This is a genomic window from Bacteriovorax sp. BAL6_X (assembly GCF_000443995.1).
Lineage (GTDB): Bacteria > Bdellovibrionota > Bacteriovoracia > Bacteriovoracales > Bacteriovoracaceae > Halobacteriovorax_A.
Genome location: NZ_AUMC01000003.1, coordinates 230,687 through 288,357 on the forward strand (window position 1 = coordinate 230,687; position 57,671 = coordinate 288,357).

The 57,671-nt window shown below is 36.4% G+C and carries 54 protein-coding genes and 2 tRNA genes (2 of these 56 running past the window's edge); 33 read left to right on the plus strand and 23 right to left on the minus strand.

The window, feature by feature from the left end; genetic code table 11:
• From M902_RS01275 to M902_RS01345, 15 genes are all read left to right on the plus strand, one after another.
• Positions 1 to 878 carry the 3' end of an ABC transporter substrate-binding protein gene (locus tag M902_RS01275; protein ID WP_021266490.1) on the plus strand. 886 nt of this gene lie to the left of the window's left edge, so the window shows 878 of its 1,764 coding nt (coding positions 887-1,764); the start codon falls outside the window, past its left edge; it ends in the stop codon at positions 876 to 878.
• A 114-nt stretch (positions 879 to 992) separates the two neighbouring features.
• Complete coding sequence (locus M902_RS01280) at positions 993 to 1,934, plus strand: ABC transporter permease (protein ID WP_021266171.1); 942 nt, start codon at positions 993 to 995, stop codon at positions 1,932 to 1,934.
• An 8-nt stretch (positions 1,935 to 1,942) separates the two neighbouring features.
• Complete coding sequence (locus M902_RS01285; RefSeq protein WP_021266318.1) at positions 1,943 to 2,815, plus strand: ABC transporter permease; 873 nt, start codon at positions 1,943 to 1,945, stop codon at positions 2,813 to 2,815.
• A gap of 108 nt (positions 2,816 to 2,923) precedes the next feature.
• Positions 2,924 to 3,754 carry a hypothetical protein gene (locus M902_RS01290; RefSeq protein ID WP_021265945.1) on the plus strand — a complete coding sequence of 277 codons (831 nt, stop codon included), beginning with the start codon at positions 2,924 to 2,926 and terminating at the stop codon, positions 3,752 to 3,754.
• The gene (locus M902_RS01295; RefSeq protein ID WP_021265890.1) at positions 3,755 to 5,800 is read left to right on the plus strand and encodes a hypothetical protein; all 2,046 of its coding nucleotides are present in this window, start codon (positions 3,755 to 3,757) and stop codon (positions 5,798 to 5,800) included.
• Between the two features lie 83 nt (positions 5,801 to 5,883).
• Positions 5,884 to 5,967: transfer RNA gene (locus M902_RS01300), tRNA-Leu, on the plus strand.
• A gap of 285 nt (positions 5,968 to 6,252) precedes the next feature.
• Positions 6,253 to 7,302, plus strand: a complete 1,050-nt coding sequence (locus M902_RS01305) for a hypothetical protein (protein ID WP_021265793.1) — start codon at positions 6,253 to 6,255, stop codon at positions 7,300 to 7,302.
• 48 nt (positions 7,303 to 7,350) lie between these two features.
• Positions 7,351 to 8,061, plus strand: a complete 711-nt coding sequence (locus tag M902_RS01310; protein WP_021266399.1) for a LysM peptidoglycan-binding domain-containing protein — start codon at positions 7,351 to 7,353, stop codon at positions 8,059 to 8,061.
• Positions 8,012 to 8,803 (plus strand): hypothetical protein, encoded by a 792-nt coding sequence (locus M902_RS01315; protein ID WP_021266271.1) that lies wholly within the window; start codon positions 8,012 to 8,014, stop codon positions 8,801 to 8,803. The genes M902_RS01310 and M902_RS01315 overlap by 50 nt, the downstream gene beginning before the upstream one ends.
• Before the next feature lie 127 nt (positions 8,804 to 8,930).
• On the plus strand, positions 8,931 to 9,305 hold the full coding sequence (locus M902_RS01320) for a hypothetical protein (protein WP_040313711.1): 375 nt from the start codon (positions 8,931 to 8,933) through the stop codon (positions 9,303 to 9,305).
• Positions 9,306 to 9,465: 160 nt separating this feature from the next.
• On the plus strand, positions 9,466 to 9,855 hold the full coding sequence (locus M902_RS01325; RefSeq protein ID WP_021266085.1) for a hypothetical protein: 390 nt from the start codon (positions 9,466 to 9,468) through the stop codon (positions 9,853 to 9,855).
• Between the two features lie 76 nt (positions 9,856 to 9,931).
• Entirely contained in the window at positions 9,932 to 10,624 is a 693-nt protein-coding gene (locus M902_RS01330) for a hypothetical protein (RefSeq protein WP_040313713.1), read from the plus strand.
• A 170-nt stretch (positions 10,625 to 10,794) separates the two neighbouring features.
• Positions 10,795 to 12,576: a DEAD/DEAH box helicase gene (locus M902_RS01335; protein ID WP_021265980.1), complete on the plus strand. Its 1,782-nt coding sequence runs from the start codon at positions 10,795 to 10,797 to the stop codon at positions 12,574 to 12,576.
• A gap of 4 nt (positions 12,577 to 12,580) precedes the next feature.
• Positions 12,581 to 13,738 carry an NAD(P)/FAD-dependent oxidoreductase gene (locus tag M902_RS01340; RefSeq protein WP_021265912.1) on the plus strand — a complete coding sequence of 386 codons (1,158 nt, stop codon included), beginning with the start codon at positions 12,581 to 12,583 and terminating at the stop codon, positions 13,736 to 13,738.
• Positions 13,739 to 13,745: 7 nt separating this feature from the next.
• A complete protein-coding gene (locus M902_RS01345; RefSeq protein WP_198011847.1) occupies positions 13,746 to 14,813 on the plus strand; it encodes a glycosyltransferase in 1,068 nt (355 codons plus the stop codon).
• Here M902_RS01345 and M902_RS01350 read toward each other — a convergent pair.
• A complete protein-coding gene (locus M902_RS01350) occupies positions 14,802 to 15,503 on the minus strand; it encodes a response regulator transcription factor (RefSeq protein ID WP_021265804.1) in 702 nt (233 codons plus the stop codon). The genes M902_RS01345 and M902_RS01350 overlap by 12 nt on opposite strands.
• Positions 15,504 to 15,735: 232 nt before the next feature.
• On the minus strand, positions 15,736 to 17,577 hold the full coding sequence (gene typA, locus M902_RS01355; RefSeq protein ID WP_021266531.1) for a translational GTPase TypA: 1,842 nt from the start codon (positions 17,575 to 17,577) through the stop codon (positions 15,736 to 15,738).
• A gap of 64 nt (positions 17,578 to 17,641) precedes the next feature.
• Here typA and M902_RS01360 point away from each other — a divergent pair, with 64 nt between their 5' ends.
• Positions 17,642 to 19,378, plus strand: a complete 1,737-nt coding sequence (locus tag M902_RS01360) for an ABC-F family ATP-binding cassette domain-containing protein (RefSeq protein ID WP_021266346.1) — start codon at positions 17,642 to 17,644, stop codon at positions 19,376 to 19,378.
• Here M902_RS01360 and M902_RS01365 read toward each other — a convergent pair whose 3' ends face one another.
• The 8 genes from M902_RS01365 to M902_RS01400 all read right to left on the minus strand — a co-directional run bounded on the left by M902_RS01365 (position 19,379) and on the right by M902_RS01400 (position 27,552).
• Positions 19,379 to 20,743, minus strand: a complete 1,365-nt coding sequence (locus M902_RS01365) for a hypothetical protein (RefSeq protein WP_021266461.1) — start codon at positions 20,741 to 20,743, stop codon at positions 19,379 to 19,381.
• A 1-nt stretch (position 20,744) separates the two neighbouring features.
• Positions 20,745 to 21,830, minus strand: coding sequence for a hypothetical protein (locus M902_RS01370; protein ID WP_021266222.1), 1,086 nt, complete (start codon positions 21,828 to 21,830; stop codon positions 20,745 to 20,747).
• A 94-nt stretch (positions 21,831 to 21,924) separates the two neighbouring features.
• Positions 21,925 to 22,410 (minus strand): hypothetical protein, encoded by a 486-nt coding sequence (locus M902_RS01375; protein WP_156979686.1) that lies wholly within the window; start codon positions 22,408 to 22,410, stop codon positions 21,925 to 21,927.
• A gap of 109 nt (positions 22,411 to 22,519) precedes the next feature.
• Positions 22,520 to 24,313, minus strand: a complete 1,794-nt coding sequence (locus M902_RS01380; RefSeq protein ID WP_021265943.1) for a phosphatidylserine/phosphatidylglycerophosphate/cardiolipin synthase family protein — start codon at positions 24,311 to 24,313, stop codon at positions 22,520 to 22,522.
• 83 nt (positions 24,314 to 24,396) lie between these two features.
• Positions 24,397 to 25,191 (minus strand): 2-oxo acid dehydrogenase subunit E2, encoded by a 795-nt coding sequence (locus M902_RS01385; protein WP_040313716.1) that lies wholly within the window; start codon positions 25,189 to 25,191, stop codon positions 24,397 to 24,399.
• Entirely contained in the window at positions 25,188 to 25,433 is a 246-nt protein-coding gene (locus M902_RS01390) for a DUF1653 domain-containing protein (RefSeq protein ID WP_021266041.1), read from the minus strand. The genes M902_RS01385 and M902_RS01390 overlap by 4 nt, the downstream gene beginning before the upstream one ends.
• A complete protein-coding gene (locus M902_RS01395) occupies positions 25,433 to 25,969 on the minus strand; it encodes a CopD family protein (RefSeq protein ID WP_021265900.1) in 537 nt (178 codons plus the stop codon). The genes M902_RS01390 and M902_RS01395 overlap by 1 nt, the downstream gene beginning before the upstream one ends.
• A complete protein-coding gene (locus M902_RS01400; protein WP_040313719.1) occupies positions 25,969 to 27,552 on the minus strand; it encodes a phosphoenolpyruvate carboxykinase (ATP) in 1,584 nt (527 codons plus the stop codon). The genes M902_RS01395 and M902_RS01400 overlap by 1 nt, the downstream gene beginning before the upstream one ends.
• 231 nt (positions 27,553 to 27,783) lie before the next feature.
• Here M902_RS01400 and alaS point away from each other — a divergent pair, with 231 nt between their 5' ends.
• From alaS to M902_RS01415, 3 genes are all read left to right on the plus strand, one after another.
• Entirely contained in the window at positions 27,784 to 30,354 is a 2,571-nt protein-coding gene (alaS, locus tag M902_RS01405; RefSeq protein ID WP_021266431.1) for an alanine--tRNA ligase, read from the plus strand.
• Positions 30,355 to 30,490: 136 nt separating this feature from the next.
• Complete coding sequence (locus tag M902_RS01410) at positions 30,491 to 30,844, plus strand: hypothetical protein (protein WP_021265917.1); 354 nt, start codon at positions 30,491 to 30,493, stop codon at positions 30,842 to 30,844.
• A gap of 65 nt (positions 30,845 to 30,909) precedes the next feature.
• Positions 30,910 to 31,209 carry a hypothetical protein gene (locus M902_RS01415; RefSeq protein ID WP_021266081.1) on the plus strand — a complete coding sequence of 100 codons (300 nt, stop codon included), beginning with the start codon at positions 30,910 to 30,912 and terminating at the stop codon, positions 31,207 to 31,209.
• Here M902_RS01415 and M902_RS01420 read toward each other — a convergent pair.
• Both M902_RS01420 and M902_RS01425 read right to left on the minus strand, forming a co-directional pair.
• Positions 31,206 to 32,432 carry a sensor histidine kinase KdpD gene (locus tag M902_RS01420; protein WP_021266080.1) on the minus strand — a complete coding sequence of 409 codons (1,227 nt, stop codon included), beginning with the start codon at positions 32,430 to 32,432 and terminating at the stop codon, positions 31,206 to 31,208. The two genes, M902_RS01415 and M902_RS01420, sit on opposite strands and share 4 nt — an antisense overlap.
• Before the next feature lie 373 nt (positions 32,433 to 32,805).
• Positions 32,806 to 32,881: transfer RNA gene (locus M902_RS01425), tRNA-Met, on the minus strand.
• Between the two features lie 149 nt (positions 32,882 to 33,030).
• Between M902_RS01425 and M902_RS01430 the strand changes: the two genes are divergently transcribed.
• Together M902_RS01430 and M902_RS01435 are read left to right on the plus strand one after the other, a co-directional pair.
• Positions 33,031 to 33,327 (plus strand): hypothetical protein, encoded by a 297-nt coding sequence (locus tag M902_RS01430; protein WP_156979687.1) that lies wholly within the window; start codon positions 33,031 to 33,033, stop codon positions 33,325 to 33,327.
• Between the two features lie 102 nt (positions 33,328 to 33,429).
• Complete coding sequence (locus tag M902_RS01435; RefSeq protein WP_021266275.1) at positions 33,430 to 34,446, plus strand: tryptophan--tRNA ligase; 1,017 nt, start codon at positions 33,430 to 33,432, stop codon at positions 34,444 to 34,446.
• Positions 34,447 to 34,451: 5 nt separating this feature from the next.
• Here M902_RS01435 and M902_RS01440 read toward each other — a convergent pair whose 3' ends face one another.
• From M902_RS01440 to rplU, 5 genes are all read right to left on the minus strand, one after another.
• On the minus strand, positions 34,452 to 34,919 hold the full coding sequence (locus tag M902_RS01440; protein ID WP_021266211.1) for a 23S rRNA (pseudouridine(1915)-N(3))-methyltransferase RlmH: 468 nt from the start codon (positions 34,917 to 34,919) through the stop codon (positions 34,452 to 34,454).
• A gap of 6 nt (positions 34,920 to 34,925) precedes the next feature.
• A complete protein-coding gene (gene rsfS / locus M902_RS01445) occupies positions 34,926 to 35,390 on the minus strand; it encodes a ribosome silencing factor (RefSeq protein WP_021266482.1) in 465 nt (154 codons plus the stop codon).
• 3 nt (positions 35,391 to 35,393) lie between these two features.
• Complete coding sequence (gene obgE, locus M902_RS01450; RefSeq protein WP_021265791.1) at positions 35,394 to 36,395, minus strand: GTPase ObgE; 1,002 nt, start codon at positions 36,393 to 36,395, stop codon at positions 35,394 to 35,396.
• An 89-nt stretch (positions 36,396 to 36,484) separates the two neighbouring features.
• Positions 36,485 to 36,739 (minus strand): 50S ribosomal protein L27, encoded by a 255-nt coding sequence (gene rpmA, locus M902_RS01455; RefSeq protein WP_021266471.1) that lies wholly within the window; start codon positions 36,737 to 36,739, stop codon positions 36,485 to 36,487.
• 26 nt (positions 36,740 to 36,765) lie between these two features.
• Positions 36,766 to 37,071 (minus strand): 50S ribosomal protein L21, encoded by a 306-nt coding sequence (gene rplU, locus M902_RS01460; protein WP_021266313.1) that lies wholly within the window; start codon positions 37,069 to 37,071, stop codon positions 36,766 to 36,768.
• Between the two features lie 244 nt (positions 37,072 to 37,315).
• On the opposite strand from rplU, the gene M902_RS01465 reads away from it, so the two are divergent.
• Positions 37,316 to 38,125, plus strand: a complete 810-nt coding sequence (locus tag M902_RS01465) for a hypothetical protein (protein WP_021266144.1) — start codon at positions 37,316 to 37,318, stop codon at positions 38,123 to 38,125.
• Here M902_RS01465 and M902_RS01470 read toward each other — a convergent pair.
• Positions 38,122 to 38,664, minus strand: coding sequence for a hypothetical protein (locus M902_RS01470; RefSeq protein ID WP_021266240.1), 543 nt, complete (start codon positions 38,662 to 38,664; stop codon positions 38,122 to 38,124). The two genes, M902_RS01465 and M902_RS01470, sit on opposite strands and share 4 nt — an antisense overlap.
• A gap of 47 nt (positions 38,665 to 38,711) precedes the next feature.
• On the opposite strand from M902_RS01470, the gene M902_RS01475 reads away from it, so the two are divergent.
• The 8 genes from M902_RS01475 to M902_RS01510 all read left to right on the plus strand — a co-directional run bounded on the left by M902_RS01475 (position 38,712) and on the right by M902_RS01510 (position 48,932).
• A complete protein-coding gene (locus tag M902_RS01475; RefSeq protein WP_021266463.1) occupies positions 38,712 to 39,968 on the plus strand; it encodes a dicarboxylate/amino acid:cation symporter in 1,257 nt (418 codons plus the stop codon).
• A gap of 154 nt (positions 39,969 to 40,122) precedes the next feature.
• The gene (locus M902_RS01480) at positions 40,123 to 41,652 is read left to right on the plus strand and encodes a lytic transglycosylase domain-containing protein (RefSeq protein WP_021266427.1); all 1,530 of its coding nucleotides are present in this window, start codon (positions 40,123 to 40,125) and stop codon (positions 41,650 to 41,652) included.
• A 25-nt stretch (positions 41,653 to 41,677) separates the two neighbouring features.
• Complete coding sequence (locus M902_RS01485) at positions 41,678 to 42,922, plus strand: hypothetical protein (RefSeq protein WP_156979688.1); 1,245 nt, start codon at positions 41,678 to 41,680, stop codon at positions 42,920 to 42,922.
• 152 nt (positions 42,923 to 43,074) lie between these two features.
• Positions 43,075 to 44,256: a hypothetical protein gene (locus M902_RS01490; RefSeq protein ID WP_021265755.1), complete on the plus strand. Its 1,182-nt coding sequence runs from the start codon at positions 43,075 to 43,077 to the stop codon at positions 44,254 to 44,256.
• A 183-nt stretch (positions 44,257 to 44,439) separates the two neighbouring features.
• Entirely contained in the window at positions 44,440 to 45,396 is a 957-nt protein-coding gene (locus M902_RS01495; RefSeq protein WP_040313729.1) for a porin, read from the plus strand.
• Positions 45,397 to 45,791: 395 nt separating this feature from the next.
• The gene (locus M902_RS01500; protein WP_021265973.1) at positions 45,792 to 46,757 is read left to right on the plus strand and encodes a porin; all 966 of its coding nucleotides are present in this window, start codon (positions 45,792 to 45,794) and stop codon (positions 46,755 to 46,757) included.
• Between the two features lie 99 nt (positions 46,758 to 46,856).
• Positions 46,857 to 47,852 (plus strand): hypothetical protein, encoded by a 996-nt coding sequence (locus M902_RS01505; protein WP_021266358.1) that lies wholly within the window; start codon positions 46,857 to 46,859, stop codon positions 47,850 to 47,852.
• Positions 47,853 to 47,945: 93 nt separating this feature from the next.
• Positions 47,946 to 48,932 (plus strand): hypothetical protein, encoded by a 987-nt coding sequence (locus M902_RS01510; RefSeq protein WP_021265716.1) that lies wholly within the window; start codon positions 47,946 to 47,948, stop codon positions 48,930 to 48,932.
• Here M902_RS01510 and M902_RS01515 read toward each other — a convergent pair.
• Together M902_RS01515 and M902_RS01520 are read right to left on the minus strand one after the other, a co-directional pair.
• Complete coding sequence (locus tag M902_RS01515; RefSeq protein WP_021266338.1) at positions 48,929 to 49,405, minus strand: tRNA (cytidine(34)-2'-O)-methyltransferase; 477 nt, start codon at positions 49,403 to 49,405, stop codon at positions 48,929 to 48,931. The genes M902_RS01510 and M902_RS01515 overlap by 4 nt on opposite strands.
• Positions 49,406 to 49,417: 12 nt before the next feature.
• Positions 49,418 to 50,926, minus strand: a complete 1,509-nt coding sequence (locus M902_RS01520; RefSeq protein WP_021265790.1) for a leucyl aminopeptidase — start codon at positions 50,924 to 50,926, stop codon at positions 49,418 to 49,420.
• Positions 50,927 to 51,027: 101 nt separating this feature from the next.
• Here M902_RS01520 and M902_RS01525 point away from each other — a divergent pair, with 101 nt between their 5' ends.
• The gene (locus M902_RS01525) at positions 51,028 to 52,209 is read left to right on the plus strand and encodes an LptF/LptG family permease (protein ID WP_021265995.1); all 1,182 of its coding nucleotides are present in this window, start codon (positions 51,028 to 51,030) and stop codon (positions 52,207 to 52,209) included.
• Here M902_RS01525 and M902_RS01530 read toward each other — a convergent pair.
• The 3 genes from M902_RS01530 to M902_RS01540 all read right to left on the minus strand — a co-directional run bounded on the left by M902_RS01530 (position 52,206) and on the right by M902_RS01540 (position 55,390).
• Positions 52,206 to 53,324, minus strand: a complete 1,119-nt coding sequence (locus tag M902_RS01530; protein WP_021266140.1) for a helix-turn-helix domain-containing protein — start codon at positions 53,322 to 53,324, stop codon at positions 52,206 to 52,208. The two genes, M902_RS01525 and M902_RS01530, sit on opposite strands and share 4 nt — an antisense overlap.
• Positions 53,325 to 53,340: 16 nt before the next feature.
• Positions 53,341 to 54,144, minus strand: coding sequence for a lipopolysaccharide assembly protein LapB (locus tag M902_RS01535; protein WP_021266259.1), 804 nt, complete (start codon positions 54,142 to 54,144; stop codon positions 53,341 to 53,343).
• A 97-nt stretch (positions 54,145 to 54,241) separates the two neighbouring features.
• Positions 54,242 to 55,390 (minus strand): class I SAM-dependent RNA methyltransferase, encoded by a 1,149-nt coding sequence (locus M902_RS01540; protein WP_021266176.1) that lies wholly within the window; start codon positions 55,388 to 55,390, stop codon positions 54,242 to 54,244.
• A gap of 65 nt (positions 55,391 to 55,455) precedes the next feature.
• Here M902_RS01540 and M902_RS01545 point away from each other — a divergent pair, with 65 nt between their 5' ends.
• Both M902_RS01545 and M902_RS01550 read left to right on the plus strand, forming a co-directional pair.
• Positions 55,456 to 57,186, plus strand: a complete 1,731-nt coding sequence (locus tag M902_RS01545) for a TrkH family potassium uptake protein (protein ID WP_198011848.1) — start codon at positions 55,456 to 55,458, stop codon at positions 57,184 to 57,186.
• 20 nt (positions 57,187 to 57,206) lie between these two features.
• A protein-coding gene (locus M902_RS01550; protein WP_021266154.1) for a TrkA family potassium uptake protein crosses the window boundary here: on the plus strand, positions 57,207 to 57,671 show its 5' portion. 231 nt of this gene lie beyond the right edge of the window; the window shows 465 of its 696 coding nt (coding positions 1-465); the start codon lies at positions 57,207 to 57,209; its stop codon lies off the right edge, out of view.

The following is a 57,671-nucleotide window of genomic DNA, read 5'->3' on the forward strand; positions in this document are numbered from 1 at the left end:
ACTATATTGGTATTCCTAAAGATAACTTTGAATCAGCTGTTACACCAGGTAAGGGACTAGGGGATGAGTTTGCTAAGAAAGGAATTGAACTTTCAGTTTCACCATCTCTAGATGTTACTTACACAGCATTCAATCACGATTTAAAACTATTTCACAATGTTGACTTAAGAAGAGCACTTGCTCTTGCTTATAATGTTAAAGAGTTTAATAAGTTATTCTATAATGACACAGCTCTTCCTGCACAATCAGTTGTTCCTCCGGGAATTGCTGGTAATAAGCCTGACTACGTAAACCCTTACAGAAACCGTGACCTTGAAAAAGCCAAAGCACTACTTGCAAAAGCTGGTTACCCAGAAGGTAAAGGTCTGCCTGAAATTACTTATGACTGTCCAAGTTCTTCAACTTCAAGACAGATTGGTGAGCTATTCAAGAAACAAATGGCAGAAATTGGTGTAAACATCAAAGTTGTTCAAAACTCGTGGCCAGAGCTTCAGAAAAAAATCACTGCTCGTCAGGTTATGCTTTATGGAATCGCATGGGGCGCGGACTACCCAGATGCTGAAAACTTCCTACAGCTACTTTACGGACCAAATCGTTCACCAGGTGCTAATGGATCAGGTTACGACAATCCAAAGTTCAATGAACTTTTCGCAAAAGCTTCAATTATGCAAGATTCTCCAGAGAGAACTGCAATTTATGAGCAGCTTAATAAGTTGGCCGCTGAAGAAGTTCCATGGCTTTACGGTGTTCACCGTCAGTCATACCTAATCAAGCATAGCTGGTTAAAGAACTACATCACAACTGACTTCGAAGCTGGTCAAGCTCAATATCTAGATATTGATCTTGAAGCTAAAAAGAATATGCAATCAAAATTATAATTAATTTATAGCGCTGGAGTTTTCTCCGGCGCTTATTTAATGAAGCAATCGAAATGGTTGCTTTTTTAAATAAGCGAAATGCTTTAATTAAGTAAGAGCTAAGGAGCTGTTTTTGTGAATACTTGGTCATATATTTTAAGAAGATTACTTTATACGATCCCTATCATTCTTGGGGTGTGTTTAATTATTTTCGCAATCTTTAATCTTTCTGGGTATGATCCTGCCCAACTTCTATTAGGTAAGCACGCAAGTGCGAAGCAAATTGCAGAGGTAAGACACGAGCTAGGTTTAGATCGTCCTCTTGTTGAACAATATATTGGTATCGTAAAGTCTGCGTTTACATTCGATTTTGGTCGTTCATGGGCAACTAAGCAGAGTATTATTGAAATGATCAAAGAAGGTGCGATTCCATCACTTACGTTAACACTTCCGGCTTTCTTAATATCGACTATTCTTTCAATCTTATTGGCGATTGTCGTATCGTTCTTTAGGGGGAAAGCAATTGATAGAATATTAGTTATTATAAGTGTTTCTTTAATGAGTATTCCTTCTCTTGCATATATTCTTTTCTTCCAAAAGTTTTTTGCATATGAGCTAGGTTGGTTTGAAATTTCAGGTTACGAACATGGATTCCCTTACTTCATTCCTTACATCATTCTTCCTGTTATTATTATGGTGGTCTTAAATTTAGGTCCAGACCTTCGTTACTTTAGAACAGTTATTCTAGATGATATTTACCAAGACTATGTTCGTACTGCTCGTGCAAAAGGTCTTAGTGAAAGAGTTGTTCTTTTAAAGCACGTTTTAAAAAATTCATTAATCCCAATTATTACATATGTAGTTATTCAAATCCCTTTCCTTATTTTAGGTGCTCTACTTCTTGAGAGTTTCTTCTCAATTCCAGGGCTAGGTGGATTAACTGTAAAAGCTGTATTTGATAATGACTTTCCTGTTATTAAGGCAATGACGATTCTTTCGGCAATGGCCTATATCATCTTCACAGTAATTACGGATATTCTATATACAATCGTTGATCCAAGAGTAAGGTTAAAGTAGGAGTTGTCATGTCAGCAAATTTATCAAGCGAATCAAAATCACTATGGGGACATGCTTGGACTGAGCTTAAAAAAGATAAAGCCGCAGTCTTCAGTATGGTTGTTATTGGATCATATGTATTACTAGCTGCTCTTACTTTTTTTGGAGTCATTGCAGGTGAATGGTCAAAAGAAATTGGTGCATCTTATATGCCACCAAGTGCCGATGCATTATTTGGAACAGACATTTTCGGACGCTCTGTTGTTTATAAAACGCTTAAGGGTGCAGAGATGGCAATTGGGATTGGTTTCTCAACTGCAATGATCTCGACAGTAATTGGTGTTACTCTAGGTCTTATGGCCGGATACTTTGGTGGTAAAGTCGATGAAATCATCGTTTGGTTTTATACTTCACTTGCATCGATTCCATATATCATGCTTCTTTTTGCTGTAACAATGGTACTAGGGAAAGGAACGTCGTCATTATTCTTAGCTCTTGGGGTAACTTCTTGGGTCGGTCTGTGTCGACTTGTGCGAGGTGAAGTTCTTCGTCACAAGGAAAGAGAGTATGTCCAAGCGGCGGCAGCTCTTGGTGCTGGTAATATGAGAAGAATGTTTAAGCATATTCTTCCTAATATCTTTCACATTGTTATCATTCAATTCTCTTTGAGATTTCAACAGGCGATTAAGTCTGAGGTTATCCTTTCTTATTTAGGACTTGGTGTTCAAGGCCAGCCATCTTGGGGAACAATGATTGATGATTCAAAACTTGAACTTGCTCGTGGTGTTTGGTGGCAGCTTTCTGCGGCAACATTAGCAATGTTTGTACTTGTTCTTGCACTAAACCTTCTTGGAGATGCACTTCGTGACTCTCTAGATCCAAAGCTTAAAGGTAAAGCGTAGGAAAACACTCTACTATTAAAAAATAGCTTAATTTATTTACTTAATATTCCGATAAATATTGTTAAGAGGGCCTAGAAATAGGCCCTAATTTTATGAACTTACGGGATTATGAGAGAGATAAACTTAAGCCTCCAGCAGATTAAAAACAACCCTCTCCTTAAAGGGGAGTTGTATTGGTCACGTCCAAGTGGCAGACGACTTCTTATTGGTCGTGCTGGAGAGTTTGTAAATCTCGAATTAGTAGAAAAACTTTCTCAACAAAATGATCAATTTTTCCAAAAAATAATCATCGATGAAGAGCGAGTCTCTAAGGTTGTCGATCACTTTATGGATCTTCAGAAGGCCCAGTTGGAAGAGGTTAAACTACGTTATCGTAATCTTATATTGGTGGACTTCTATCGTGCTTTAAAAGATAGTGAGAAATCTTCTACACTAGACTTCGTTTTTATTTGTCATGAAACTTTCTATGAATTTAATAATGAAAATATAAATCTTGAAGAACAATTTATTAAAACAAGTGCAATTACTTTTAAGAAGGCACAAGTTATCGCTTCTTCTGTTGTTTACTTGTCACTAGTGTCTGGCTATCTCGACTTTAAATTTTTAAAGGAAGTTTTTAACACTATTCTGCTGACATATTATTCATACGTTTGCCGAAGCGGTGTTTGTGTTACAGATCAGTTATCAAGCCTAGAAGAGACATATGACAATGTTAAGTATTTAAAGAGCCTATCTAAGGACTTTTTTGAGGTCGATTATAACTTGAATGACGATGTTAGTGGGCTATGGCGTAAGGTTCATGATCGAGTGTTCGCCTTAGAGATAGAGTTTGATTCTAATGATATTGAAGTTATCTTTAAATCGATTTTAGAAAATGTAAAAGACTATCGTTACTTTAATGAAATCTTCTCGCAAGAAGATATCGATAGGAGCGCTTAGGTGACTAATAGAATTGAAATTTACACGTTCATTGAGCAAGAGCTTTTTGGTAAGCTTGTTGAATTAATGTGTGAAGACTTAAATTTTATTCAAGTCGAAAACATCACTGAGCTAGCGGATAAGAAAAATATTATTGTTGATGATATTACTTATAAGAATACTAATCCAATGGGAAAAGTAGTCTATATTAGTGAAGAAGTTAAAATTGGTGAAGTCAGTCTTACTCCCGATGCCATCTATACTGAAAACTCATTTATTTTAAATGAAATTGAAAATTACTTTGGTGTTTTACAAACTCCTAAAAATCGTATTTTTCCACAATTTACGAAAGTAAAGCAGTACAAAATTCTTTCTCGCTTTAGTGTCGGTTACTACTGTGATCTCGCAAATTTTAAGGCACATGAAAACGGATTTGATATTAAAAACCTCTCGTTAAGTTTACAAGGAGTGCTTAATGGTATTGTCTTAGTAAGAGAATGTGCTCCTGTTGAAATGGAAATGCTATTTAGTGACGAAGAGCTACTCATTAGTATGAATATTTCTTCTATTTTTATAGATGATGAATTGATTAATGAGATTTATCGTTTTATATCGAATGACTTTTCATACCTTTGCCTAAGAGTAAATCGTAAGAAAGGAAAATTGGATTTAAGATTCTCTCTACAAAAGAAGAAGTCATATATCGCGCGTTTTGATTATGAAGTAGAAACGTCTAGAGTTGGTATTAATAGTGAACTCGCGGTAAACCCTAATGGGAAAATTGTAGATCACTCTAACTTCCATGATCCAATCGTAAAAAAAGTAACACTTAAAGAATTAAAGCGTATGATCGACTTTCTTTCTAAGAGGGACGTTACAAACGATGACTTTCTCGATCACCTAGAGGCTTATTCAGATAAACAAATGTTAAAAGTTCTTGCTGATGATGATATCGAGTTTATTAAAAAGTCAGTTCTTAAAAAAGAGAGAGCGGAGAGCTTAAAAGAAGCGATCAGGCTTACTGTTACTAATAGTTTTGAGGATCAAAGTCGCGAAGAGTTTAATGAAAACTTCTTTAACAAGATAGATAGACATACTTTAAAAGACCTTGTTAAAGCCGAGAATTGGCCAGTTGATAATGACTCTCTAAAAGAAGAAATTAAGTCTAAAATTCTTAATGGGAAAGGTCCAGAAACCTATAATGAATATCTGAATTCACTTCAAGGCTATGTTGAAGAAAATTATAATATTCCAAGAGAAGACTTTGAAACAGTTAAAGAAGGTGTTGAAGGAAGTCTTGTCGAAGAGGTTCTAGAGAGCAGTGGTAAGTCTGTAGAGCAATTTATAAGAGAGTCAGAATACTTTGCCATGAAAGAAAAAGTAGCTCGTATGAGTCACTTATTTGAGCAAATGCATACCAAGTTAGAGCAAGCAAAGCAATCATCGAGCAATGCCGCTCCTGATAGTGTTGAAGATGGTGAATCTCCTCTAGGAGGTATGGGAGAACAACGTGCAACTCAAGATTTAGAAGAAAAGGTTAAACAACTTTCAAAAGAACTCGAACTTAAAAATGATTCAATCGAAGTAATGAGTCAAAAAGTTGATGCTGCTAATATATCAGCAGCAGAAGATAAACAAGAGCTTTCTCTGGCCCAACAAAAGCTTAAAGAAGAGATCTTAAAGGTTGAGGGCCTAGAAAAAGAATTATCAAAGTTTAATGGGGGAGCATCTAGTGGTGCTGACTCAGGTGAAGATATTGAGACAAAGCTAAAAGACGCTAATATTGAAATTAAGATGTATAAGCAAAGACTTAAATTTGCTCAGTCTCAAATTCAAACACTAGAAAAAGCAAAGAAGGCCGCTGCAAGTGGTGGAGTAGGAAATAAGAAAATTGCTCACCTTGAGAAGCTAATGGATAAACAAAATAAGATTAAATCGAAGATGGAAACAGAAATATCCTCTTTAAAAAAAGATAATCATAAAATAAATCAAGAAAATAAAATTCTTTCAAATAAAATTAAAGACTTAGAGAGAAAGCTGAATAATAAAAATAAAACAGCAGCTTAATTTTTTTCTTGCCATTTTGAATGAACTCCCTTATAAATATTCTCACGCCTTACCAATGAAATTTTTGAAAAATTTTTAATTGTGCCCAGATGGTGAAATTGGTAGACACGCTAGACTTAGGATCTAGTGCCTTTGGCGTGGAGGTTCAAGTCCTCTTCTGGGCACCATCTTTTTGGTAGATCGCTTTCGCGGTCTTTTTTTTTGCCTTTTTTGCAGGCGGCAATTAGTAATAGGCTAATTGAAGCCGTGCAACCCTGATGAGCGACCATGATGGGAGCGAAAGAGGGTCCCATGCAATCTTGTTAACTCAATTTAAACCTCCAACTTCGTAAAATTAATTAATCGTATTACTTGTTTAAACGATCCTATGTTCCACTCTGCACGTAGAAGGTTGCTTCAAATCAATCATTTGCTATAATTAAATATATATTGTGGTTAAAAATTGGATCTAAGTGAAAATTATCAAGGTAATTCTAATAACTCTCTTTTGTTTCTTTACTGTAAGTGCAGAGCCAATTGATTTTAAAGAAGTAGTTAGTAGTAAAAATGTCGACTTTATTAAATTCCCATATCAAATAGCTTTTGATGGAGAACGACTATCTGAAATATATAAGAAGTTTATTATTGATGAAGCTGTCGTCAGTATTAACCACGAAATGGTTAAGCGAACAATGAAGGCGAATCAAATAGACTTTTCAAAACTCCACAAGGATACGATTCTTCAGCTTTATATTTCAGTCGATTTACTAGATTATAATAAATTCACTGTTTACCAACATCAGCTGAATAAGACAGAACAAATAAGTCAAAATAGTATGAATAGAATAAAAGAAAAGCTAGAGCAAAATACATTTCGTTCTTCTGTTTTTTATATGGCCTCTTATGGAAAGTTTTCACAAGCTAACCCATCTTATGCGGATGTTAGCTTTTTGCAAAATTCACCAGTCTCTCTAGGTTTAAGCTCTGCTTATTATCCAAAGGATAGTTCATATAATATTTCTGGCAGTCTTTACTATTCTTATCTAACGACTGCTGAGATAGACAACTATACTAGTGATGAAGTTAAGGTCGATCCTGAAATTGGCGGCAATATTTATTTTTCTTATCGCTTACAGTCTCCTGCTATCTCATTGTATGCAGGCTTTGATTTTGAAAAGTTTAATACTTTCAATCTTGAAAATTTACAGAAGAACGACCTTGTTACTTTCGATACAAATGAAGTGCTCTACCTTACTGTAGGAGCCTCTCGTTCAATAGAGGTACTAGGACATAGGATTTTTACTAAATTAAGCTATTCACAGTCGCTATCATCTCAAAGAAGCATAAGTTTAGCTAACGCAGAAAATACACAAAGTTTTACTGGTAGCAAAATTCTCTTATACCTGTTTAAAAACGTCGGGAATAACTTCTTTGCTCATAGCTTAATTAAATATCATTGGATGAGCGGCCCATCAGATATCACAACACTACGAGTGGGGCTGGGTTTTGGCTATATTTTATAAAACTTAAACTTTTGCTCACTAATGCCGACAATATATATTGAGGTGTGTGTGAAAAAGTATAATTTTACTACAGTATTGTTTATCGCTCTTATTTTTCAATCTTGTTCATTTGATACTTATAGGCTTTATTCAGATGAAAACTCAGTTGTTGAAGGTGATACTCTCGTTCTAACTCAAGATGACCTTGTCTTCAATCTTGGAACTGATAGTGAGAAAAATGATCTCTTGCGTTCGGATACTATCTACGAAGATATCCCAAAAAGAAATATCATTGAAAAAGAAACCTCATTTAAAGATAATCGTGCACCAGCATCTGCAAGTATAGACTATGATTTATATGTTGTTCAAAAGTTTGATACGACCATGAAAATTGCTTTCTATCTCTACAAAGATATTCGTAGGTGGAAGGAGATTAGGGATCTAAATGGAACAGTCGATCTCCATGTTGGACAAACAATTAAGGTTCCAAGAATTCCTGAAAATATAAAATATATAAGACCTGAAGGAGAGCCATACTTAATTAAGAAGGATGATACTCTTGGGAAAATTTCTCAATATGTATATGAAGGCAATAGTCGATTCTGGATTAATATTTGGGATAATAACAAAGAGATTATTGATGATTATGATCTTATTTTTCCTGGTTTTACTTTATATTACAAAGACTTTGTTGCAGTTCAAAAGGAATATCGTACTGTAAGAAAAAAATATGACTTTTCAAATCCGAAAAGAAGAGAGATCAGTTCTGAAAAAAAATAGAACTAATTATTTAATTTTATTTTCTTTGATCGTTGTTGGAATTGTCATTGCTTCAACTTTTTTGAATCCTCCTAAAGATAAAATTGTAACTCCTAAATTAGAAATCAAGAAAACTACTGAAGTTATAAAAGAGGTTGAGGATATTAAGAAAGACGATATTCAACAGATTGTGATTGAAAGGGGACAACCTAAAAATAAAAAGGAAATGATTATTGAATCTTTTAGTTGGACGTCTCTTAAACAACGATCTCCATCTGGTAAATATATTGTCGAAGTTCTCAACAGCAAAGGTGAAGCCATAAATAGAGAGAAAGTTGATCAAAGTATATTTTTCTTCAAGGAAAATCAAACTGGCCATTATAAATTAAAAGTCTCTCATTTTGAAAATAATCAACTCGTTTCTTTTGGTGAAATAAACTTCATTCTTACACCTCCTAAAAATAGTAAGCCGATTCAATTAAATAAGTATGTGATGAAATATAATTCAAAAGGTAAGTGTTACCGAGTCGATCTTCCGGATTATAAGACCGCAATGAAATACTATGTTGAAATTTATCGCGATAAGAAGATGAAGCGAATTGTTAGGGAGATCTGGTCTGATAAGTCAGAGTTTTGTTGGCATAGCTCTCGCGATGGGCGCTATTACTTTCGCTATAAGTATATTGATTACTGGGGAGGACGTTCTCTATTTTCCGGTTCATCAGAAGTTATTTTTCCCATATCTCCAATGACAAATTTCTAAGGGTATTAATGCTCGGTTAATATTTTCTTAAACTCTCTCAATTTGTATGAACTTGGTTTGTCGACCTAGTTAGAATGTTGATAGGTTTTCTCATAAGAAAATGTAAATTCTATTGAGAGGAGGGTTTATGCCTAAAATGTTAAAGGGATTATTGTCTATACTTGTGCTTATTGTGGGACTTAACTCGTTTGCAAGTGATCAAACGACTGAACCGTTGCCCGTGCCGCTAAGTACAGCTTGTATGGTACAAGGAAATTTTGGTGATAACTTACCTGTTAGAATAAAAATGAGTCGTGTTTTTCATGAATGGGCCAGAAAGCGTATTATTGATAATACAACTGTAGAGGAGTGTTATGAGATCGCTGGTGACATTGCCAATCTTGATATTGGAATAAAAGATGTAAAAACTGGTGAGACCTTAAAGACTGTCTCTGCGAAGCTTTGGTTTAAGAATTTTGAAACTTCTGAATTCATTGAAGACGAAGTATTTCGCGATCTATAAAAGAATTTCAGCTATTTGGGGCCTTTTGAAATTGCAAGGGCCTCAATAATTTCTTGTGCATCATTTGTACAGTACTTGTAATGCTTTCATGATTAGATACAGTATTATTTGTTGATGATAATCTGATTTTAGTTCAGTTTTTAAATTAAAGGAAATAATCATGAAGATATTATCAATCGCATTCTTAACTCTATTGATATCAGTTAATTCATTTGCTGGTGAATTTGATCTAGAGCTAGAAAAGAAGTTAATTACAATCAAAGAGGAAGTTTATCATCAAGAGCATGATAGCACATCCCTCGATATTTCAATTATAAAGAGGCAAAAGGCCCTTGATAGTCTTCTCTTAAAAAGACAAATTTTAGCAGAAGAAACGGCATTACAACATGTTATAAGAAGCTTAGAGGATCGTCTTGCCCATAATGAATACTCTGCTGATGAAGAAGATCGTATTCTCGATGCGATGATTACATTACTAGAAGTTAGCGCGGAAGAGGGTGAAGATGCAGTTGATCGATTCTTCAACGATCATAAAGATAATAGAGAATAATATAGTTTTATTTGGCCACTTTTATTTTGGTCCTATTGTCTTTGCCCAACTTTTCAAATGGTGGTAAATAAATGGCATGAAGACACTTATTTTAGTAATTACTGCAATCTCATCATATGCATTTAATATTAAAAATTTTGAAATAGACTACCGTGAAAAATCAAAGGAATATGATGTTTCAATGCTTTCTGGAAAAAAGAAGGGAATTCGTTTCTATCAGGGGACAATAAGCGATACGATTGCTCAGCCTGTTGATAAGGTTTTAAAGACTGTGCTTGCTTTTGATAAACGTTGTAATAATAAATACAAGGATAAGCGTACACTTTCTGCCAAAACTTTCACATGTCCATACTCAAGTGATTCTCTTATTGAATCAGTAATAATCAAAGATCTTAAAGTTAAAAAACTGGATAAGAATGAAATCAAGCGTTTTGTTGTTAAGCGCAGGTCGTATAATCGCGGTCTTTATACATATAATGACCTTATTCGTGTCTATCGTTATATGGACGGATTCAAAATCACGATGGAGATGATGAATGATAAACAGTCGAAGTCCTATATCTCATTTCCTCTTAGTAATAACAGTGTGATGCAGACTTCTGGTGGGGTTTACTATATTATGCCGTCCGCTAGTGGTAAAACTCGTTATACGTACACATTTACTTGCAGTACAGACCATTGGTTGCTTAATAAATCGATAACGGTCTCAACATTTTTCAGTAATATGGCCAAAAATTTAAGATCTGAGCTTAATACAATTAATAATTGAACAATTGTATTATTTCCACGGCCCTTGAAACACAGCGTCTAGCATGTTAGAGTCCCAGAAATTATGAAAATACGCCTATTAAAAATGACGGTCACTTAGTCATTATCCCGCTCTTGTCGAGTAAAAAAATCCGTGGCCAGCATTCTAGGCTTGCGTTTAAGGAGTCAAAATTGAATTTTAACGAAATTCCACTTAAGGAATCGCTGCTTCGTGCACTCGAAGATAGAGGGTTCGCAACAGCTACAGATATCCAGTCTAATGCTATTCCATTACTAATTGAAAAAGATACTGACTTTGTTGGTCAGGCCCAAACTGGTACAGGTAAGACTGCGGCTTTCTCTCTTCCACTACTTCATCGTATTGATGGAAATGAGAAAAATATCCAAGCAATAATACTTTCTCCAACGAGAGAGCTTGCCAACCAAATCAATGAAGAAATTAAAAAGTTTTCAACATTTGAATCAGTTAAAACGATGTCAGTTTATGGTGGTACACCAATTGACAATCAAATTAGAAATCTTAAAAAGATTAAACCACAAATTGTTGTAGGTACGCCAGGACGTGTTCTTGACCTTATCGATCGTGGAGTACTTAAGCTTGAAAATGTTAAGTACGCAGTTCTTGATGAAGCAGATGAAATGCTTGATATGGGATTCCTTGATGATGTTAAGGATATTCTTGCTCAAGCTGAAAATAAGAAGACGTGGATGTTCTCTGCAACGATGCCACCAGCAATTCTTGATCTAATCAAAAACTACCTAGATAACCCTGAGATCGTAAGAGTCCAAAAGAAGACTCTTTCAAATGATAATATCACTCAGAAGTTCTACCTAGTACGTGACCAAAACATGAGAGAAGCGGTTTGCCGACTTCTTGATGCTGTTGAAGATTACTACGGGATTATCTTTACAAAGACAAAGCTTGAAGCAAGCTCTCTTTGTGATGAATTAAACCTTAGAGGTTATCTTGCAGATTCTCTTCACGGAGATATGGATCAGAAGCACCGTGATGTAACAATGAAGAAATTCAAGAATAAGAAAGTTAAACTTCTTGTTTGTACAGACGTTGCTGCACGTGGGATTGATGTTGATCACTTAACTCACGTTTTCAACTATGGCCTTCCACAAGATCTTGAGTCTTATGTACACCGTATTGGTCGTACAGGGCGTGCAGGTCAAAAAGGTCTAGCTCTTTCAGTTGTTTCACCAAGTGAAATTAGAAAGATCTCTGCTCTTGAAAGACTAACAAAAGCGAAAATCGAAAGAGAAAGAATTCCAACTGTCGATACTCTTAAAGGTGCAATGGTTCGTCGTAAGCTTAATCACTTTGATGAAATCTTTGAAGAACTTGAAGGTGATGATAACCTTGATGAAAGCTTCAATATTTTCGCTGAAAACTTTGATCATTTAGAAAAAGAACAAGTTCTAAGAGCTATGTACATGTCACTATTTTCTGATAATTTAAAGCGTTTTGAAATGAATCCAATCATTGATATGGAGCCAAGACAAAGAGGTGAGAGAGGAGCTCGTGGTGAAGTTCGAGCTGACAACCGTGGAAATATCCGTTGTTTCGTAAACTACGGACGTGATGACGGTGCTCAAATTAAGTCTTTCTTAGATGCAATTGCAGGAGAGCTTAATATTGACCAGAGGAAGATCCGTAACGTTCAGTTAAAAGATAAATTCTCTTTCATTGATATTCCTATCGAAAGTGGAAAACTACTTATTAACGGTGAAGAGCAAGTATTTATCGGTAATAAAAAGCTAAGATTTGAAGCGACAAAAGAGCGCTCACGTGATGGTGGACGCGATGGTAGTCGTGGTGGACGTTTTGGCCGTGGTGGTGATCGCGGTGGACGCGGTGGTGATCGTGGCGGTCGTGGTGGCTTTGGTAACCGTCGTAACTCAGGACGTTCAAACGGTAATAGAGGAAACTCTCGCAACTCATTCTAATTAAATGAAAAAATATGATGTCATAATCATTGGTGCTGGTGCCGCAGGTTTATTCTGCGGCATTCATGCTGCCAAGAGAGGAAGAAGTGTTCTCATTCTTGAAGGCTCCAAGGGCCCAGGAAAGAAGATTCTTGTCTCTGGTGGAGGCCGTTGTAATTTCACTAATCTTGATATCACTCCAAATTTCTATGTTTCAAGTAATCCACATTTTTGTAAATCGGCCTTAAGCCAATACACTAATTGGGACTTCATTTCTTTTATTTCTGAACATAATCTAACGTATACAGAAAAGACTCTAGGGCAGCTCTTTTGTGATCAGAAGTCTCGTGGGATTCTAGAGGCTCTACAAAAATCTATTCCAAGCAACTGTGAGTTAAGAGTAAATAGTCGTGTAGTCAATGTTGAACACGAAGATGATTATATAATTTCTTTAAGTGATGGGATAACCTTCAAAAGTGAAACACTTGTTATTGCAACGGGGGGCCTTTCTTTTCCTGGCCTTGGTGCAACGGATATCGGTTATCGTGTGGCCAAGAAGTTTGGTCATAAACTAATCGAGACGACGCCAGCACTTGTTCCGTTCACGCTGGACAAGGTTAATGCAAATTTAGCAGGAATTGCAATTGAATCGGAAGTAAAAGTAGGTAATAAGAAATTTCTTGAAAATATCCTATGGACTCACAAGGGACTAAGTGGCCCATCAATTCTAAAAGCGTCTTTGTATTGGAATAAGAAAGATGAAGTGAAAATTAATTTTCTGCCTAAATCTGATCTTTATGGAATCTTAAAAGAGCATAAGAAAAAGAATTTAGTGAATGCTCTAAAGGGACATCTCCCAACTCGCTTTGTAGAGCTTTGGCTTGCTCAGCACGAGCTTCCTTTAAATAGAAATTGTGCGGAATTGTCAGGAGCAGAGAAAGAAAAGCTTATCGAAGTTATACACCATTGGACATTTGTACCTAGTGGTACTGAAGGTTATCGAAAGGCAGAAGTTACTAGAGGTGGCGTCGATACAAATCAAGTAAGTTCTAAATCAATGGAGAGCCGATTGCAAAAGAATCTTTACTTTGTTGGTGAAGTACTTGACGTTACAGGACTACTTGGAGGATATAACTTCCAATGGGCCTGGTCCTCTGGCTATGTAGCTGCAAAATATGTATAATTTCTCTATGAGAAATATCAAAAAAGAAAAAGCAGTCGTATTTACTGGTGGTGGAAGTGGCGGACACGTTGTTCCTGCCCTTACTTTAATTGAAAAATTAAAGGAGAAGGGAGTAAGGATTTACTATATCGGCTCATATACTGGAATTGAGTCAAAACTAACTGAAGGTAAAGTTAACCGCTATATTGCTGTTTCGACGGGGAAACTTAGAAGATATTTAGACTGGCAAAATGTGACAGATGTTTTTCGCCTAGTTATTGGATTAATCCAATGTTTTTATTATCTCGCCCATATTCGAATGAGAGCAAATACGATTGTATCAATGGGAGGCTTCGTAAGTGTTCCTACTGTAATTGCAGGAAAACTTCTAGGTTATAAAATTATTGTTCATGAGCAGACTTCTCGCGTGGGGCTCGCAAATAAGATTGCTTCACTTTTTGCTCATCGTGTATTTGTAAGTTTTAGAGATTCATTAAAGTACTTTCCTGAAAAAGTTGTTCGCTACTCTGGTTACCCTGTACGAGATGAGTTTAAAACAACTCAGTTAAAAACTCGTACCTTCAAAGGTATTGAATTAAAAGATTCTGAGGCTCCTTTGTTCTTTGTCACTGGTGGAGGAAATGGTTCAAAGCTTTTAAATGATAAAATTAAAGCGAATTTAGATTCGCTAACGAAGCAATTCGTTGTAATTCATCAAGTAGGAAGCCAGTATATAGATGAGTATAAAACTTTAGAAAGTAGTCGTTACTATCCAGTTGCTTTTCTTGGCGATGAAATGCCTGATTTAATGAAGGCCGCAAAGTATATTATTTCTCGCTCTGGCGCAGGGACGGTAGCAGAGCTAATTGCGATTGGTAAACCGAGTCTTTATATTCCACTGAAAATAGCCCAAAAAAATGAACAGTATCACAATGCGATGGAAGCAAACCGTCTTTTGGGATCGGTTGTTATTACTGAAGATGAATTTGGAAGCTGTGATTTACTTCAAGAAATTAAAAAAATCCCATCACATGCTACCCCTCAAGATAGGGAGCATGCGAGTGAGATTATATTGAAAGAAATTCTACAGTCTTAGTAGGACACCACGAGACTTAATCGTCTTGATGTAGTTTGAGAAAGGTTTAATCTTTCTTCTTAGGTTCGATAGGTGAGTATCAATATTTTGTGAGTTCACATCACTGTCGGCCCATACAACTTGAGAGATATGATCTCTTGAAAAGATTTTGTTAGGGTTTGAGGCCAATAACGTGATGATCTTATACTCAGTAGTCGTAAGCTTAATCTCTTTACCTTCTAGAGTAACATTTTGTTGATCAAGATTGATTGAAAAATTATGATCTTCAAAATTAATCTCGTTCTTCTTTTTACGGCGGTGCTTACTTTTCTTAGCTTCAACTTTGTTTTTAATACGAGCAACTAGTTCATTGATGGTAACTGGCTTAACAATAAAGTCTTGTGCACCAATCTGTAGTCCTTTTACACAAGCTTCCTCAGAAGGATCTCCCGTTAAGAAGATAACGGGTGTGCGAGGAGCTAACTCTCTGGCCTTGCTGAATAATTCGAAACCATTCACTTCAGGCATGTGAAGATCGAGTACCATAATGTCTGTTTTATTGGTGTTTAAGAAACTTAGTAACTCCAGTGGATTTTGAATTAATTCTAGATCAAAATCATCCTCAAGAAGATCTTGGTAGTTTTCTAAGTTATCGCTGTCGTCGTCAACGATTGTTACGTGTGGCTTTTGCGCCTTTAAAGATTTTGACATGATTCAACTTCTCATTCTTTAGTTTTGAACTATAACATATTGATTTTAAAGGTTGGTTTATATAATCGTCAATAAGATAAATATATGCTCGTCGCGTCTTTTGGGAATAATTTATAGAATTTCTTTAATTATAGGTACTTAAGGGGCTGTAATTTTGATAAAAAAAGCCCCTAGTTTATCTCTAGGGGCCTATATTTATAGCTTAAAATAAATTTAATACCGATATATTTGCCTAATCTTTGCTCTTTTTCTCTTTTCTAACTACAGAACGTTTATTAGCAGCAAGCTCCTTCTTTCGGATTCGGATATTTTGTGGAGTAACTTCAACCCATTCGTCATTATCAATCCAGTCTAGTGCCCACTCAAGAGTTCTCGGTCTAACTGGAGGAAGAATGATGTTTTCATCTTTACCAGCTGTTCTTACTGATGTTAGTTGCTTCCCACGACAAACATTTACGTTCGCGTCGTTTTCTTTTTTACTTTCACCAACGACCATTCCTTCATAAACCATATCACCTGGCTCTACAAAGAATTCACCATTATTAAGAAGGTTAAATAGAGCATAACCTGTAACTTTACCTGTTCTATCTGAGATGATTGCTCCGTTTTGACGAGCAAGCATGTCACCAGCATATGGACGGTAACCTAGAAATTCCGTTGAAAGGATTCCTTCACCACGAGTGTCTGTCATGAAAGCACCACGGTATCCAATTAGACCACGTGATGGAATTTCAAACTCAACTCTTGTACGTCCTTCACCAATTGGCATCATTGAAGACATGATCCCTTTTCTAATTGAAAGCTTCTCAGTTACAACACCTGTGAAGTCTTCAGGAACATCAAGAACTGCTAGTTCGTATGGTTCATGCTTTTGACCATCTATATCTTGGAAAAGAACTTCAGGTCTTGAAACCATAAGCTCAAACCCTTTACGTCTTAGCTCTTCGAATACAATAGCAATTTGAAGTTCACCACGTCCTTTAAGCTTATATACTTTAGCATCGTCAGTTCCTTCGTATTGAAGGGCAACGTTTAAACGACAAGCATCTTGTAAGAATTCTTCTAACTTTCTAGAAGTTAGGTATTCTCCTTCTTGTCCACTCATTGGAGATGTTGAAACGGAAACGTTTACAGCAACGGTTGGTGGCTCAACTTCAATTCTCTCTAGAGGATTTTGAGCTGTTGTTGGAGTGATTGTATCTCCAATATGAACTTCTTCAATACCTGCACAGATTACGATCTCACCAGCATGGGCCTCATTAACCTCAACTGTTTGTAGACCAGAGTAAGTTTGAATATTTGAAACTTTAAAGTTTTTCGTTTTACCATCACCGATACAAGTAAATTGTTGGTTTTTAACAATTGTACCTTTGTGGATACGACCTACAAACTGTTGTCCTAGGAATTTAGAGTATGTAAGATTCGATACTAGAAGTTGTAGTGGAGACTCAACATCTCGTTCTGGTTCAGGGAAATAGTCAGACACCATAAAGTCTAGAACAGGAATCATATCTTCTCTAACTACACCTGGCTCCATTGCTGCCCAACCATTTTTAGCTGAAGCGTAGATGAAAGGGATATCAATGTCGAAGTCTTCAACTTCAAGTTCAGTAGCAATTTCAAGAAGTAGGTCTTCACATTCACCTTTAACTTCGTCAATTCTTTGGTCTGGACGGTCAACCTTGTTGATAATAACGGCAACCTTAAGTCCTCGTGAAAGTGCTTTTCTAAGTACAAAACGAGTTTGTGGAAGAGGCCCTTCTGAAGCGTCTACTAGAAGTAGGACACCATCAACCATCATTAGTGATCTTTCTACTTCTCCACCAAAGTCCGCGTGGCCTGGAGTATCAAGTAGGTTAATCTTTGTGTCTTTGTAAAAGAAAGAACAGTTCTTAGCTGTAATTGTAATCCCGCGTTCTTTTTCGATCTCGCCAGAGTCCATTACTCTCTCTTCAACTTCAGCGCGTTCGTCAAAAGTGTTTGATTGCTTTAGGATTTCATCAACCATGGTTGTTTTACCGTGGTCAACGTGCGCAACTACTGCGATGTTTTTTAATTTCTCGAATTGACTCATTGTGCCCCTTTCTTGTCTGTCTTATCTGCTTTCTATTAATGAATTTATTTGCTACACAATATATATGATTCAGCTTGTAAATGTAACTAAATCTTTTGGTGGCCGAACGCTTTTTGAAGAAGTGACCTTCTCCCTCAATACGGGTGAAAGAATAGGCCTAGTCGGACGTAACGGAACTGGTAAATCGACTTTGTTTAAGGTTATTACTGGTGCTGAGTCCTATGATAGTGGTGAGGTGAAGATACCAAAATCTTATAAAATCGGTACTTTAGATCAGCATATCCACTTTGCACATGAGACAGTATTGGCCGAATGTATGTCGGCATTAGGTCCAGAGTTTGAATATGAAACTTATCGAGCTGAAAAACTCTTAACTGGACTAGGCTTTTCTGATGAAGATTTCCTCAAGAGTCCCCAAAGTTTCTCTGGTGGCTATCAGATTCGAATTAATTTAGTTAAAACTCTTTTAACTGAGCCAGATTGCCTATTATTAGATGAGCCAACAAATTATCTTGATATTGTTTCACTTCAGTGGCTTCGTTCATTTTTAAGAACATTCCAAGGTGAAGTGATTATTATTACTCACGACCGCTCTTTTATGGATTCGGTGACAACGCATACAATGGGTGTTCATCGTGGAAAGCTTAGAAAAATAAAGGGGCCGACCAAGAAGTACTACGAGCAGCTTGAACAAGATGAGATAATTTATGAACAAACTCGTGTGAATCAAGAAAAGAAAATAAAGCATATGATGGATTACGTGGATAAGTACCGCGTAAGTGCTAGGGGAGCATCGCAAGCTCAGTCGCGTCTTAAGGCGATTGAAAAAATGCAAGATATGAAGCAGCTTGAAAAAATTGCTGACTTAGACTTCTCGTTTAATCATACTTCTTGTCCAGGAAAACAGATTATGAAAGTTCGTGACCTAAGCTTTGGCTATGATCATGAAGACTTATTTTCAGGCGTTAGCTTTGAAGTCGACCGCGAAGATCGAATTGGGATTATTGGAAAAAATGGAAAGGGGAAGTCGACTCTTCTCAATGTTCTCTCCCATGAACTTAAGCAAAGGACTGGAGAGATTTGGGAACACCCAAGTCTTGCTCTTGGTCACTTCGGCCAGACAAATGTAAAACGCCTGCACGCTGAAAATACAATTGCTCAAGAGATTCAAGAAGTTAATACAGAACTTCCTATTACAAGAGTAAAGGCCATTGCTGGGACCATGCTCTTTACTGGTGAAGATTCTGATAAGAGAATCTCTGTGCTGTCAGGTGGTGAGAAAGCAAGAGTTATGCTTGGAAAGATTTTAGCAAAAAAAACAAACTTACTTTTCTTGGATGAGCCGACAAACCACTTGGATATGGAAAGCATCGAGTCTCTTGGTGAGGCCATAAATGATTATGAAGGGGCATGTCTTATTGTTACCCACAATGAAGATCTTCTAAGATCTTGTGTTAATAAGCTTGTGATCTTTAGAAGAGATGGCGCTGAGTTTTTTGAAGGTACTTATGACGAGTTCCTTGAAAAGATTGGTTGGGAAGAAGATGTTAAACCATTAAAAGAAAAGTCTGTGCCTGTAAAGGTGGAACCAGCTAAGGAAGAAGAGCCTAAAGTATCTGGAAATAAATACAAAGAAGAAGAGGTTATGGCCCAGATCGAAACTTTGGAAAAATATCAAGCAGTTCTTGAAGAAAAAATTCAGAATGCATCAGCTGCCGGTGACACCGATGCAATAACTAGCGCAGGCCATGAGCTTGAACTAGTTAATGCAAAAATCGATGAATTATTAGAGCTATTATAATTACTGTTCTTGTACAGAGGTTGAATTTGATGAATCAGGAGTACCTGTTCGAATGGCCTTATCTGCTTTGGCATTCGCACATTGAGTGGCATCGTTTTCATCACAAGGGCAGTAGGCCAGAAGTTTTGATTTGATATCAAATTTCTTCTGCTTCTCAGAGTGTGCTTCACAAATTAGCTTCTTTAGACATACTCCTTTATTTGAGCAATTAGCGTTCTTTCCTTCAAATAACTTTTCATTCGAATCAAAGTTGCAATTATAATAGATTAAGTCATCTGGGAGAAGTTCTTCTTCTTGTTCAATTTCAACTTGCTCAGGAACAAATTTCTCTTCGTCTCCACCATCTGCTTCACGTGGAATTGACTCCGGAATTGCCTCCGGTTCTTTCTCTTCTACTTGTGGAGGTGTCGGTTCTTCAGCTGATTCTTGAACAACTTGGGCCTCTGGTATTTCAGGCTTTTCAAAAATTGTTGCAAGTCTCTCTTTTAGAGCGTTACAGCTAAAGGCCTTCTTAGGTGTACTCTTTGATTCACAAAAACAATTTACATTATCAATGATCTTTTCAAATGTTTCTTTATTATTATTGTAGCGTTCTTTTAAAGATTCTTTAAAGTTAGGAACTTTTGCAGAAGCCTCAAGACATTGCGCTGTTGCATGAGCATAAGAGGGTGAGACTTTTATACAAATACCAGCTTCACTATTTCTCTTTGAATTTCTTGTTGCAACAAACTGTATCGGGTCTAGACTTGAGTCGTAAGCTCCGAAGATTTTTGGATTACAACGAAAAAGGTTTTTTCCACCACAGCTATAGTTATTTGTATAAACTTCAGAATCGACACTCTTAACCTTATCAAGCCCCGAAACCTTCCAAGGTGCTTGGCAATAACTACCTTTTCTTGTAGATGCCCAACCTCCAAAGTAACACATATTATTGCAATCCTGTCCTTCTGCACAGGCAGTTGGGATTAGGATATCCATAACAAAGTTAAATGAATACTTACCACCATTTGTACTTTCAACTTTATAAAGTCCATTACGTGATACTTCGGCAAGAGTTTTCAGGTAAGCTTCGATAATATCAGAAGTATATTCACTTTGTGGAAGCATCGTTAAAGCTTTCTGATAAATATAATTATCTGAAACTGCAACATCTGTTGTTGAAATAGGGTAGGTTACTTGAACCCCTATTTTGGGGTTCTTCAAAAATGGTTTAACCTTGATGTACTTCTTTGACTTCGTTTGAATTAAGTAGTGTTCTTTCGTAACATTAATTAATTTTCCCGTATTGTATACAGTGGGAACCGTAAATGCGTATGTATTAAAAATTGAAGTAATTGAAAATAGAACAGAAATTAAAAGCTTCATTTTATACCTCCGTTCCTAGTTCAATAACACTACACTTGTTCTCAATGGTTGAATTGAGAATTGTTTTTACGTGACATGGATTTTCGTCAACAGTCTCCTCATCATTGAACTCACAAGTAATTTGGTAAGTTTGATTTTTGCACTTATATGTTTGAGCACACACTCGAGACTTTGAGTTATCATCGATACATTGCTTTGGATCTTCTTTTGAGAAAGATATCAATTCAAAATTTGCAAAATCAATTTGTTCACTTTGATTTGTACAGATCTCATCACGACACTTTCCGTATAGCTTCGCTGTCGGCGTGAAGCCATCTTTAGGGTCGTACTTATAACTTTGATCGATTGGATAACAATTACTTCGTCCAACTTTTTCAAGCTCTTCTTTAGAGAGCTGTAATCTCTTTGGTCGACAATTACTCTCTTTTGCTAAGATATTCTTTGTTCTCTCGTAACAGAAATAATACCTTCTTTCAATTTCTGGAATTTGTTCCTCAACTGGTTTGGGCCTAGTAGCAGAAGTCGTTTTCACATCAAGGGCACTACGATCCTTTGGGTTTAGTTGGGCCACCTTTACAATATTGTGAGCACTTTCATTTTGAATACAACGAATAGTCATCTCTCCATTTGTGACGATTCTAAGAGTCGTTTGTGAATTATCATAACAATAATTACTTTCTTTATTCACTTCCTCTTCTTTGACCTCATGGTAGAGCTTTCTTACTTCTTCTCTATCGCGATATACATCGAGTTTTGCACGAATACTATTAAGAGAATCACGGGTACTTGTCGATGTATCCCCTTTTGTAATCTTATCTATTAAGGCCCTTTCTTCTTGTAGAAGAGGTTCTGCTCTTTCCATAATTAATTCTGTGAGCTTTGCTTTTAAATGTGCTGTAAATGCAGTTTTGTAGGCATCTGACTCTAGAATATTAATCTTAGAACCGTGAACACTTGCTTCATAGTACTCATGACCTTCAATGATTTGATCCACGACCTTATCGTCATTTGCAAGCAAGTGAGTTGAGAAGAGTAGTGGAGCTATAAATCCACATAGTTTTAAAACTTTTTTCTTTGAATAAGTCATTATGATAATTCCCTTTCTCTCATTACTTTGTTCTTATCGGAATGATGAGGGAATACTTGAGCAAATATGTACTTTCTTATAAGTATATAAAATCTTATTGATTCTTAGACTTAGAATTACTTCCCTTGTGATTTTTGTGTTCATTATGATTGTTAATTTTTTGATTAGATTGTGATTGATTAATAACATGATCACGTGACTCTAAAGTCACTTTTGTTGCGCTAAACCAAGGGTCCTCAATCTTTATCTGATCTTCGTTACCATCAAGTATTGTGATAACAGGAACGATATCGTAAGAATTTTTCTTTTTTTGTTTTACCGAAATTCTTAGTGATTGTGGGCCCTTGCCCTTTTTAGCACTTGATTCTCCAAGTTCTATAATAAACTTACTTTCTTCTCTATGAGTCTTATACTTTTTAAATGGACAGCCGCCAAGCTTATAAGCAGTAATGACATTAGCTGCACATCCGTCGCTGATGTAGTACATAAGATCGTATTCAACGATGATTCGGTCAGGTGAGTCGGCATCAATAGTAATCTCTTTCTTAGGAAAGAAGCTTTTACTTAGCTTAATCTTCATCTCTGAAGCTTGAAGGGTTAGAGATAAAAATATAACTATTGAAAATTTGAAGACAATAAACAGCCTCATAGTACCACCTTAGAATAGTTTCTACCTTTCTTATCGGAAATTATTCTAATTTATTAAATTTTAGTGGGACTGAATTTGCCATATCCCTAATAAAGACTTCATCTAGTTCTTTATTAAGTTCTTTGTCTAGGCAGAGAAGGGTGTTTTCGTATGAGTGATCGGTTGCATTGTGTTGAAAATTATAGCTACCAATACTTGCTAAAATTCTATCAAAATAAAAAACCTTAGAGTGAAGAAAGCTTATATGTAGCCAGACACGTGTATTATTAAAGGCGGAGTAGTCGTTAATTAAATTCTCAAAGTGTGCTTCACCAAAGTAGTCATTCCATTTCTTTATACTTTTAAGTCTTTTCTTAATCTTCTTGATAAGGGCCTTGTCACTAATCTTTTTGTTTAAAATAAGCTTCTTAATTTCTTCATTATTTATATCAATAATCTCATTACCAGTCATGTCTGTGCCTGTTGTGATGAAATCAAGAGAGACACCTCTTTCTTGAAGGTCTTTTATTTTGTTGTGTAATTTATTGAATACTTTAAAAGTATCAAATTTTTCAATTAAAGGTGCATCTTTAAGAACTGACTTGTAATATGTGTCAGAACGAATTGGGTCCATAATTCCTAAGTATTTATCGATGTTGTTAAGGGCCAAAAGATATGCATCTCCAATATTAGTTTGATGTTCATACGGTGATTGTTGTATAAAGCGACAAACGCCCTTCATTCGAGTTTCTTTATTTTTTAAAACTTCGTGGTAATGATCTTGACCTCTTAAATTGTTGTCTTTCTCCCATTTTAACCTTGCTTTATAATAGTTAAGCTCACTACTTAGGTCTGCTCGATTTACAAGAAAAATTTTCTTTCTAAAATATTGCCAATCTTTTAAGAAGCCGATGGCAATGTCTGTAACAATTGGGCCTTCGATGAGAACATCGATATCTTTATTTTTAAAATCAGTATCTTGCGATAAGTTATCTGCATTTAACTGATTTTGACCGCCTATAATTGCAATCTTTCCGTCGACGACAAGTTTTTTATGGTGGTAAACAGTACGTCCATTATGATTCCAAAAATCATTAGCTCTGATAATTTGTACACCATTCTTTTTAAGTTTATTTGGACATTCATTATGGCCTAACGCCTTAGACATCATCTTGTCATCCATGACATAGACTTTTACATCTCTGTGGTGTGCTTTTATTAGTTCATTAATAAGTGTTTTTACTGATGAATCACACACAAAACTAAGTGAAGACATAAGTATTTCTGATTTGGCATTTTGTATCAAATCTATTTTCTTCTTATAAGAATGACTATTTTCTAGAACTTTAATTTTATTTCCAAAACTTAATTGAGACTTGGATACTTCATCCATTCTATTTTGAAAGTCTATTGTGAAGTATGGATGTACTAAATTATTATAATCAATTTTATTATAGTCTTTTGAGAACAAAGAGAGATTGTTAAGCTTTTTTCTAATTGGTGAATGGTTCAAAAAGCCCCACTCCTTAAGTGGGTATTCGTCAACCAGATGGTGTCTCATTTCATTAGAAAAGTTGAATTGAGAGTAGTAGTTGATCTTTGCCTCATTAAAAGTCGTACCACTATACTCATTAATATAAGCTTTATAATTTGTTTGGTAGTCATCTTGTAATAGGTGCCAATCTAGCTCAAACCATTTTGTATTTTCGAGTCTTCCATATTCATCTTTTTTATAGCTGTATGTTGCTCTGTTCTCGCTTGAGTGATCAATAATGTAATCACGATCTATAAATGGGATCTGAAGCGCAAGGGCGTTAGTGGCCATAATGAATATGAGAATAAATTTTTCATACATACTTAGATACTATGGCCAATTAAGGAAAATATATTGAATTTTGAAAGATCTACTAACCTGTTTAAAAAGAAAACAACTGTAATTTAAAGTAGTTGTGGATTTTCAGTGTACTTCTTTATTGCTGCAATGATCTTGCTTGCATAAACTCCATCAATAATTCGATGATCGAGAGTTGCTCCAACTGTTAAAGTAGGTCTTGCAACTATTTCACCATTTTCAACGATGGCCTCTTCCTTGACTTTAAATAGGCTTAAAACAATTGGAACATGAGAGATTGTTGGTATTGGTGCAAAGGCAAATTCAGCTCCAAAGTTTCCTACACTAGTAATCATACATGAGCCAAATGGATCGCGTTTAACACTAAAAAGCCCTGTATAGAAATTGAATCGATACATTGCAATATCAAGTAGCATAAGAGCTGGCCTTGCAAGAAAGTTAGGAATAAGTGCAACAATTTTTTTTACTTTCTTAAACGACTTGTCCTTATCATCTCTTATATTCTTTGCACTATTCATGAGTTCTTTTTTTATTTCAAAAACACTCTTTTTATCGGCATCTCTAATAACTGTGCCAGAAAGGTCACGGCCGCTATGATCCACCGAGACTTGTAAGAAGATATCGACGCTTTCTCTTTGATAAAGATGCGCTCCTCTTATCATACGGTTTATCTGCGGGTTTTCGTGAAAAACTTGCGCAATAATCTTTGTGAATAGGTGAGTAGGTGTAATCCCTTTCTCTTTTGTATATTCTTGAAAATTTGTTGCATCAAATTTTAAGAGTCCATATGTCGAGGGATCAACAGGCATTTTCCATGTATTCATGGACACTTTACGCCACGATGAAAGATGCTTTACCTTTTTAAGTTTAATATGTCTCATAAGCGAGAGTTGGCCTTTTGGTCTCCAATATACTTAAAGCGAGGTGTTTCGACACCATCGATTAGAACTGATTCCAGAAACATCTCAAGAGGACGTACCCACAGCTTACCAAGATCGTTTTCATAAAGGCACTCGTAGTAAACTAATTCTTCTAAAGTTTCAGAGTGGCGTACGATATCGTGAACGATATAATTCATGCCTTTATAATGCTGGTATAGTCCACCTTTAACGATCTTATTCATTAGTCTTTTCTCACTTTTCGATAAAATTTTATTGCGGCCATAAGAATAACTCCTAAAGCAATTATTCCACCAACTCCGTAAAGAATACCTTCTAAGCTTTTAATCACTGCAAGAAAAACAATGGCAAAAAGAAAGAGAGTGGCTACTTCATTCCACACTCGTAAGAACTTTGCAGAGTGAGGAAATGTGTTGTTTTGAAGTGCCTTAAATATCTTATGACACTTAAATTGATATACTAATAATAGAAGAACTAAAGTTAACTTAAGGTGAAGCCAGTAGTGACCTTTCATTGGCCAATAAGTTGTATAAACTAACGAGGCCCCAAAGAGAACTGTGGCAATACAAGCAGGCCAGGTAATTCCATACCAAAGCCTGCGAGACATAATTTTAAATTGAGCACTTAATATAGATCGTTCACTATTACTCTTATCTTGGGCCTCCGTATGGTAAATAAAGAGACGGACAATATAGAAAAGTCCAGCAAACCAACAAACGATACTAATTAAATGTAATGCTTTTAAATACTCGTAACTCATTACTTTCCAAATGTTGGAGCACCAGCGATATTTTCTTCGTAGAAATTACCGAATGATCTCATTTGCTTGTGGAAGCTTATAGCTAATTCTTGTGCCTTAGCTGTGTAAGCACCTTGATCTTCCCATGATTTTTTTGGATTTAAAATTGTGCTTGGAATTTCTCCTACAATTTTAGGAATATTCAGACCAAAGACTGGATCTTTTTCAGTTTCTACATTTTGTAGATTATTTGCCTGAATATTGCGAATGATTTGTCTTGTTATATTAAGAGGGAAGCGCTGACCTGTTCCATATGCACCACCGGTCCAACCAGTGTTTACCATCCAAACATTAAACCCTAGCTTGTCGATATACTCACCAAGAAGTTTTGCGTATTCGCTCGGGTGGCGAAGCATGAAAGGTGCTCCGAAGCATGAAGAGAAAGTTGCTGTTGGCTCTTTAACTCCTATTTCTGTTCCAGCAAGTTTCGCTGTATAACCTAGAACAAAGTAGAACATTGCTTGTTCTTTTGTCAGTTTCGCTACTGGTGGAAGAACTCCAAAGGCATCTGCGGATAAGAAGAAAACATGTTTTGGAATATCTCCACGTGATGTCTTTTCTAGCTCAGAAATAAACTCTAGAGGGTAGGATGCACGACCATTTTCAGATAAGGACTTGTCGTAGAAATCAACTCGGCCCGTACTCTCATCAAGAACAACATTTTCTAGAAGTGCTCCAAAACGATTTGATGCTTCATAGATTTCAGGTTCACCTTCTTTGGAAAGTTTATATGTTTTAGCGTAACATCCACCTTCAAAATTGAAAGTTCCTGCTTCACTAATGCCATGCTCATCGTCACCAATTAGAAATGTTCCAGTATCTGTTGATAGAGTTGTTTTACCAGTTCCTGATAGACCAAAGAAGATTGAAACTTCTCCATTATCTAGGCGAGATGCTCCTGAGTGAGTTGGCATAATATTGGACTCTGGTAAAAGATAGTTCATTGCTGCAAACATACTCTTCTTGATTTCACCAGCGTAAAGTGTTCCTGCAATGATTGTAATCTTAGACTTTAGACAAGTAACGACAGCTGTCTCTGATCTTAGATCAAAGTCTGCGGGGTTAAGAAGAAGCTCTGGTGCATGCAGAATTGTGAAATCATTTTCGTTAAAGTCCCTTACTTTCTCTCGAAATAAGTGAGTTGAGAAAAGTGCGTGATTTGGATTTGTTGTAACAAGCCTTGCTCCAAGGTTGTGTACTTCATCTGCTCCTACACTTCTTTCTGTAATGAAGAGATCACGGTCTTTATTTAGATAATTAGTGACATGTGACTTTAGCTTAGCAAAAGTTTCTGGCGTCATTGCTTTAAAGTTATTATCCCACCATATTGTATTTTCTGTTGTCTCATCACGAACGATATAACGGTCATTGGCGCTACGCCCTGTATGTTTTCCTGTCTCAACAACTAGGGCCCCATCTTTCGTTAATTTTCCGATGCCACGAGCTACCGTTTCTTGAATTAAAAAGCTTCTTGCGGAGTTTACAAATATCTTATTATTTGGTCGCTCCATATTAATTCCCATGTCTGTATAAAATTGCGTCATACATCATCTCCGGTTCGATTTTTACAGTCCATAATTATTCTTGTTCTTAGTTCTTTTATGCCTCTAAATATATGCTTTAAAAACTGTATTGATAACCATTTTTATTCTAATTCAGTTCATATTTTTTAACGCTAGAAGTAGTCGGAACAGCGATTTTATAGTATATTTTGGGGACTTATACACAATAGATATGATGCACTTAGTTGTGCTTTGAATTATAAGGAAGAAAATATGCAGCCATTATCATCTCGTGAGATCAGAGAGAGATTCCTAGATTACTTTGAAAAGATGGATCACTTAAAAATTAGTGCATCTTCAATCGTTCCTCAAAATGATCCGACACTACTTTTTATTAACTCTGGGATGGCCCCATTAAAAAATTATTTTCTTGGAAAGGAGACACCTCCGTCTCCAAGGCTAGCAAATTACCAACCTTGTATTCGCACTAAAGATATTGATGATGTTGGTGATCGTCACCACTTAACAATTTTTGAAATGCTAGGTTCTTGGTCAATTGGTGACTATTACAAAGAAAGGGCCTGTAAGCTTGCTTATGATCTTCTTGTTCACGAGTTAAATTTTGATCCAAAAAGACTATATTTTACAGTTTACGGTGGAAATGAAGATTTAGGGATCAAACCAGATACTGAGTCAATTGAAGCATGGAAGAAGTGTGGAGTTCCAGAGGACCACATTGTTGTACTAGGCGAAGATAACTTTTGGGGACCAGCTGGAGACCATGGACCATGTGGGCCATGTACTGAAGTATTCTATGATACTGGAGCAGAGTATGGGCCGGAATACAAACCAGGTGGACACTTTGATGATGTAAGTCGCTACATTGAAATCTGGAATGCCGGTGTATTTATGGAGCTTAATAAGAAGAAGGATGCAACATTTGAGCCTCTGCCTCTTAAATCTGTAGATACTGGATCTGGTCTTGAAAGACTTGCAATGGTGATGAATGGCTGTGACTCTGTATATGAAACAGATCTTCTGGAACCTTTAATGAAGCTTTCAAAAGAACTTCTTGGAAAAAATACTGATGTTCAAACAGAACGAATGATTTCTGATCATATGCGTGCAAGTATTATGATTCTTGCTGAAGGTGTAATGCCTGGAAATGAGGGGCAGGGGTATATTCCACGTCGTCTTATTCGAAAGTGTGTTGCTGCATGTATCTCAAGAGGCGTTAAGCCAAACTTTAAAAATCATATTCAAAAAACAATTGAAATGCTTGGAGATTTTTACCCTCAACTCAAGTCTGCTCGTGAAGCAATTATCTACAATATGGAACAAGAAATTAATGAATTTGTTCCAATTGTTGAAAATGGACTTAAAAAAATTGAAGAAGAATTATCAACAAACTCAAAATCAAAAGAGTTATTTCCAGGGCATGTTGCTTTTGAACTTGTAACAACTCATGGACTTCCTTTAGAAGTAATTAAAGCTGAGCTTGCTTCAAAGAATATTGAATTTGCTGAAATCGAATATAACGAGTGCTATGAAGCTCACAGAAAAGCTTCTCGTGTAATCTCTCGTAAAAGTTCTGTAGGAGCTGACCAAGAAAGAATTGAACTAGAATTTATAGAAGTTGCTGATACTAAATTTACAGGTTACGACTCACTAGAAACAGATAGTGAAATTCTAAAGATATACCGTACAGAAGATGAAGTTTATTTTGCAACAATGGAAACACCATTTTATGGAGAGTCAGGTGGGCAGGCCGGAGATATTGGAATGGCCAGAACTTCAACTGGTGAAATTCAGATTATCGATACGATGAAAGTGAAGAATACACATGTTCATATCGCTAAGATTATTTCTGGAGAAATTGAGACAGGTGAAAAAATTGAATTAATCGTTGATGGTGAAAATAGAAAAGCGTCGATGAGAAATCACTCGGCAACACACTTACTACATGCAGCTCTTCACGAAGTTATTGGTAAGCATGCAATTCAAAAAGGCTCTATGGTTACTGCTGAGCGCTTACGTTTTGACTTCCAAAACCCACAGGCTGTTTCTGCGGCCGAGCTGGCCAAGGTTGAAGCACTTGTTAACAAGTGGATAATGCAAAACGACTCACGTACAACAAAGCTTTGTTCTTATGAAGAAGCAATTGATAGCGGAGCAATGGCATTATTTGGTGAAAAATATGATAGTGATGTTCGTGTTATCGCTTTTGGGAAAGACAGTGTTGAGCTTTGTGGAGGAACTCACGTTGGTCGCACTGGAGATATTGGATTATTCGTTATTACATCTGAGACTTCTGTTGCAAAAGGGATTCGTCGTATCGAGGCCGTAACAGGAACTGCTGCTGTGAGAGTTATGCAAGAAAGATCGGCCCTTTTAAATGCTGCTGCAAAAGAGTTGAGTACTAAACCTTCAGATGTACCAGCTCGTATTAAAGATCTTCGCTCAGAGATGAAAAAGAAGATTAAAGAAGCGAGTGAGAAGGCCGCAAGGAATGGCACAACTAATTTCACAAAAGAAGTTAAGCGTGATTACGAAGGCTTTAAAATGTTAGCTGCGACACTTGAAGCAGATGCTAAGGCCGTAAAAGAACTAGGTGATAATTTAATTAATAAGGGCGAGGTACAAATTGTGTGTCTTCTTTCCAAAGACGATAAAGGAATGAAATCATTTGTATGGTCTAACTCAGACGTTAAGGCCGGTGACTTCCTAAAAAAGATCCTGGAGCCAGTATCAGGCCGTGGTGGTGGACGTCCTAACTTTGCTCAAGGTGGAGCTCCTGATGAAAATGCAGGAGTCCAAGTGCTTGAATTTATTGAGAAAATGTAATTCTGTTCAAAATAGACACGGGTTCAAAGAACCTGTGTCTAATTTCCTAACATCCCTATACTTAATTTCAATCCATAGTCGTTAGCAAGACATTCTGGTGTATAAAGAATCTGTCTTAAATTTATGGAGTGTAGACGTGATTAAAACTATATTACCAACAGATGCTCTTTCTCGTGAGCTTCGTCGCTTAACAATGCAACTTGAACTTATTGAAAATCATCTAGATGCTGCTGAGATAGAAGAGAAAAGAGAAATTGTTGAAAAATCCATTATTCTTAAGATGAGTGATATGACCTCATCAAATATTAACTACCTTGGCAAGCTTAAGGGAGTTAGAAAAACTAGCCTAAAGAAACGTTTCGTTCAGGCCGAAATTAACTTACTAAGTAAGGGAATTGGCCGTTTTCCACAAAAAAATGAATTACGCTTAAAAGTGATCAAAGATCGTTTTGATGGTGTTGTTCATCGATTCAATAAAATTTCTGCATAACCTGTTCATAATTAAGTATTTGTTAACTTTGCTCCGAAATAATCTTGAGAGATTTGGAGTAAATTATGAGAGATTATGATCCTAGAGTTTCATTTGCACAGAAGGTAGTTGTGGCCATCCACTACACACGAGAACAACGCTCGCATGTAAACGATGTCTTCTACTTCTCTTCTCTAAAACACTTAGATAAGGCCTATCTTGATGCTAATATTATACCTATTGATATTGCGGAGAAGATTCGTGAGGGGTGGGTTGAGTGCTACAAGAGCATTTGCCAAGAGTCTTTTAGCTTAAGCGATAAGGCCAAGAAGCATCTCAGGTTTTGGAGTGAATTGCTTACGCTGCCTAATGAAAGTATGCATTAATTCTTTGCGACTTGAAATGATAGCGACACTCTCGTTCCGATGTTGACGTCTGAGATGACTTTAATTTTTCCATTTGAAAAGTCTGTAAAGTATTTGACGATAGGAAGTCCGTAACCTGTACCTATTTTACCCTTACTTCCAAGGCGACTTGTTTTTCTATCAAAATGAAAGAGGCCTTCAATGATATCTTTAGGTATCCCTATTCCTTTATCAACGATGTCGATATAGAGGTGGCCAGCATCTTCATAAAGTTTAATGAGAATATCTTGTCCCTCATAGCTAAACTTAATGGCGTTTGAAATTAAATTACTAAGTATATGATCGAAGAAAATCTTCTGTTCGCAAAAAAATCCGCTATTTGTTCGAATATCAAAATGGAGTTTAAGGTCTTTATCATTTAAAAGCTTAAAGTGTTGCTCAGAATAATCCTTGATTAACTTCGGATAAATAATACTCTTTTCTGTAAGAAGGCTTTCAGAATCCAGTTGAAAGCTTCTAACATTAGAAATAATTTCCTGTACTTTCTTAAGAGAGTTATTAATTTGTGTATAAGAAGAGTCATCAATAACACTTTTTCTGAGTAAGCTAGAAATCTTAAGCTTTAGAATTGTAACAGGATTTGAGAGGTCATGTAATACTACATGAAGTAGCGTATCAAGCTGTTTATTAGAAAGTGCTAGTTTTAGTCGTGAATTCGACTCAAGCCAAACGTAGAAGAAGAAATAAATTGTCGTAAGGATTGAGAATTGTACAATATTAAACTTCAACAGTGTGTAGTATTGTATAGGCGTTAGTGGGTAAGAGAGAGAGCTAATGGTATGATCGAGTATAAAAAAAGATGCAAACGTTGAGATCATAGCAAGCACTCCAAAGAGAAGACCTGAGCGCTTATAGAAGACTCCAAAGAAAATTGGTGTTCCTGTAATCCAGAGGATCCCTGGTGACTTAACTCCTCCAAAAGTAAAAACTATAATTATCATGATAAAGACTGAAGGGAGAACACAGATGGCCTTGGCGAGCCTATGCTTACCTAGGAAACATGAAATGATAAAAAGTGATACCTGCCCAGCTGTATATGTGTAAAAGAACTCTTTTGGAATTTTGTGAAAGAGAACTTGTGGGTAAGCTATATAGTAATAGCAAACAGTTACTGAAGCTAAAATCAGTGTAAAAATAATCAGATAGCGCTGAATAAGGAATTCGCGTTTATAACTTAATTTCATTTGGGCCACAATAGTTCAAAAGAACATCTTATTCCATTAAAGTGAAATTTATTTATGGTAAATGACTGGATTTTTTAAGTAAGGAATTGGTTGCGGGTTGTCCCTGCGTTCATGAAGCGAAGCTTTATGACGCTGAGGAGCTTAATATGCAAAATTTAAAAACAAGCGTTAGCGCCAGTTTTTAAATGACGGTATATATGGTAAATGACTGGATTTTTTAAGTAAGGAATTGGTTGCGGGTTGTCCCTGCGTTCATGAAGCGAAGCTTTATGACGCTGAGGAGCTTAATATGCAAAATTTAAAAACAAGCGTTAGCGCCAGTTTTTAAATGACGGTATATATGGTAAATGACTGGATTTTTTAAGTAAGGAATTGGTTGCGGGGGCTGGATTCGAACCAACGACCTTCGGGTTATGAGCCCGACGAGCTACCAACTGCTCCACCCCGCGACAAAGTAAAATCAATATATTATCAGAAAGGTCTTATGTCAAATTAAATTTGTCAGACATAAATTACTAAAATTTCTAGAAGACGCTCCGATATGAACTCTGTATGAGGGATGTTAAAAAATAAAATTTTTGGAGTTTAGAAGATGGAAATGCAAAATCATAGCAAGCTAACGATTGATATCGATACTACAGAGCTTACACCTGCACAACTTCGCGCGATTAAAACAATTAATATGCTGATGGCCCATATTGTGACGACGGAAGATGAAGCGGACTTTTTTGATGGTACTGCTGAGGTTATGAGAATTTGTGCTTCACTAGTTAAACAGTCCAAATTTTGCCAAGGCAATTCTTCAATTCCATACGGTGATCAAGCATTGGAGTTTTCAATTGAGCTACTAACTGAACTAATGGAATCTTCTTCAGTTGTAAAATATGATAATTAAAAGAGTAGATATTTTGTTAGAAAAGGGCCTGCAGAGGGCCCTTTTTTTTTGTGTAAATATTAGCTATAAAGGACTGTGAACTTTTATAATTAGGCTTTTAAAATGAGTGACTCAAGTAAAAAGAAAATTTGTCTTACTGGTGTTAAACCAACAGGAATGCCACATTTAGGAAACTATATTGGCGCTATCAAACCAGCAATTGAAAATGTGAAGAATTCTGAAATGAATGGATACTTTTTTATTGCGGATTATCACTCGCTAATTACAGTTCATGACGGTGAGACTTTACGTAACGATATTTACGAAGTTGCTGCAACTTGGTTAGCAGCAGGTCTTGATCCTGAAAAGGCCGTTCTTTATAAGCAAAGTGACATTCCTGAGATTACAGAACTTAACTGGATTATTTCTTGTTTTGCTTCTAAGGGTTTAATGAACCGTGCTCACGCATATAAAGCTAAAAAAGATAAAAATGCTGAAGAGAATCGTGATGAGGACTTTGGAATTAATATAGGCCTATTCTCGTATCCTGTTCTTATGGCCGCAGATATTCTTTTTATGAATACGAATTATGTTCCAGTAGGTGAGGATCAACTTCAGCATATCGAGATTGCCCGTGATATCGCTTCAAGTTTTAATCATAAATATGGTGATCTCCTAACACTTCCAGAAGCTATTGTAAGTAAGGAAGAAGTGAAGCTGCTTCCTGGTCTTGATGGCCGTAAGATGAGTAAGTCATATGGTAATCATATTCCTTGTTTTGTTCCTGAGAAGAAATTAAAGAAGATGATTAATAAGATTACGACAGACTCAACTCCACCAGAGGCTCCAAAGAATCCTGATGATTCTTTAATTTTTGATATCTATAAATTCTTTGCTACCAAAGAAGAGCAAGATGCCTTAGCAAAACGCTACCAAGAAGGAATTGGATGGGGTTATGCTAAGCTTGAGCTTTTTGAAATCGTAAATCGTGAGATGAAAGAAGCTCGTGGAAAATACGATGCTCTTATGGCCGATAAATCTCAAATTGATAAGATTCTAGCTGAAGGTGCTGCAAAGGTTCGTCCAATTGCTCAAGAGAACCTAAGACGAATTAAGAAGGCCATTGGCGTTTCTAATTAAATCTTTTAGTTCTTATGGTAAGGGTGGTCTTGCTTGATCGTCTGCGCTCGATATATTTGCTCAATAAGAACAAGTCGTGCAATTTTATGAGGGAATGTCATTGGAGAAAGGGAGAGTTGATAATCAACTGTCTTTAGAAATTCTTTTGGAAAGCCTGCCGCTCCACCGATTAAGAAGCAAACACCTTTTTGCTGAGTTTCAATAACATTATAGATAAACTTACTTAGCTTTTCACTATCACAAGTTTTCCCATGCTCAGTCATGGCAACGATATGTTGGTTTCCAAACTTAGCTTTTATAGATTCGACTTTATTTAGAAGTTCTTTTAGTTCAAGATCGATATTTTCTTGATGGCCTTTACATTCGTGGATGTGAAGTTTTGGGAAGTTAATTCGCTTTAAGTATTCACTTTCAAGCGCGATAAGATGCTTATCCTTTAACTTCCCAATGACAATAACGTGATTGTCTTTCATGGATTACTAGAAGTAACCTTTATCTGAGTCTGCAGATGCTGCAGCTTCTTCAGAAGAGTAATAGTACTCATTTGGAATTTCAACTGTTGGTACTGACCATAAATTATCAATATCGTAAGCTTCACGAGCTGACTCATCAAAGATATGAACAATGATGTCACCAAGGTCAATTAGAATCCAATCCGTTTGTTGGTGTAGACCTTCTTTAGAGATGACTGTTTGTCCTTTTCTCTTCATTTGCTTTGCAATCTCATCAGACATAGCATTTGCCATTGAAGAGTTTGTTGCAGAAGCAAGAATGAAGTAATCAGCAAGAGCAGTAGTTTTTCTCATATCAAGAACTTTAAGGTTGATACCTTTAAAGTTTCCAAGAATCCAAGCACTTGCCATTGCAATATTTAGAGGAAATTCTAGTTTTGAATTATCTGCAATTTCATCTACATTTTTTGTGATAAATTCATTTTGTGACATTGGTTAGTCCTTTATCGTTTTAAGCATTAAAGATTTTAATAAGTCTATATTCAGTCCAGATACTGAAGAGATCGGAAGACACTTTCTATCAACTTGTGCTTCAAAGAAGTCTTGGAACTTCTTAATTTCTTCATCTGTCATAGCATCAATTTTTGTTAAACAAATAAGCTCTTTCTTATTTAAAAGATCTTCACTATAGCGACCTAATTCTTGGCGAATAATTACGTATTGCTCAAATGCCTCGTATTCATCAAGACACCAAGAAACATCAACTAAGTGAACAAGAGATTTTGTTCTTTCAATATGTTTAAGGAATTTAATCCCTAGACCTTTCCCCTCAGAAGCGTCTTCAATTAGCCCTGGGATATCGGCAACAACAAATGAGTCATCTTCTCCTAGAGTCACAACTCCAAGATTTGGTTCAAGTGTCGTAAATGGATAATCAGCAATCTTTGGTCTTGCTGCTGAAATTGATGAGATCAGAGTCGATTTCCCAGCATTTGGCAGTCCAACAAGAGCAATGTCTGCAAGTAGGCGAAGTTCAAGTTCTACTTCAAGTTCAACACCTTCCTTTCCGGCAGTAGCTTTTCTTGGTGCCTGGTTTGTCGCAGTTTTGAAATTTAAGTTTCCAAGACCACCACGTCCTCCAGCTGCAACCATAATTCGCATACCGTGATCAGTAAGGTCCGCAATAACTTGATTTGTTTCCACATTTCGAACAATTGTCCCTATCGGAACTTTGATTGTGAGGTCATCCCCAAATGCTCCACACATTTGACGGCCACCACCTTGTTGCCCATGCTGAGCACGGTAGTGCTTTTTTCCTCTGAAGTTAACAAGAGTGTTCATTCCCTCATCTGCTTCAAAATAGATACTTCCGCCATCTCCACCGTCACCTCCATCTGGTCCACCAAATGGAATATATTTTTCACGGCGAAAGCTTACGCATCCGTTTCCTCCGCTTCCGGAAATAAGTGTAATTTTAACTTCATCGATAAATTTCATAATAAGGTCTTATATAAAAAAAGGGAGCACTATGTATAGGCTCCCTTTAATATTTACAACTAATTAATAGCGTAAAATGGTAATTTTAATTAAGCTTCAACAACAGAAACGATTTGTTTCTTCTTGTTATAGAAACCAAATTGAACTTTACCTTCTTTCGTAGCGAATAGAGTAAAGTCTTTTCCAACTTTTACGTTTTTTCCAGCGTGGAACTTAGATCCCGCTTGTCTTACAATGATGTTTCCTGGAACAACTGCTTCACCACCAAACTTCTTAACACCATACATATTTGGGTTTGAATCACGACCGTTACTTGTTGAACCACCGGCTTTTTTGTGTGCCATATCTAACTCCTAAAATTGATAATTAATTAAGCTTTAACTTCTTTGATTTTTAAAGTTGTAAAGTGTTGTCTGTGTCCGTTCTTCTTGATGTACTTACCTGGCTTTCTTTTAGAAACGATAACTTTTCTTGAACGATCATGTCTTACTACTTCAGCAACAACTTTAGCACCAGCAACAGTTGGAGCACCAACTTTTGCACTTTCACCACCAACAAATAGAACCTTGTCGAACTCTACTGTTGAACCAGCTTCTTGATCTAATTTCTGAACATCAATAGTCATACCAGCTTCTACTCTGTACTGGTGACCTGAGATCTCTACTACTCCGTACATACTTTCTCCTAATGAAAGGCAGTCTTTGGGGGTTGCTATATTATATCGCGAACTCTTTTTTCCCTCGGACTGAAATTAACTTTATGAAACTAGGATTTTTATTAATAATTGGGCCTGTTGTCAAGGACTAAGACGCAATTACACTCCTTTATTTGAGGATTTTTTGCCTAGCGCTAAGCGGAAGTGCCTCCGAGCTTATTTTGTCGGAGAAAATACCGAAAAATTAAGTTGAATGGAGGCTCTAATGCAATCTGTAAGTAATGAAAAATACACATATTATCAATATGCTAAGGAACAGGCCCTGCCTGTTTATATTAGACTGCGCGTTGCGGAGTTCGATCCTGAGATCGCGGGATTTTTACAAATCATGAATTTTACCGAACTAGGTGAAAAAGAGAGTGAGCTGGCCCAACAAAATTTAGCGTCTAATCAGATGGCCAAGGTCATGACAATTGATGAGGCTACACCAATGGTTGCCGCTCAAATTAGATCAAATTTTGATAACGATAAGTACGGCAAAGAGTCTATTGTTCAAAAGCCAGGCTATAATGTCTACCGCTATAAGAATATGGCCATGATTGTTCTCTCTTTAGCTTCAAATGAGTGGATAATGGGAACATTTCCTGAACTTGGTCACACTGAAAGAGAATTTGAAAGTCGAGTGGTAATTAATCGCTTTCTTACATGGGCGTTGGCACCAATGGGCATAATTGGACTTTGGGGACACAAAACTAAGCAAGGAATCATCTTAGGTCGTATGGCCGAGGTAAAAGGTGAGGTGATCTATATTGATTACCGTAATCAGAATATATTTACGATGAGTGAAGTTCATAAGCTTAGAAAATCTGAAATATTCATCAAGCAAGATGCCCTTCATAAGTTGGGGCCAGTAAGAATGAGATTTGAAGATGCTCAAGCATTTCTAGCAATTCATTCGGCCTACTTTGGCGCCAACGGAATGCCAATGGCAACAAGACAAGCTGTGGCCACTCTTGCCAAGAATATTATGAGCTATAAGTTTGCAGTCAACGATATAGCAAAAGAGCTAAATTAATTTTTTAAAAGTTTAATGAGAAAAGAATCCTTAATTTTCACATCATCTTTTTTTATCATATGAATGAATATCGGGAAGCATGTAATTGTACATGCTCCTGAATATGTTATGGCAAGTCCGGCTTCATCGTTCCAGATATAGACCGATGTGCCGTCATTATTGATGAATTTATCCTGCTTACCATAGCGATTGATCAGTGACTGGTGAAAAGTATTGTGAAGAAAATAATTGGGAAGTCTTGCATAGAAATCTAAAACGATTTCATCTCGAACATGAATAAAAACGGGAAAGAAGTAACTTTGGTGGCGAATTTGAATTTCATATGTTGCCACTGGTTTCTTATCATTAATAAGCCTAATTGCTTTGTAGTCTTTTTTTATATCTGACAGTTTTTGTCCAGGATGGAAAGGCTTGAATTTATCGAAAGTAAAATCGTAATTTGGTTCTTCTACCTTAGCTTTTGCCGGATTGATAAATATGCAAAATGATAAGAGAATAAATGAACATGTTAGAATTTTGTTAAGATTTTTTTCAACCATACGTTATTTTAAACGATTTGAATTTTTATAGTTAAAAGGGGAATTTAATGCAACCAGCAGCAAAGAAGGAAGCGCAGAAGATTGGTATTGCAATGGTGCTCGGATTAATTTTGGGTCTTCTGTTACATTATTTTGGAAAGGGTGAATATGTAAAATTTATTTCTCCTATTGGAGATGCCTTTATCTCCCTTTTAAAAATGGTAATTATTCCTCTTGTTTTCTCTTCAATCTTTATGGCGATGTATCACTTAGGAACTCCTGAATCTCTAGGTCGAATGGGTGTAAGAGCTGTTGCATACTACTTTGTGACAACATGTATTGCGGTTTTATTTGGTATCATTTTTGTAAATCTAATCAATCCTGGCGTTGGTGCAGACCTTGGAGCCGCCGGAGTACAAGGCTTATCAGAGGCGATGCAATCTAAGGTTGCAAGTAGCTCTGGTGGTTGGGCATCATTATTTGCTTCAATTAAGGAAGTTCTTCTAGGCGCTATACCTACTAATCCATTTGGCTCAATGGCCGATGGTAATATCCTTCAGGTAATTGTCTTCTCTATTTTAATGGGAATGACTGCATTATTCATTCCTAAAGATAGTGAGCCATTTGTTAAAGTTGTTGGTGCTCTAGAGGCCCTTTCAAATAAACTAACAATGGGGGTGATGAGTTTAGCACCTTACGGAATTTTTGTTTTAATGACAGGCGTCCTTGCTAAGTCTGGTTTTGGTGCGATTATTTCACTTTCAAAATATATGGTTACAGTAATCTTAGGTCTTATATGCCATGGTATTTTCCTTCTAATTGTAGGAAGTATTCGTAGTAAGACTTCTCCTTTCGAAATATTAAAAGGTGTGGGACCAGCTATTATCACGGCATTCTCGACAGCTTCTTCTGCGGCAACTCTACCAATTACGATGATGAATGTTGAAGAGAATCTTGGTGTTGATAAGGACACTGCAAAGTTTGTTCTACCTCTAGGTGCGACTGTAAATATGGATGGGACTGCTTTATATGAATCAGTTGCGGCCATCTTTATTGCACAAGCATATGGCTATGACTTAGGTCTTACACAACAAATAATTATTTTTATGACAGCTTCTCTTGCGGCCATTGGTGCTGCTGCGATTCCTGGAGCTGGACTCATTACAATGTCGATTGTTCTTTCGGCCGTTGGTCTTCCTATTGAGGGGATCGGTCTTATCCTGGCCGTTGACAGAATTCTGGATATGTTCAGAACAGCTGTTAATGTATTTGGTGATGCCATGGGAACAGTTGTTGTTGACTCGATGCTAAGAAATAAAGAGTAAACAATACAAACTATTGATTTTAGTGCGGAACTTAACCGAAAAAATCTTTTCCTCGTTGACTCAGACATGACAATTTGAAAAAATATGAGAACCCTAAATTTAGGGTTCTCTAATATTTATGAACGCTGAATACACATATAGTTAAGGATGATCGATGAGAATTAATGGATTAATTTTACTGGTAGCCTCCCAACTGCTCTTTTCATGTATCTCTGTTGAGAAAGATGTCCCGAGCCCGAAGGACATTTCTGAAATAGTTGAAACAGATACGGAAATCGAAGCTGATGCGGAGTTCTCAGAAGAGAAGATCATTGCACGCAGTGCTAAGCACGGTGCAGAGTTCTCAAGTGATCAAATTGTAGGGTCTGCAAAGATCGAACATCCAACATCTCACGAACTTAAGACATACTTCCTATATGGAGCTGAGCACTTAAACCTTGAGAATAATTATTTTGATATTCCTGTTGTTTACAATGCTGCTGTAAAAAAATGGATTAAGTATTTTACTACTCGTGGCCGTGGTTTCTTTGAAAGGTACTCTGCGAGAGCTGGAAGGTATGCACCAATACTTTCTAAGGTTTTAAAAGACAACGGACTTCCACAGGATTTAATTTTCTTAGCAATGGCCGAGTCTGGTTTTCAAACGAAGGCAAAGTCTTGGGCAAAAGCAGTCGGCCCTTGGCAGTTCATGCCATATACTGGACGTCGTTATGGACTTGAAGTTAATTGGTACGTTGACGAAAGACGTGACCCAATTAAATCTTCATATGCAGCTTCAAAATACCTAAGAAAGCTATTTAACCAATTTGGTTCTTGGGAACTTGCTGCTGCTTCGTATAATGCTGGTGAAGGGAAGATGTCTCGTGCGATTCGCCGCTACCGTACAAAGAACTTTTGGAAAATTAGAAAGGGACGCTACCTTAAGCCAGAAACAAAAAACTATGTTCCAAAAATTATGGCCCTTGCGATTATCGGAAAGAACCTTAAATCATTTGGTTTTGAAGAAATCGATTGGCATGAGCCTTTAGACTTTCAAGAGATTTCTGTTCCAGGTGGAGCTGACTTATTTGAAATAGCAAAAGACTTAAATGTTGAATTTGATGATCTACACTACTTAAACCCTGAGATTCAAAGATGGTTTACGCCACCAACTCATAAGACCTATACTCTAAGAGTTCCTGTTGGAAAAAGAGAACAGTGGGCCGCTTGTTGTACACAGAAGAACTACGTTGCAAGTCAGGACGTTTTTCAAAAGTACCGCGTAAGAGGAAAAAGAACTCGACTTGATGATGTTGCAAGAAAGTTCAAGATTAAGGATAAAGAAGTTCTTACTTGGCTAAATGATGATTACCGCTCTCATCGCTCTAGAGTTAAACGTGGATCATATGTAACGCTACCTTTCAGAATTGGTCAGAGTAAAAAAGATAATATGTATGCTGACCTTTACGATAAACCACGTAAGTCAGTAGTGAGGAAGAGAAAGTATCGCAATCGTATTCGCCTAGCTAAACAACGTGGAAAGAAAATTAGTAATCCAACTAAATACTATACAGTTCAACGTGGTGACTCTCTGTGGTCAGTATCACGAAAAACTGGAGTTAGTCTTGATACGCTTATTGTTTCTAACTTAAACATTATTAAGAAGAGACAAATAAGAGCAGGTGATAGACTCGTCATTAAATAATCTAAAAAAATGTAAGAAAAAAATAGTGAAAAATATCTGGAACCACGCTTTAATGCGTGGTTTCGCTATTTTAATTCCAAAAAAAATAAGCTATTGTATTGCCAAACACAACACACAAGGAATTTGGTACATGGCCTATAGCGATATTCTAAAGCTTAAAAAAGTCGAAGTTAAACAAGAAGAGAAAACATTTATTAAAAATTTAATTGTTGGAAATGATATCTTTGCGATCGATTTATTTGACCATTTAAATAACTTAGATGCGACAAGTGTGAAGCTTCTTTCAGAGGAAGAAATTACTGAAGATAATTTTAAACTGATGGGGCCATCATTAATTCGCGGTGAAGAAAATATTTCAATCTTTAAAGAGCTAGGCTTAGTTGAAGAAGCTCAAATTAGTGGCTCTTGTTTTTATAAAGACTCAAAATTTCATGCTTTTGGCTCACGTACAAAGCCAATGCCACTACTTTGGGGAGAAGAAAGTTATATTGATAATCATATTCAATTATCACCTTCTCAAATCCTTCCCTCACTTAAGAAAGAAGGGCTTCTTGAGAGAATTAAAGAAAAAAATTACGGCCTAAGAATCAAAGAAATTTTCCGCACAACTCCTGAAGAATTAATTGATCAGGCCTTCTGGAAAGTATGCCTAACAAATGGGCTAATTATTGAATGTGAAAATCTTTACTGGGGAGAGTCTCCATCTAAATTCTTAGAGCTTTTCCAAGAAAAGAAAACGCTTTCTAGTGAATTTATCGAATTTTGTGAAAGCACGACAACACCATGCTCTTTATATGTTCACTTAGATTTAGAAGAGAAGATTACAAAGGATGAGGAAGCAGAGCAGACTTACTTCTTTCCACTTTCGTTTACCCACGACTGGGGACATTTTATTGGTGAAATCTGTGAATCAGAGAGCGAAGGTTATGCTCAAACTGCTAAATTTGTCACTTTTGTCGATAAAGAAGAGAGTTCAGAGGAAGATATTTCTAAAAAAATCAATCTTTTGAAGAAAAACTTGGCTAAGAATTTTGACGCTTTTGATGAGAATAAGTCAAAGGAGCGCGTGGTTTTAAGAGATTATTCTTATTGTCCAGATATTGACGATTCTTCAATTGCAGATGGAACCCTAAATGAAGATCATCTAATCTTCTTTAGTTTTAACGCTCCTTTGAAGCAAGCGGCGACAAAAAATGTTACGTTCGTAGATTCTTGGATGTCGTCAAAATTTCTCGCACGTGGTGTGGCCGTCCAAGCAAAGATAAAATAAAAAATACTTATCAATACTCCGGAGTTGCGAATTCTTTAGCAATTTCGGGGTGTTGACATTCATCCCAACTCCTTTGAAAATTTAAGAACTAACATTTATTAGAAGGGTTTAATTTTTAAACTCAAGGATTTTACTCACTCAAGGAGAGGAATATGAAAAAGGTATTTTTAGGAGCAGCAACGCTAGCACTTTTAAGTACAAGCGCTTACGCAACAAAAGCAAGACTTCTTGCTCTTGGTGATGAAGTTGAAGACAACTACTACACAATGGATGATCGTTACATCTTTACTAACGCATCATTTGTAAACAACTTTGGTGACATGGTTGTACTTGAATATGGCTCAGAGGGAATTGGTTCTGGAGCATCAACACTTGATACTGATGGTGATCCAAAAGCAATGGGTGGATTCTTTAAGAAAATGGGGAACTTCACATATGGTCTTTACCTTGGAAATGAATCAAATATTTCATCATCTCTAAGAATTCTTGCATCTGCGCCAGCATCAGGAGGCTATCTTGCTACATCTGATAATCAAGTAGAGCTTTTCATTGGTGGTAAAGCCGGTGTGAACTGGGGTGCTTCTTTTGTTTACGCTTCCTCAGAAAGAAATGTTGAAAGTCTTCCGGCACCAGGTACTTTCCATGTGCATGAAGATAGTGCAATGGCAGTTAAGCTTGGTGTTAATAAAGACAATTGGGATGCATATACAAATATCTCTCTTAACTCAGAATCAGAGAATAAAACGACAGGTAATAAATTTGATGGAACACTTGGTGTTCAAGTTGGTGGTTCTTACACAATCAATAATGACACTAAATTTTATGGTTCATATAAGACATTTACATGGGATCAAGAAAGAGGCTTAGGTGCTGAAGATGGAGATCTTTCTCGTCTAGATCTTGGAGCAGGTAAAGAATACAAAGTTGAAGGTGGAATGGTTTTCGTAAGAACTGCATTCCAAATGATCAATGTAGAAGTTAATGCTGCTCCTGGTAAAGCAAAGCTAGAAACTATGAATCTTCCAGTTATTATTGGTGCTGAAACTAAAGCAACTGATTGGTTAACTCTAAGAGGTTCTGTTTCTCAGTCTATTTATTCAAATGCAAAATCTACTGACCTTGCAAATGCGACAGGCGGATCAACTAATATTTTAGCATCAGCTGTTGTTGCTGACTATAATGGATCTTACACAAATGGTGATGCTTCTTTTGAAAATACAACAAGAGTTGCAGTAGGTGCTACTCTTACTTATAAAACTGTTGATATTGATGTTTACACTGGTTCAAACGGTGAAGACACTGATTCAAGAGTTGCTATGAAGTATAACTTCTAATCAACTTTAAAATTTTTGATTATATACAGAAGGCCGTGGAAGCATAACCACGGCCTTTCTTAAAAAAAAGTAAAAAAAAATTGCACACAAAAACAAAAAGGGTATAATTTAGTAAATTATTTTTAAAATCGAACTAGAACGCTAGTTTAAATAAAACAAAACAAGGAGTAAGTTTTGAAAAAAATGACAGGTATTATCGCAATGGCAGTACTTTCTTCTGCAGCATTTGCAAACACAATCGTTCCAGAAACTTCACGTGATGGAAAAACTAAAAATGATTCAGTAATCGCTACTACTGGTGAAATGAGAACTTTCGTAGCTGGTGAGTATAACTCAAAAACAACAGAGTCTGACGCTGCTGGTTCATCAGAAGTTGATACAACTAACATGAATGTTTATGGTGCATGGTCAAACAAAATGATCTCTGTTGAAGCAGATATCAACATGGGTGAGTTTGCCGATACTGATAATGATTCATATGGTGTAAAAGCTGCATATAGAATCAACAAGGATTTTGCTCTAGGTCTTGGATACACAATGATGTCTCAAGATACAGCTAATGATGATGAGCAAACAAAACTAGAAATCGCTGGTTCATACAATATGAATGACCTAGTAATCGGTGCTTCTTTTGCAATTAACTCTGAAGAAGATAATGCTGGTACAGACGGTTCATACAACACTCTTACAGTAGGTGTTGGTTCAAACGCTAACAATATGTCTTGGGAAGCAGGTCTTACTTACACAATGGAAGAAGATACTGATCTAGATGTAGGTTCAAAATTTGAACTATTTGCTGGTATGACTAAAGTTGTTAACAACATCGAATTAGACGGTGATCTTTCTTATACAACTGGTGATGCTTCTGCAACTGCTGGTGGTGACTACACTAACCTAGAGCTTAACTTTGATGCTGAATTCCTAGTAGGGAAAATGTTCTACATCACTCCAGGTCTTAACTACACAAGCGAAGATAATGATGGTTCAGAAACTAACCAACTTGATCTATCTGCTGACTTTGGTTACAGAGCTAACAAGATCGATGCAACTTTTGGTATTGACTATGCTGTAATGGCTGAGTCTAACGATGTTGACTTTGATTCAATGGCTTGGAAAGTTAACGTAGCTTACAACTTCTAATTTTAATTTTAAAATTTAGAATATACGTGAAGGGAGGCTTATGCCTCCCTTTTTGTTTGCGTGCATCCGCAGGAGCGGATGACGCAATTCAACCCAGCGAGTCCCAGGAAGGGACGAGTCGGGTAAGCAACTATGCAATCTCGCTTACTATTTATTGAATGAATTACTTTGCAAAAAAACGCAGGAGCGGATGACGCAATTCAACCCAGAGGCGACCACGAAGAGAGCCTTCGGGTACAGTCTTTGCAAAATTAAGTAGCTCATTATTGAATGAAACTCTTAGTTGTAAATATAGAATCCACACCCGTCTAAGTTTTTTTTTTTTAATTAATTTAAGTTTTTATTTTTTTCTTCTTAGTTGAAAATTTGCATATACAAATTTAATGGAGGAAGAAATGAATAAAACATTTATGGCGGCAACTTTAGTTGGGCTTACAACATCAGCAGTATTTGCAAACACGATTGTTCCTGAAATATCACGTGATGGTAAAACTAAAAATGATTCAACAATTGCAGTAACACAACAGATGAGATCTTTTATAGCAGCAGAATATAACTCTACTACGTTTGAGCCTGATGCAGGTGGCGAAATCGATACGACTAATTTTGATATATTTGGAGGCTGGTCAAATAAAATGCTTTCTATTGAGGCCGATCTCGATTTTGGTAATGTTGATACAGGTGCAGCTGACACTGATTTTACGACTTACGATATTAAGGCCGGCTTTAGATTAAATAAAGAATTCGCTCTAGGGCTTGGGTATCAGATGATAGACACTGATCCTAATAATGAAGTTTCTACAATTGAAATAGCGGCATCATATAATATGAATAATTTTATAATTGGTGCATCATTTAGCATTGTTGATGAAGATACTGGTTCTGCTGATGGTTCTCACAGTAGAATTATATTTGGTGTAGGCTCAAATGAAACTGCAATGTCTTGGGAAGCAGGTCTTCAATTCGATTTAGAGGAGAAAGATGATGCAGTAACATCTCCTTCTAGAACGAAGTTATTTGCTGGTACGACAATGATTATAGGTGAAATGGAAATTGACGGAGATATCGATTATACAACTGGTGACTTTACTGTTGCTGGTGGAGATTTTTCTGAGTTACATCTAAATATTGATGCTGAGTTCATGGTTGGTGGAATGTTTTATATTACACCAGGTATAGAGTACACAACTACAGATAATAATGGAACAGATACCGATCAATTAGATCTATCTGCAGATTTCGGATACCGAGCAAATATGATTGATGCTACATTCGGTATTGATTATGCTTTAATGGGTGAGGTCGGAATTGCTGACTATGATGAAATGGCATGGAAGATTAATGTTGCTTACTTATTTTAAAAACTAATTATGATCTAATACCTATTTGTAAAAGGGAGATTTTCATCTCCCTTTTACAGTTGTATAATCGATGACAACATATACGCCTAGGAGCTTTAGTTGAAATCGATTACATTTTTAATACTTATTACTCTTTCACTGATTAGTGCTAGTGTATCTGCAAATTTTATTCTTCCTGAAATTTCTCGTGATGGTAAAAGCTTAAACACTTCGGTTATTTCTGTCTCTCAAGAAAAAAGAAACTTTACCGCTATCAAGTATGAATTCTTAAGTGTTAAAAGTGATGCGACTCCAGCAGTTGAAATCAAACAAAGCTCTCCAGGGATTTTAGGCGGGTTTTCGACTAATAGCTTTAGTGGCCAGTTTAATATGGATATTCCTACCTATGATGTGGAAGGTGTAAAGAACCATGCAACTAATTTTTCATTCCTTGGTGGATACCAAGTAAATAATAAGCTAACTCTAGGGATTGGCTATACAAAGTCCGAATTAGATATTTCAACAGATGAAAACGTTATTGCAGCAGGTGGAAGTCTTAAAGTAAAAGACAAGGTTTTAGGTGGTTCTGTTGAATATGTTGAAAATAAAACTTCTAACACAAAAGGTGGATTCTTTGTTTTGAGTGCGGGCTTTGGTCAGCAGGATGCTAAAAATAGTGTTGAGGCAGGAGTGCAATTAATGACAGAAGGTTCTGGTGACTTAACTGTAGGAAAACGTTTCGCTCTCTTTAGTAGTATGACAAAAGTTGTTAATGGAATTGAAATTGATGGTAGCTTCACATACGAGTTTGGAAATTACCTAAATGTTAATGATAATGCATTAGATGGAAATAATTATAATGCGCTTTTCTTTGAATTCGATGCAGAGTTCTTAGTAGGTTCAAACTTCTATATTACTCCAGGTATTAATTACTCTGCAGAGAATGCTCCAGGTATATCAAATGATACTTCTAATGTGAGTTTAAAAAGTGATTTTGGTTATCGCACAAAAAGACTAGATGCAACAATTGGTGCAAGTTATGTCTTTATTGGTGAAGAGAACGATATTGATTATGATGGCCTAGGCTGGTCACTAAATATTGGATATAAGCTTTAATCGATATATCGAAATAAATAAATTATGAGTAGGGAGGCTTTGACCTCCCTTTTTATATCCTCTAAAATAAAAACAAATTATTTATGAGGTGTTATGAATAAACAAATTTTTGTATTTTCGCTATTATTATCATCAACTGCATTTGCAAACCGAGTTATGCCTGAAATCTCTAAAGATGGTAAAACTAGACATAGCTCTTCAATGGCCGTGGCAAATGACCGCAGACAATTTTTTAATTCTCAATTCGAGGGTGGAAGTGCTGAGATTCAAGATATCGATACTCTTGATAGCTCTGATTTTGATATCAATGGTGCTTTTGGAAATCGTGTAATTTCGGCCGAATTTTCATATAACGACAATATTGGCTTCGCTCAGACTAGGCCAATCATAACAGAGGTAGGTCATAATAGAGAGGCCGTTCTTCTATTAGGGTTTAGGCCTGTTGACTTAGTTTCTTTTGGTTTTGGTTATCGCAATATAGAAAGAGATATACAAAATAAGAATATAAATACTTTTGAAGTAGAAGCTTCAACAATGTTTAATATTAATCGCGTAAGTTTTGGCGGTGCTTATAAGTATGTAAAACCAAATTCACAAAGACATGGTTACTATGCGGACTTAACTCTTGCTGGCGGATATTTAGATGAGGTTCTTACTATAGAATCTGGTTTAAGTGTTAAGACGAAAAGCCAAGAGCTTAATCGTGGAACACGCAAAGAATTCTTTATTGGTGGAACGCTAAAGCATAGTAACTTAGAATTTGATACTGATTTCGAATATGAGACTGGGGATAACGGCTACGAAACAGGAGATTATAAGAGAATGAAGTTTAACTTTGATCTTGAAGTTCTTTATACGAAATACCTATATGTAACCCCAGGAATTGATTATAGAAATCTTGAGATTAATAGCTCTAAATCTGAGCAAGTTTATACTTCTGTAGACCTTGGATACCGCGAAACAGGAATGGATATTACGCTAGGACTCGATTACCTTGTAGACGGAAATCTAGAGATTTCAAGTCAAGATATTAAGCTTGATCAGTATAGGGTAACTTTAGGAATGGGATACCAATTTTAGTATTGAATAACTCTTAATGCTTCGTAGGCTACGGCCGTGGCCACATTTGAGAGGTTCAACGATCTCACATGCTCTGAAAACATCGGAAGACAAAATAATCGATTAGGGTGGCTATCAAAGATATGTTTTGGTAGCCCTTTTGTTTCGGAACCAAAGACTAAGTAACAACCATTAGAGTAGTTACGGCCATAGAAGTGGTTTTCTTTAGCAGTCTTTGTATAGAAGAATAGATCTTCTTCTTGTGGTTTTTCATTATCAAGAAATTCTTCCCAGTTTTCATATTCGGCAACTTCAACGTGTTTCCAGTAATCAAGTCCTGCTCGTCTAACGGCCTTCTCTGAAAGATCAAAACCATAAGGTTTTATAAGGACAAGTCTTGCACCAAGAGCGATACAAGTGCGCCCAATACTCCCGGTGTTTCCGGGAATATCTGGCGCATATAGAACAATATTAAAAATTGCGTTACTACTCACTGGGATGACTTCTTATTTTTGCTTTAAGTACTCAACAAGAGATCTGATCACAGTTCCTGAAGCACCTTTTGGTGGACAGTATGGTAAGTGAGATTGAGAATCTCCAACACCTGCGATATCAAGGTGTGCCCAAGCAATGTCATTTTTAATGAATTCTTGTAGGAATGCTGCTGCTTTAGCTGTCCCACCCCAACGTGAACCACCGATATTCTTAAGGTCTGAAATAGTTCCTTTCATATCTTTTTGCCACTCAGGGATAATTGGAAGTTCCCACATATACTCATCTGCAGAGTCTGCAGCTTTTAGTAGGCTAGAAGCCAGTTTCTTGTCATTTGACATAAGACCACAAACCTCAGTACCAAGTGCCATTAGACATGCCCCTGTAAGTGTAGCAGCGTCGATGATTGCATCTGGTTTTTGGTCACAAGCATAGTCTAGACAGTCAGCAAGAACTAAACGTCCTTCAGCATCAGTGTTTAGAATTTCAACTGTTTTACCATTTCTAGCTTTTACAATTGAGTCTGGCATTGTTGCTTTAGAGTTAACTGCGTTATCAGTCATACCTAGGATACAAGTGATTTTAACTGGAAGTTTCATTTTAGCAGCAGCTCTAAATGCAGCGTAAACAGTTGCTGAACCGGCCATATCAAACTTCATATTCATCATTGAACCACCTGGCTTAAGTGAGTATCCACCAGTATCAAAAACAAGTCCCTTTCCTACGAAAGCGATGTGCTTAGTGTTCTTAGTTGCTTTTGAAGGAGTGTAAGTTAGGTGAACTAACTGAGCATCAAATGCAGAACCGTCGTTAACAGATAGGAAAAGATCCATTTTTTCTTTCTTAAGTTCTTTTCTACCCATGATCTTACATTTTACACCGGCCATTCCTTCAACATCTTTTTTAACACGCTTAGCGTATTCTGTTGAACGAAGAACATTTGGTGGCTCGTTTACGAAGTCACGAGCAACGTTTACAGACTCAGCAACGATTTGTGCGTTTTTGATAGCTTTATCAAATTCTTTCTTTTTAGCTGCTTTTTCAGCAGTATCGATAATTACTTCTTTAAGCTTTGCTGGCTTTGAGTCAGAAAGGTACTTATCAAACTTATATGCAGTCATTTCGAAAGCTTCAACTAGAATAGCTAGAGACTCTTCTTTCTTTGACTTGTAAGTGAAAGTGTCAAAAGCTACAGCAACTTTCTTGTATTTAGAAACTGTTTTATAAGCTTTTGCTAACTCTTTTCTAATATCTTCAGTTGTTACTTTAGTCTTGTCACCAAGACCAATAACTAAAACATCGCTACCATAGTGGTTAAATGAGTAAGTTGTTCCTTTCGCTCCAGTGTAGTCTTCTGAGCTGCTCATTGATTCAAAAGTAGCCTTAAGCTCTTTTGGCCAACCTGTAAGTGCTACAGTTGCAACTTCTTTTTTCGCTTTCTTAGTCATTGTCGAGTAAGCACCAATTACATAGCAATCAGCACTTGAACTTTCTTTAGAATTTAAATTCAAAGTGAATTTCATATTTGCTCCTTAAAAGGGGGTTTCAAAGTGATTTAAGAGGGTATAAACTAACAGTAAGTATACAAAAAGACAAAGTATGACAAAAGTCGGCAAGGGTTTTCATGGACGCAGTCAAAAAGATTAAAGATTTAATCCCAACGAAGATATTTCAAAGATACCTTGCGTCAAATTTTATTGTACCATTTACGATGAGTCTTACATTCTTTGTTGCTTTCCTCTTAACGACACAACTCTTCAAATTCATGAGGCTTGTGACGAAAAAAGGGGTAGGAATCTTACAATTTTTAGAAATTCTTGGCCATATTTCGATTAGTTTCATCCCAATGGCGACTCCACTGTCAATTCTCTTTGCCATGATTTATACACTAAATAAATTAAGTGAAGACTCTGAAATTGTTGCCTTAAGGGCCATGGGAATAAATAAACATCGAATTTTTTCTCCTTTTTTCATTATTTCAATTCTAATTGCCGCTTCGGTTGTATCTCTGAATACAAATATGATTCCAACATCTAAGAAAATTTTTAGAAACACCTTTAAGCAACTTGGCTCAAAGGGGATTCTAACTGATATAAAAAAAGAACAATTTTTTACTGAAATTCCAGGAGTTATTCTATTTGCTGAAGATGTAAAAGAAGAAGGGAAGGTACTGGAGAATGTATTTTTAAGAATTTCCTCAAAAAATAGTGTTGATAAAGTTATTATGGCCAAAAAGGGAGTTCTAAATAAACCAAAAGTTGATGGTGACTCTATAGGCCTTAATATTCGTTTTGACTTCTTTAATGGCAGTATTATTTCAATAGATAAAGAGGGACATGAGATAGAAAAAATTCTTTTTGAAACTTATGAGTATCCAATTGTTACTAGTCAAAGCTTTTCAACTGTTAATAAGGCCAGCATGATGTCATCTAATGAGCTTAGAAGACATCTTAGAAAATTGAACGGCCAGCTCAAGCAAGCGAAGACAAAGAGAATTAAAGATAATCTTGAAGATGATATTAGAAAGGGAAGTATTGAATATTGGGGACGTTATACGATACCAATTCAATGTATTATTTTCGCTCTTCTAGGCTTTGTTTTTGGTGTAAAGAAGGGACGTGGAGCGACAAGAAATACAAGTGCGCTGGCTCTTCTTGTGACGATTATCTACTACGCACTCTACTTTTCAGGGGTGTCCTTGGCCAAGAAAAATAATGTTCCAATCCCCCTAGTCCTGTTTTTACCAGCGGTAATTACAGGAGCTATAGGAATTAGTTATTATAAAAAAATAGATTGGAATTCTTAGTTTTGAGAGTTTGCTTTTTCCTCTAAGTATTGCTTAGAAGTTTTGACGCCACCGTTTTTATCAAAAATAAAAAGTGGGAGTTTGTGATCTTTTGCGATCTCTACAGGAAAAACTAAACTTTTAACACCTGAACGTGAAGACATTCCAAGTAGTTCTCCATTATAGAAAACATTTAATGCATCAATATTTCCAAGACGAAGAAGAACTTGGTCACCTTTAATTAGTAAGTAGCGTCCCTCTTTTAGAGTGAACTTCTTAATTGGATCATTATCACTCTTATAAACAATCCAAGAGTCACCAGTCATTGCCTTTAGAAAGATGTTTTGCTTGTCCTCTTCAAAAGCTGCTCTTATATTAGCTGGGATGATTTCATTTTTTTCTTCTTCTGAGATGTCCTTGAAGGCAAAGAGAGGAGAAGGTAAATTGTAAAAGCTTAGCTCTTTTTCCTTTTCTTCTTTTTTCTCAACAGGTTTTTCTTCTGCGGGTTTTTCTTCTACTTTTGTCTCAACTACTTCGGGCTTCTTTTCCTCAATTTCTTGAGATGGAGTTTCTTCATCCACAAGATCATTTGTTGTTTCATCAACTGCCGAATCTTGCATAGGAGTGTTCTCATCTAAGACCTGCGCCTCAAGAACAACTTCCTTAGTATCTTCTCCTGTGTCTACTTCTTTAGATTTATCGAGGTTTATGTAAACAAAGATACCTATTGAAAAGGCCGCTACAACGCCAAGCAATTTGTATTTTAATGAATCAGAAATCTGAACTTCTTTTTTTACAAGGTCTTGTTTCTTTTCAACATTGGCCTGAGGGAAGTCATCTGCTTCAAGAGGTTGCGACTTCTCGCTTGCGATCTCTCCGTAAAGCTCTTCAAGTTTTTTTGTCGCTTCCTCTGCATCGATGTCGTAAGTCTTTGCTAGAGTTTTAACAAACCCTCTTACATATGCAATATTAGGAAGCCTTTCAATGTCATCTGCTTCAAGTGCCGATAGGTTGGTAAGATTAATTCTTGTATGTCTGCTTACTGCTTCGATACTTAGATCTTTCTTATCTCTGGCCTTTTGTAGGTACTGACCTAAAGATAGATTTGGGGCTTCTTTTGCAACTTCCTGTTCCATTATTACGCCTTTTTAATTATAAATTATCAGTTTCAAATTTGTTTGAATAATAAACGTTCTTCATTAGATTATTTTTTATTACTAAACTTCTTTTCGCATAATCAGTTCTTGGAAACTGCTCAATGATCTCATTATAAAGAGGTAACGCCTTTTTACTTTCTCCAAGAGAGCGATAAATCTCTGCAAGTTCAAACTTAGGTGCAATTTCTTTTTTACACTCACCAGTTGTTGCAATATTTAAATTCTTAATAGCATCTTTAATATTTCCATCTTTCTTGTAAATCATGGCAAGTTGAAATGGAGCCGGACAATAGTCTAAAGTATAGCCTATTACTTGTTGAAGGTATTTTATGGCCGCTTCTTTATTTCCTTTCTTTAGTTCAATTAGAGATAGGTTGTACTTTACTCGGTAGTTGTAGCGATAGATAAGATCTTTAAGAACAACTTTATACTGCTCTTCGGCCTTATTATAGTCACCTTCCTTGAAGTAGATTGAAGCGATGTTATTTCTGGCATCAGAGTTCTTATTATCTACTTCAATTGCTTGTTTGAAATAGAACTTAGCTTTTTCAGGTCTATTTTTGAAATAATAAGCAAGACCAAGATTGTTTAGCGTCTTTGTATCATTCGGCTTTAATTGGTTGGCGTTCTCTAAGGCTTCAAGTGCTTGAGAGTAATCCTTATCAATCATCTTTTGAGTGCCATATGTATAGAAGAGTTCTGCTTTTTTCAACTGTTCAGATTTCTGACTTGAAGAACAAGAAGTTGTCATGATTCCAATTAATGTTGCAAATAGAAAAGTAACTGTTGTCTGTTTCATCATTTCACCAAAAACGTTAGATTAAAAAGAGAATATACTCTTTAATTGTAATGGCATTCAGCGTCCATTACAATGTTAATCTAAGAGCTTACAATCGTTACCTATGTTTAAAGAAGATAACTGATTCAAAATGTCGGGTACCTGGGAAGAAGTCGAACATGTGGGCTTCTTCAATAAGATAATTGTTAAGAATTTTATGAGTATCTCGGGCAAGTGTTTGATTATTACAGCTCACATATACGATATAATTTGGATTAAGTACCTTAGTAAATTCATCAATATTTTTAAGGCCACTTCGAGGTGGATCAATAACGAGTAGATCGATATCTTTTATATTATAGGCTTGAAGCTTAGATACGGCCGCTTGATCATAAATATCGAGCTCACAATACTCCTGATAATCTTTATTTTGTAACTGAATATATTTTGACGCAGTAGCATCCATAACAATCGTTCGATGAGAAAGGGATTTTGTTATATTCCCATTTCCTCCGAATAGGTCGACTGTAATTGAAGAGTCACTTGTTACACTTTTCATTTTTTCATTAACTAATTTTAATAAGCGTTCATTCATTGGCGGGTTTACTTGAAGAAATCCCTCCGCAGAATAATAAGAGTCAAAAGTTTTTAAGATCTTTCCATCACGTTGGAATAACTCAATATGTCCCTTTGATTTCTTTGCTTCACCCTGCCAATTGTCATGTAAGTTAGCTAACTCATTATTGATATCATCATTTGCCATTAAACATTTTTTAATAGAAGTGATTTTTGAATTTGAGTCATTAAAGAAACCAAGTGTGCCATATTTCTTATTGTAATGAAGCTGAATACGATTTCGATAATGGTAGCGATCACTTGCTTTGTGAATAACTAGTGAATCACTAAGGTCAATCTTAAATTGTCGATGGAAATTGTCGAGATAAGCCTTTTTCTTAAATTCAATTTCATTCTCATAACTAGTATGTAAGAAGTGACATCCTCCGCATTCGTTATAATAAGGACATTCTGAATCGGTACGTAATTGAGACTTCTTAGTTAACTCAGTTAAACTTGCAAACTGAATACTTTTCTTAGACTTGTAGACAAGGGCCTTTCCTTCTTCTCCTGGTAGAGTTTTTTGGATAAAGGTAATTCCATTTAATTTTGAAACGCCTTGACCAAGAGAGTCGAGGTGTTCGACTTTGAAGTTCACTGGGAAATCTTTTGGAAACTTGATCTGTTTGTTTGGTTTCTTCTTTTTAGTCATAGGAAAATATGTCTCAATCTGCTATAAGTATCAACTTAGCTAAATTAGTAATATTATTAAATAATATGGCATCATTATTACAAAAATTGTCATTCCTGTTTGAACTTTTTTTCAACGGTAGTTTTATCCTCTTATTCACTCTCTTTGATAATAAGAAGGTCCCTGCCAGTTGGAATCAAAAGTTTATCGTGAATACCCTAGACTTAATGGTTTGGGTAGTCCCAATTGCTATTGCTTTAACGGTTATTAAGAACATGATTGAAGCAAAGAATGGTGAAGACTTTTTTCGTCGCTATTCATTTTCATTACTAGTATTTATCCCAACACTAATTACTTGGGGTGACTTAAAGTTTACATATCTATTAGCGAGTGCTCACTTACTCTCAACAATCTTATCTTTATATGATGATGGGGGAGAGACAACAAATCGGGAATATAAGAACCGATTTGATACGCTCTTTAGTAAAATAAAATTAACTTCTGCTCAGCTTGTACTCTTCACATTTGGTGGGGTTATTTTAGCTGGAACATTACTACTAATGCTTCCTCTATCTGCTGCGGATGGAGTCAGTATTAGTTTTGTAGACGCTCTTTTTACTGCAACCTCCGCAACATGTGTAACAGGTCTTTCCACACTTGGAACAAATACAAGTTTTAGTATTGTGGGACAACTTGTTATTTTAGGATTGATTCAAATTGGTGGGCTTTCCATCATGACTTTATACTCTTCGATGGCCATCGTTCTTGGACGATCGATGAAGATGAAAGATCGTATCATCATGCAAGACCTTCTCGATGTCTCTTCGCTTGAAGAACTCTTTGCCATGATTATCAATATTGTAAAGTACACTTTCATTATTGAACTTTGGGGAGCAATCATTCTAACGATTGGTTTTACTTTTGAAGGCTTTGAATTTGGTCAGGCAATGTACTACGGATTCTTCCATAGTGTTTCTGCTTTTTGTAACGCAGGCTTTGCTCTCTTTGATAACTCTCTAGAAAACTACGCAACTAATCCGTTAATTCACGGAACAATAGCTATCCTGATCTCTCTTGGTGGGATTGGCTTTATTGCTCTTAAGGAGTTAAAGGAAGTTGTCACGAGAGAAAAGACTATTGTCAGACTGGGAATGCACACAAAAGTCGTTCTCATTACTTCGCTTGCTCTAACTGTTGGTGGAGCAATCTTTATCTTCTTTGGAGAGTTCCTTGGTGCCCTTGATGGCTATAACCTTTGGGAGAAAATTCAAATATCTGTCTTCCAGTCGATTACTTTAAGAACGGCCGGGTTTAATACGATTCCACTAACAAATCTCCACTCATATACGATTTATATGATGGCCATGTTTATGTTCATTGGTGGCTCTCCCGGTTCAACCGCCGGTGGGGTAAAGACAACAACTCTTGCAATTTTAGTGCAATCTATAATTTCAACACTTAAAGGTGACAAGAACGTTATGATGTTTGATCGTAAGATCGCAGGCCCTGTTGTTGTTAAGGCAACTGCGCTAATGTTCATCTCTATTGTTGTTTCAACATCATTTATTTTTGTCATGATGAAGATAGAGCCAAACCAAAACTTTCTGCCTCTCTTCTTTGAAGTATTGAGTGCTGGGGGAACTGTAGGGCTTACACTTGGAGTTACTCCATTTTTAACTGTCGCGGGAAAAATTGCGATTTCGATGCTAATGCTTATTGGACGTATTGGCCCTCTCACTTTAATCTTAGCTATTGGTGAGAGACAGAAATACTCAGGTAAATTAGACTATCCTGACGGACGAATAATGATTGGTTAAAATTAAATAAAGGATTTTATATGCTAGTTGCTGTTATCGGGCTAGGGACATTTGGTGCAAAAACTGCTGTCGGACTATTTGAAAAAGGTGCCGAGGTAATTGCTATTGATAAGAATGATGAGCTCGTTGATAAAATTAAAGACCGAACAACTCACGCTGTTGCACTTGATGTAACAGATGAGAGATCGCTTCGATCAGTAAATATTTCTGACGTTGATACAGCAGTTGTGGCCATTGGGGATAATATTCAAATGTCGATTATGGCCGTTACGATGCTTCGAAAACTTGGAGTTGGTCGTGTAATTGCCCGTGCTACCTCAAAACTCCATGAGCACGTTTTACATGAAATTGGTGCTTCTGAAATTATTAAAGTTGAAGAGGAGATGGGAGAGATTGTTGCTTCTAAGATTATTGCTCCACACGTTCTCCAGCGCTACAACTTTGCAGCAGGTTATTCAATTGTCGAGCTAAAGCTTGGGAAGAAG

Coding starts and splice junctions, on each gene's coding strand:
- M902_RS01285 (WP_021266318.1), top strand. CDS start 1,943: ATGTCAGCAAATTTATCAAGCGAATCAAAATCACTATGGGGACATGCT.
- M902_RS01290 (WP_021265945.1), top strand. CDS start 2,924: ATGAGAGAGATAAACTTAAGCCTCCAGCAGATTAAAAACAACCCTCTC.
- M902_RS01315 (WP_021266271.1), top strand. CDS start 8,012: ATGACTTTTCAAATCCGAAAAGAAGAGAGATCAGTTCTGAAAAAAAAT.
- M902_RS01320 (WP_040313711.1), top strand. CDS start 8,931: ATGCCTAAAATGTTAAAGGGATTATTGTCTATACTTGTGCTTATTGTG.
- M902_RS01325 (WP_021266085.1), top strand. CDS start 9,466: ATGAAGATATTATCAATCGCATTCTTAACTCTATTGATATCAGTTAAT.
- M902_RS01330 (WP_040313713.1), top strand. CDS start 9,932: ATGAAGACACTTATTTTAGTAATTACTGCAATCTCATCATATGCATTT.
- M902_RS01340 (WP_021265912.1), top strand. CDS start 12,581: ATGAAAAAATATGATGTCATAATCATTGGTGCTGGTGCCGCAGGTTTA.
- M902_RS01345 (WP_198011847.1), top strand. CDS start 13,746: ATGAGAAATATCAAAAAAGAAAAAGCAGTCGTATTTACTGGTGGTGGA.
- M902_RS01350 (WP_021265804.1), bottom strand. CDS start 15,503: ATGTCAAAATCTTTAAAGGCGCAAAAGCCACACGTAACAATCGTTGAC.
- typA (WP_021266531.1), bottom strand. CDS start 17,577: ATGAGTCAATTCGAGAAATTAAAAAACATCGCAGTAGTTGCGCACGTT.
- M902_RS01360 (WP_021266346.1), top strand. CDS start 17,642: ATGATTCAGCTTGTAAATGTAACTAAATCTTTTGGTGGCCGAACGCTT.
- M902_RS01365 (WP_021266461.1), bottom strand. CDS start 20,743: ATGAAGCTTTTAATTTCTGTTCTATTTTCAATTACTTCAATTTTTAAT.
- M902_RS01370 (WP_021266222.1), bottom strand. CDS start 21,830: ATGACTTATTCAAAGAAAAAAGTTTTAAAACTATGTGGATTTATAGCT.
- M902_RS01375 (WP_156979686.1), bottom strand. CDS start 22,410: ATGAAGATTAAGCTAAGTAAAAGCTTCTTTCCTAAGAAAGAGATTACT.
- M902_RS01380 (WP_021265943.1), bottom strand. CDS start 24,313: ATGTATGAAAAATTTATTCTCATATTCATTATGGCCACTAACGCCCTT.
- M902_RS01385 (WP_040313716.1), bottom strand. CDS start 25,191: ATGAGACATATTAAACTTAAAAAGGTAAAGCATCTTTCATCGTGGCGT.
- M902_RS01390 (WP_021266041.1), bottom strand. CDS start 25,433: ATGAATAAGATCGTTAAAGGTGGACTATACCAGCATTATAAAGGCATG.
- M902_RS01395 (WP_021265900.1), bottom strand. CDS start 25,969: ATGAGTTACGAGTATTTAAAAGCATTACATTTAATTAGTATCGTTTGT.
- M902_RS01400 (WP_040313719.1), bottom strand. CDS start 27,552: ATGACGCAATTTTATACAGACATGGGAATTAATATGGAGCGACCAAAT.
- alaS (WP_021266431.1), top strand. CDS start 27,784: ATGCAGCCATTATCATCTCGTGAGATCAGAGAGAGATTCCTAGATTAC.
- M902_RS01415 (WP_021266081.1), top strand. CDS start 30,910: ATGAGAGATTATGATCCTAGAGTTTCATTTGCACAGAAGGTAGTTGTG.
- M902_RS01420 (WP_021266080.1), bottom strand. CDS start 32,432: ATGAAATTAAGTTATAAACGCGAATTCCTTATTCAGCGCTATCTGATT.
- M902_RS01430 (WP_156979687.1), top strand. CDS start 33,031: ATGCAAAATCATAGCAAGCTAACGATTGATATCGATACTACAGAGCTT.
- M902_RS01435 (WP_021266275.1), top strand. CDS start 33,430: ATGAGTGACTCAAGTAAAAAGAAAATTTGTCTTACTGGTGTTAAACCA.
- M902_RS01440 (WP_021266211.1), bottom strand. CDS start 34,919: ATGAAAGACAATCACGTTATTGTCATTGGGAAGTTAAAGGATAAGCAT.
- rsfS (WP_021266482.1), bottom strand. CDS start 35,390: ATGTCACAAAATGAATTTATCACAAAAAATGTAGATGAAATTGCAGAT.
- obgE (WP_021265791.1), bottom strand. CDS start 36,395: ATGAAATTTATCGATGAAGTTAAAATTACACTTATTTCCGGAAGCGGA.
- rpmA (WP_021266471.1), bottom strand. CDS start 36,739: ATGGCACACAAAAAAGCCGGTGGTTCAACAAGTAACGGTCGTGATTCA.
- rplU (WP_021266313.1), bottom strand. CDS start 37,071: ATGTACGGAGTAGTAGAGATCTCAGGTCACCAGTACAGAGTAGAAGCT.
- M902_RS01465 (WP_021266144.1), top strand. CDS start 37,316: ATGCAATCTGTAAGTAATGAAAAATACACATATTATCAATATGCTAAG.
- M902_RS01470 (WP_021266240.1), bottom strand. CDS start 38,664: ATGGTTGAAAAAAATCTTAACAAAATTCTAACATGTTCATTTATTCTC.
- M902_RS01475 (WP_021266463.1), top strand. CDS start 38,712: ATGCAACCAGCAGCAAAGAAGGAAGCGCAGAAGATTGGTATTGCAATG.
- M902_RS01480 (WP_021266427.1), top strand. CDS start 40,123: ATGAGAATTAATGGATTAATTTTACTGGTAGCCTCCCAACTGCTCTTT.
- M902_RS01490 (WP_021265755.1), top strand. CDS start 43,075: ATGAAAAAGGTATTTTTAGGAGCAGCAACGCTAGCACTTTTAAGTACA.
- M902_RS01495 (WP_040313729.1), top strand. CDS start 44,440: ATGACAGGTATTATCGCAATGGCAGTACTTTCTTCTGCAGCATTTGCA.
- M902_RS01500 (WP_021265973.1), top strand. CDS start 45,792: ATGAATAAAACATTTATGGCGGCAACTTTAGTTGGGCTTACAACATCA.
- M902_RS01510 (WP_021265716.1), top strand. CDS start 47,946: ATGAATAAACAAATTTTTGTATTTTCGCTATTATTATCATCAACTGCA.
- M902_RS01520 (WP_021265790.1), bottom strand. CDS start 50,926: ATGAAATTCACTTTGAATTTAAATTCTAAAGAAAGTTCAAGTGCTGAT.
- M902_RS01525 (WP_021265995.1), top strand. CDS start 51,028: ATGGACGCAGTCAAAAAGATTAAAGATTTAATCCCAACGAAGATATTT.
- M902_RS01530 (WP_021266140.1), bottom strand. CDS start 53,324: ATGGAACAGGAAGTTGCAAAAGAAGCCCCAAATCTATCTTTAGGTCAG.
- M902_RS01535 (WP_021266259.1), bottom strand. CDS start 54,144: ATGAAACAGACAACAGTTACTTTTCTATTTGCAACATTAATTGGAATC.
- M902_RS01540 (WP_021266176.1), bottom strand. CDS start 55,390: ATGACTAAAAAGAAGAAACCAAACAAACAGATCAAGTTTCCAAAAGAT.
- M902_RS01545 (WP_198011848.1), top strand. CDS start 55,456: ATGGCATCATTATTACAAAAATTGTCATTCCTGTTTGAACTTTTTTTC.